Origin of the sequence: Bradyrhizobium cenepequi (genome assembly GCF_020329485.1) — a bacterium.
In the GTDB taxonomy this organism is placed as follows: domain Bacteria; phylum Pseudomonadota; class Alphaproteobacteria; order Rhizobiales; family Xanthobacteraceae; genus Bradyrhizobium; species Bradyrhizobium cenepequi.
This window is the reverse complement of the sequence record NZ_JAGKJI010000036.1, coordinates 57,672-110,016: the sequence shown is the minus strand read 5'-3', so window position 1 is coordinate 110,016 and position 52,345 is coordinate 57,672. Positions and strand designations below refer to the sequence as shown.

The 52,345-nt window shown below is 61.0% G+C and carries 50 protein-coding genes, 1 tRNA gene and 4 pseudogenes (1 of these 55 running past the window's edge); 35 read left to right on the top strand and 20 right to left on the bottom strand.

The window, feature by feature from the left end:
- Together J6497_RS29360 and J6497_RS29355 are read right to left on the bottom strand one after the other, a co-directional pair.
- Positions 1-221, bottom strand: a pseudogene (locus J6497_RS29360) (hypothetical protein); the annotation flags it as partial.
- Between the two features lie 121 nt (positions 222-342).
- Positions 343-1,458 (bottom strand): DUF2336 domain-containing protein, encoded by a 1,116-nt coding sequence (locus J6497_RS29355; RefSeq protein ID WP_225707738.1) that lies wholly within the window; start codon positions 1,456-1,458, stop codon positions 343-345.
- Between the two features lie 240 nt (positions 1,459-1,698).
- Between J6497_RS29355 and J6497_RS29350 the strand changes: the two genes are divergently transcribed.
- Entirely contained in the window at positions 1,699-1,944 is a 246-nt protein-coding gene (locus J6497_RS29350) for a hypothetical protein (protein ID WP_225707737.1), read from the top strand.
- 9 nt (positions 1,945-1,953) lie between these two features.
- On the opposite strand, the pseudogene J6497_RS29345 reads toward J6497_RS29350, so the two are convergent.
- From J6497_RS29345 to pdxR, 4 genes and pseudogenes are all read right to left on the bottom strand, one after another.
- A pseudogene (locus J6497_RS29345) lies at positions 1,954-2,043 on the bottom strand (IS5/IS1182 family transposase); the annotation flags it as partial.
- 220 nt (positions 2,044-2,263) lie between these two features.
- Positions 2,264-2,578: a DMT family transporter gene (locus tag J6497_RS29340; RefSeq protein WP_225707736.1), complete on the bottom strand. Its 315-nt coding sequence runs from the start codon at positions 2,576-2,578 to the stop codon at positions 2,264-2,266.
- A gap of 59 nt (positions 2,579-2,637) precedes the next feature.
- Positions 2,638-3,102 (bottom strand): carboxymuconolactone decarboxylase family protein, encoded by a 465-nt coding sequence (locus J6497_RS29335; protein WP_225707735.1) that lies wholly within the window; start codon positions 3,100-3,102, stop codon positions 2,638-2,640.
- Between the two features lie 112 nt (positions 3,103-3,214).
- Positions 3,215-4,672 (bottom strand): MocR-like pyridoxine biosynthesis transcription factor PdxR, encoded by a 1,458-nt coding sequence (gene pdxR / locus J6497_RS29330; protein WP_225707734.1) that lies wholly within the window; start codon positions 4,670-4,672, stop codon positions 3,215-3,217.
- 215 nt (positions 4,673-4,887) lie between these two features.
- On the opposite strand from pdxR, the gene J6497_RS29325 reads away from it, so the two are divergent.
- The 6 genes and pseudogenes from J6497_RS29325 (at position 4,888) to J6497_RS29300 (ending at position 8,794) form a co-directional block, all read left to right on the top strand.
- The gene (locus tag J6497_RS29325) at positions 4,888-5,421 is read left to right on the top strand and encodes an FMN-dependent NADH-azoreductase (protein WP_312010383.1); all 534 of its coding nucleotides are present in this window, start codon (positions 4,888-4,890) and stop codon (positions 5,419-5,421) included.
- Positions 5,422-5,564: 143 nt separating this feature from the next.
- The gene (locus J6497_RS29320; RefSeq protein ID WP_225707733.1) at positions 5,565-6,512 is read left to right on the top strand and encodes an alpha/beta fold hydrolase; all 948 of its coding nucleotides are present in this window, start codon (positions 5,565-5,567) and stop codon (positions 6,510-6,512) included.
- Positions 6,403-6,834, top strand: a pseudogene (locus J6497_RS42465) (DUF993 family protein); the annotation flags it as partial. The gene J6497_RS29320 and the pseudogene J6497_RS42465, both read left to right, overlap by 110 nt.
- Positions 6,835-6,913: 79 nt before the next feature.
- Positions 6,914-7,261 carry a transposase gene (locus tag J6497_RS29310; protein ID WP_225707743.1) on the top strand — a complete coding sequence of 116 codons (348 nt, stop codon included), beginning with the start codon at positions 6,914-6,916 and terminating at the stop codon, positions 7,259-7,261.
- Positions 7,262-7,811: 550 nt separating this feature from the next.
- Positions 7,812-8,222, top strand: coding sequence for a cupin domain-containing protein (locus tag J6497_RS29305; protein WP_225707732.1), 411 nt, complete (start codon positions 7,812-7,814; stop codon positions 8,220-8,222).
- Between the two features lie 251 nt (positions 8,223-8,473).
- Positions 8,474-8,794 (top strand): hypothetical protein, encoded by a 321-nt coding sequence (locus tag J6497_RS29300; protein WP_225707731.1) that lies wholly within the window; start codon positions 8,474-8,476, stop codon positions 8,792-8,794.
- 146 nt (positions 8,795-8,940) lie between these two features.
- On the opposite strand, the gene J6497_RS29295 is transcribed toward J6497_RS29300, so the two are convergent.
- The gene (locus J6497_RS29295) at positions 8,941-9,231 is read right to left on the bottom strand and encodes a DUF7684 family protein (RefSeq protein WP_225707730.1); all 291 of its coding nucleotides are present in this window, start codon (positions 9,229-9,231) and stop codon (positions 8,941-8,943) included.
- A gap of 203 nt (positions 9,232-9,434) precedes the next feature.
- Positions 9,435-10,055: a hypothetical protein gene (locus J6497_RS29290; protein ID WP_225707729.1), complete on the bottom strand. Its 621-nt coding sequence runs from the start codon at positions 10,053-10,055 to the stop codon at positions 9,435-9,437.
- A 114-nt stretch (positions 10,056-10,169) separates the two neighbouring features.
- Here J6497_RS29290 and J6497_RS29285 point away from each other — a divergent pair, with 114 nt between their 5' ends.
- Entirely contained in the window at positions 10,170-10,841 is a 672-nt protein-coding gene (locus J6497_RS29285) for a TetR/AcrR family transcriptional regulator (protein WP_225707728.1), read from the top strand.
- A gap of 175 nt (positions 10,842-11,016) precedes the next feature.
- Entirely contained in the window at positions 11,017-12,726 is a 1,710-nt protein-coding gene (locus tag J6497_RS29280) for a sulfatase-like hydrolase/transferase (RefSeq protein WP_225707727.1), read from the top strand.
- A 118-nt stretch (positions 12,727-12,844) separates the two neighbouring features.
- On the opposite strand, the gene J6497_RS29275 is transcribed toward J6497_RS29280, so the two are convergent.
- Both J6497_RS29275 and J6497_RS29270 read right to left on the bottom strand, forming a co-directional pair.
- Positions 12,845-14,404, bottom strand: coding sequence for an ABC transporter permease/substrate-binding protein (locus J6497_RS29275; protein WP_225707726.1), 1,560 nt, complete (start codon positions 14,402-14,404; stop codon positions 12,845-12,847).
- The gene (locus J6497_RS29270; protein ID WP_225707725.1) at positions 14,401-15,189 is read right to left on the bottom strand and encodes an ATP-binding cassette domain-containing protein; all 789 of its coding nucleotides are present in this window, start codon (positions 15,187-15,189) and stop codon (positions 14,401-14,403) included. Before J6497_RS29270 ends, J6497_RS29275 begins: the two co-directional genes overlap by 4 nt.
- Before the next feature lie 125 nt (positions 15,190-15,314).
- On the opposite strand from J6497_RS29270, the gene J6497_RS29265 reads away from it, so the two are divergent.
- The 13 genes from J6497_RS29265 to J6497_RS29205 all read left to right on the top strand — a co-directional run bounded on the left by J6497_RS29265 (position 15,315) and on the right by J6497_RS29205 (position 28,610).
- A complete protein-coding gene (locus tag J6497_RS29265) occupies positions 15,315-16,139 on the top strand; it encodes an ABC transporter ATP-binding protein (protein WP_225707724.1) in 825 nt (274 codons plus the stop codon).
- Positions 16,139-16,927 carry an ABC transporter permease gene (locus tag J6497_RS29260; protein WP_225707723.1) on the top strand — a complete coding sequence of 263 codons (789 nt, stop codon included), beginning with the start codon at positions 16,139-16,141 and terminating at the stop codon, positions 16,925-16,927. The genes J6497_RS29265 and J6497_RS29260 overlap by 1 nt, the downstream gene beginning before the upstream one ends.
- Before the next feature lie 150 nt (positions 16,928-17,077).
- Positions 17,078-18,103, top strand: coding sequence for an ABC transporter substrate-binding protein (locus tag J6497_RS29255; RefSeq protein WP_225707722.1), 1,026 nt, complete (start codon positions 17,078-17,080; stop codon positions 18,101-18,103).
- A 10-nt stretch (positions 18,104-18,113) separates the two neighbouring features.
- Positions 18,114-18,815, top strand: a complete 702-nt coding sequence (locus J6497_RS29250; protein ID WP_225707721.1) for an NUDIX hydrolase — start codon at positions 18,114-18,116, stop codon at positions 18,813-18,815.
- A 9-nt stretch (positions 18,816-18,824) separates the two neighbouring features.
- Positions 18,825-19,754 carry a polyphosphate kinase 2 family protein gene (locus J6497_RS29245; protein ID WP_225707720.1) on the top strand — a complete coding sequence of 310 codons (930 nt, stop codon included), beginning with the start codon at positions 18,825-18,827 and terminating at the stop codon, positions 19,752-19,754.
- Between the two features lie 550 nt (positions 19,755-20,304).
- Positions 20,305-21,864, top strand: a complete 1,560-nt coding sequence (locus J6497_RS29240) for a 2-isopropylmalate synthase (protein ID WP_225707719.1) — start codon at positions 20,305-20,307, stop codon at positions 21,862-21,864.
- A 340-nt stretch (positions 21,865-22,204) separates the two neighbouring features.
- Positions 22,205-22,666, top strand: a complete 462-nt coding sequence (locus tag J6497_RS29235; protein ID WP_225707718.1) for a hypothetical protein — start codon at positions 22,205-22,207, stop codon at positions 22,664-22,666.
- A gap of 125 nt (positions 22,667-22,791) precedes the next feature.
- A complete protein-coding gene (locus J6497_RS29230) occupies positions 22,792-23,430 on the top strand; it encodes a lysozyme family protein (protein ID WP_225707717.1) in 639 nt (212 codons plus the stop codon).
- A 1,161-nt stretch (positions 23,431-24,591) separates the two neighbouring features.
- Complete coding sequence (locus tag J6497_RS29225) at positions 24,592-25,593, top strand: TRAP transporter substrate-binding protein (RefSeq protein WP_225707716.1); 1,002 nt, start codon at positions 24,592-24,594, stop codon at positions 25,591-25,593.
- 218 nt (positions 25,594-25,811) lie between these two features.
- On the top strand, positions 25,812-26,387 hold the full coding sequence (locus J6497_RS29220) for a TRAP transporter small permease (protein ID WP_225707740.1): 576 nt from the start codon (positions 25,812-25,814) through the stop codon (positions 26,385-26,387).
- The gene (locus J6497_RS29215; RefSeq protein WP_225707715.1) at positions 26,384-27,709 is read left to right on the top strand and encodes a TRAP transporter large permease; all 1,326 of its coding nucleotides are present in this window, start codon (positions 26,384-26,386) and stop codon (positions 27,707-27,709) included. The genes J6497_RS29220 and J6497_RS29215 overlap by 4 nt, the downstream gene beginning before the upstream one ends.
- Before the next feature lie 113 nt (positions 27,710-27,822).
- Complete coding sequence (locus J6497_RS29210; protein WP_225707714.1) at positions 27,823-28,362, top strand: Spy/CpxP family protein refolding chaperone; 540 nt, start codon at positions 27,823-27,825, stop codon at positions 28,360-28,362.
- A gap of 172 nt (positions 28,363-28,534) precedes the next feature.
- Positions 28,535-28,610: transfer RNA gene (locus J6497_RS29205), tRNA-Lys, on the top strand.
- A 393-nt stretch (positions 28,611-29,003) separates the two neighbouring features.
- On the opposite strand, the gene J6497_RS29200 is transcribed toward J6497_RS29205, so the two are convergent.
- On the bottom strand, positions 29,004-29,315 hold the full coding sequence (locus J6497_RS29200; protein WP_225707713.1) for a hypothetical protein: 312 nt from the start codon (positions 29,313-29,315) through the stop codon (positions 29,004-29,006).
- Entirely contained in the window at positions 29,258-30,526 is a 1,269-nt protein-coding gene (locus tag J6497_RS29195) for a site-specific integrase (protein WP_225707712.1), read from the bottom strand. Before J6497_RS29195 ends, J6497_RS29200 begins: the two co-directional genes overlap by 58 nt.
- Before the next feature lie 918 nt (positions 30,527-31,444).
- On the opposite strand from J6497_RS29195, the gene tenA reads away from it, so the two are divergent.
- Positions 31,445-32,119 (top strand): thiaminase II, encoded by a 675-nt coding sequence (gene tenA / locus J6497_RS29190; protein WP_225707711.1) that lies wholly within the window; start codon positions 31,445-31,447, stop codon positions 32,117-32,119.
- A 500-nt stretch (positions 32,120-32,619) separates the two neighbouring features.
- Here tenA and J6497_RS29185 read toward each other — a convergent pair whose 3' ends face one another.
- Together J6497_RS29185 and J6497_RS29180 are read right to left on the bottom strand one after the other, a co-directional pair.
- On the bottom strand, positions 32,620-32,991 hold the full coding sequence (locus J6497_RS29185; RefSeq protein WP_225707710.1) for an outer membrane protein: 372 nt from the start codon (positions 32,989-32,991) through the stop codon (positions 32,620-32,622).
- 82 nt (positions 32,992-33,073) lie between these two features.
- A complete protein-coding gene (locus J6497_RS29180) occupies positions 33,074-33,640 on the bottom strand; it encodes a hypothetical protein (RefSeq protein ID WP_225707709.1) in 567 nt (188 codons plus the stop codon).
- Between the two features lie 395 nt (positions 33,641-34,035).
- Between J6497_RS29180 and J6497_RS29175 the strand changes: the two genes are divergently transcribed.
- The 5 genes and pseudogenes from J6497_RS29175 (at position 34,036) to J6497_RS29155 (ending at position 37,216) form a co-directional block, all read left to right on the top strand.
- Positions 34,036-34,275: a recombinase family protein gene (locus J6497_RS29175; RefSeq protein ID WP_312010381.1), complete on the top strand. Its 240-nt coding sequence runs from the start codon at positions 34,036-34,038 to the stop codon at positions 34,273-34,275.
- The gene (locus tag J6497_RS29170; RefSeq protein WP_225707708.1) at positions 34,272-34,592 is read left to right on the top strand and encodes a hypothetical protein; all 321 of its coding nucleotides are present in this window, start codon (positions 34,272-34,274) and stop codon (positions 34,590-34,592) included. Before J6497_RS29175 ends, J6497_RS29170 begins: the two co-directional genes overlap by 4 nt.
- A 231-nt stretch (positions 34,593-34,823) precedes the next feature.
- Positions 34,824-35,237: a plasmid partitioning protein RepB C-terminal domain-containing protein gene (locus tag J6497_RS29165; RefSeq protein ID WP_225707707.1), complete on the top strand. Its 414-nt coding sequence runs from the start codon at positions 34,824-34,826 to the stop codon at positions 35,235-35,237.
- A gap of 1 nt (position 35,238) precedes the next feature.
- Positions 35,239-35,464: pseudogene (locus J6497_RS29160) on the top strand (thiaminase II); the annotation flags it as partial.
- Between the two features lie 195 nt (positions 35,465-35,659).
- Positions 35,660-37,216: an IS630 family transposase gene (locus J6497_RS29155; RefSeq protein WP_225707706.1), complete on the top strand. Its 1,557-nt coding sequence runs from the start codon at positions 35,660-35,662 to the stop codon at positions 37,214-37,216.
- A 528-nt stretch (positions 37,217-37,744) separates the two neighbouring features.
- Here J6497_RS29155 and J6497_RS29150 read toward each other — a convergent pair.
- Positions 37,745-39,244, bottom strand: a complete 1,500-nt coding sequence (locus tag J6497_RS29150) for a CoA-acylating methylmalonate-semialdehyde dehydrogenase (protein ID WP_225707705.1) — start codon at positions 39,242-39,244, stop codon at positions 37,745-37,747.
- Between the two features lie 76 nt (positions 39,245-39,320).
- Between J6497_RS29150 and J6497_RS29145 the strand changes: the two genes are divergently transcribed.
- The 3 genes from J6497_RS29145 (at position 39,321) to J6497_RS29135 (ending at position 42,061) form a co-directional block, all read left to right on the top strand.
- Positions 39,321-40,157 carry a LysR family transcriptional regulator gene (locus J6497_RS29145; protein WP_376708288.1) on the top strand — a complete coding sequence of 279 codons (837 nt, stop codon included), beginning with the start codon at positions 39,321-39,323 and terminating at the stop codon, positions 40,155-40,157.
- Between the two features lie 981 nt (positions 40,158-41,138).
- Entirely contained in the window at positions 41,139-41,642 is a 504-nt protein-coding gene (locus J6497_RS29140) for an SDR family NAD(P)-dependent oxidoreductase (protein ID WP_225707704.1), read from the top strand.
- Positions 41,639-42,061 (top strand): GFA family protein, encoded by a 423-nt coding sequence (locus tag J6497_RS29135; RefSeq protein WP_225707703.1) that lies wholly within the window; start codon positions 41,639-41,641, stop codon positions 42,059-42,061. The genes J6497_RS29140 and J6497_RS29135 overlap by 4 nt, the downstream gene beginning before the upstream one ends.
- An 857-nt stretch (positions 42,062-42,918) precedes the next feature.
- On the opposite strand, the gene J6497_RS42115 is transcribed toward J6497_RS29135, so the two are convergent.
- From J6497_RS42115 to J6497_RS29115, 3 genes are all read right to left on the bottom strand, one after another.
- Complete coding sequence (locus tag J6497_RS42115; RefSeq protein WP_225707701.1) at positions 42,919-43,056, bottom strand: FAD-dependent monooxygenase; 138 nt, start codon at positions 43,054-43,056, stop codon at positions 42,919-42,921.
- Positions 43,028-44,425: an MFS transporter gene (locus J6497_RS29120; RefSeq protein ID WP_283845258.1), complete on the bottom strand. Its 1,398-nt coding sequence runs from the start codon at positions 44,423-44,425 to the stop codon at positions 43,028-43,030. The genes J6497_RS42115 and J6497_RS29120 overlap by 29 nt, the downstream gene beginning before the upstream one ends.
- A 138-nt stretch (positions 44,426-44,563) precedes the next feature.
- Positions 44,564-45,559, bottom strand: a complete 996-nt coding sequence (locus J6497_RS29115; protein ID WP_225707699.1) for an amidohydrolase family protein — start codon at positions 45,557-45,559, stop codon at positions 44,564-44,566.
- A gap of 1,534 nt (positions 45,560-47,093) precedes the next feature.
- Here J6497_RS29115 and J6497_RS29110 point away from each other — a divergent pair.
- From J6497_RS29110 to J6497_RS29100, 4 genes are all read left to right on the top strand, one after another.
- Entirely contained in the window at positions 47,094-47,876 is a 783-nt protein-coding gene (locus J6497_RS29110) for an alpha/beta fold hydrolase (protein WP_225707698.1), read from the top strand.
- A gap of 203 nt (positions 47,877-48,079) precedes the next feature.
- Positions 48,080-49,345: a cytochrome P450 gene (locus J6497_RS29105; protein WP_225707697.1), complete on the top strand. Its 1,266-nt coding sequence runs from the start codon at positions 48,080-48,082 to the stop codon at positions 49,343-49,345.
- An 843-nt stretch (positions 49,346-50,188) separates the two neighbouring features.
- Positions 50,189-50,497, top strand: a complete 309-nt coding sequence (locus J6497_RS42110) for a helix-turn-helix domain-containing protein (protein WP_376708287.1) — start codon at positions 50,189-50,191, stop codon at positions 50,495-50,497.
- Positions 50,498-50,557: 60 nt separating this feature from the next.
- The gene (locus J6497_RS29100; protein ID WP_225707696.1) at positions 50,558-50,746 is read left to right on the top strand and encodes a type 2 periplasmic-binding domain-containing protein; all 189 of its coding nucleotides are present in this window, start codon (positions 50,558-50,560) and stop codon (positions 50,744-50,746) included.
- Between the two features lie 259 nt (positions 50,747-51,005).
- Here the strand turns inward: J6497_RS29100 and J6497_RS29095 are convergent, their stop codons facing one another.
- On the bottom strand, positions 51,006-51,737 hold the full coding sequence (locus tag J6497_RS29095; RefSeq protein ID WP_225707695.1) for an SDR family NAD(P)-dependent oxidoreductase: 732 nt from the start codon (positions 51,735-51,737) through the stop codon (positions 51,006-51,008).
- Positions 51,734-52,345, bottom strand: partial view of an aldehyde dehydrogenase family protein gene (locus J6497_RS29090; RefSeq protein WP_225707694.1) — the 3' portion only. It continues 804 nt past the right edge of the window; the window shows 612 of its 1,416 coding nt (coding positions 805-1,416); the start codon falls outside the window, past its right edge; its stop codon occupies positions 51,734-51,736. The genes J6497_RS29095 and J6497_RS29090 overlap by 4 nt, the downstream gene beginning before the upstream one ends.

The following is a 52,345-nucleotide window of genomic DNA, read 5'->3' as shown; positions in this document are numbered from 1 at the left end:
ACACGCGGCACCGATCCGAGCTTCTCCCCCGCCCGGCTGCGGACCTTCTCAATTAACCCCAGCAGCCCCGCATGATCGCCGCCCTCCAGCTTGTGACGCGACATCCGATCCCGATCCGGGCTGTGCAGCGTCACCAGCCACGTCTTCTGACTGAGTTCGATCGCAACGAAAATTGTGCCATTATGGCCGGTGGTGGGCGTGTCTACGGTCGATGCTTGCATCTGACTCTCCGAGGGTTCGAGTGTGGAAACCCAAACCTATCGGAAAGGCCACGCTCACCGCCCCATGGAATCTACAGCCTGCGAGTGCGCCACGCCCTCTCGCAATGACGGATGACGCGAATCAGCTCGCGCCCAGACGCCCCTCCGCCGGCTTCTCGATCCGGTTGTGGAGCTGCCAGAAGCGCACAGTGCGCTGGGCGGTCTCGATCGACAGGCGGCGGAAATCCCGTTGTGCCTGCTCCATGGTTTGTGCGGAGATCGGCTGCGCCGCTGGCCGGTTGCGCAGGATCGTCTCCACCGTCGGCCAGTTCAGCCTGGCCGCGCGGCAGGGAATCAGGATCAGGTCGGAGCGGTGTCCTTCCATCAGCCGTGCGATCATTTCGGGCGCAACGTCATTGAGCAGGGCAATCGCGACGATCACCTCGTCGAACTTGTTGGCTTCGGCGAACTTGAACACCGCCGCATCATCCAGCTCGTTCAGCTCCTTCATCAGCTTGACGAGCTGTTCGGCAATGCCGAAGCTGCGTCGCATCGCAGGCTCCTCGCCGGCGATCTCGTCGAGCACCTGCTGGATCTCCTCTTGCAGCGGCGGCGGAGCGATCGCTAGCAGCCGGGCGCGCACGGTGTCCTTGGCGCGGTGCAGGAGCTCGCGGAGGAACTTGATCGGAAGATCGATGCGCAATCCAAGCATCTCGACCAGTTCGTCGTCGTCTTCGGCACGCGCGACGATGCCGGAATAGCCGGCTTCCGAGAAGCGTGCGCCCGCATTGTTGGCGAGCCGGCGGATCACGCGCACCTCGCCGCGATCGACGATCACGTCGGTGACCTCCTCGGGAAGGCTGGCGCGACCGGAGATCGCAAGCAGGTGATCCTGCCCCTTGGTGCTGGCAACCTCGACCAGCGTTTCCGTGGAGACGCGGCTCGAGTGCGCGAGCACTTGACCGGCGACCTCGATCTTGTCGTCCTTGGCCAGATGCTGGATCACCTCGAATGGCGCGTAGTCGAGTGGGGCGAGGCGCTTGCTGAGCTCGGCTTTGACCCGGCTCTCGACGCGCGTGATCAGGAGGCACAGGACGTCGTCGAACACCCTGACCTGTTCGTCGCTCAAGCGCTCGCCGTCGTTCAGGAAGAGGTCGGTCACCCGTCGAAGGGTCTTGATCCGCTTCGCCGACGAGCCGTCTCTCACGGCTTCCTCGAGTTCAGCGATGATCGAGTGAGCCGGCTGTTGCACCATCATTGGCATTGTTCTTGTTGCAGGTTTCTCGGATTGGTCCGGAAAATGGCAAGCGTGGTCTTACGCCTGCGTTAAGCTGGAACCCGATTCCGGACGGAGCCGTGGGGAAGGTTAGCGGGGCGTAACCCATTCAACTCAAGATCGGAGGATCATGGCCTGCCGCGCGGTATTGATGCACCTGAGCTGCCCCAAACACGCCGCAGGCCTGTTGCACACCGGACGTTCGGCCTGTCAGGAGTAGCAATGGCAACGATCGGAAAGAGCAATGCGGAACTCACTTATCTCGCGAACGAGGCGCTGCGCAGCCAGCCCGGATGCGAGACGGCGCAAGTTGTCGCCGTTTCCACCCGGCCGCACGCCGGCGCCGGCCGCAATTGGGAAATTCCGAACGTCGTCCTCGGCGACGGCCTGATCAGCGACGTCGACCGCGCCGTCATCACCGTGCATCACCAGCTCGGCCGCAGATTCCATCTCGTCAGGGACGAGTGAGTTTCGAGCACGGTCGTCCACCCCAGGAACACCATGCGGCTTGTTGGGCAGCATCGGCTTGATAGCGGCCCATTCATAATCGGCGAGTTCATAGCGCATGATTCGAAACCCCAGTTTGGGAGTTTGAATCACAAGCGTCCGGCCAAATGCAGCGCTCCTGGCTCGGCCCCAGCACCAGCGCTTTTGAGGAAGAGCGGACATCAGCCAGCAGGCTACCCCGCTGAATCGGTCGAAAATGACCCTTAGCCGACGTTGGTGTACCCTTATAAGTCAATGGGGCTCGACCGGACGGAAGTGCTGAGGCTCGACATCCACTAGCTCAGTTCCCCAGCTTGAGGCCAATCACGCCTGCCAAGATGAGAACAATGCAGAGCACTCTAGGCAGTGCGGCGGATTCGCCGAGGAATACCATTCCCAAAATGGCGGTGCCCGCCGCGCCGATACCGGTCCACACCGCGTAGCCGGCAGCCACCGGGAGAGTACGGAGTGAAATCGAAAGCAGAAAGATGCTGGAGAGACCGGTGACGGCAGTAAACAGTCCGGGTATCAGCCGCGTGAAACCTACCGACCACTTCATACCGAAGGCGAAGCCAATTTCTAGTAGTCCAGCCATAGTGAGAAGTATCCATGCCATGGTGACTGTCATGACCTGCGACAGACGTGTCTGCCCGCGAAGCGTCGTCGATGGGTTGGTTAAGCTGCGCGAGCCGCGAGGGTCGCTGCGGGGGGCGTGCGGAACGAAATGCCCAGCCGATTGAAGGCTCCCATCAGGCCGATCGCATAGGTGAGATCGACGAGTTCCTTGGCGTCGAACTCGGCAGACGCAGCCTCATAGTCGGCATCCGGTACGCCGGTCTCGGCGACGCGTGTGACGGTTTCTGCCCAAGCCAAGGCGACACGTTCGCGCGGACTGAATACGGCGCTCGCGTCGCGCCACACCGGCACGAGGACGAGCTTTTCGATCGCGATACCCGCCTTTAGCAGATCGCGAGAATGCATGTCGATGCAGTAGGCGCAGCCATTTATCTGCGACACCCGCAGATACACAAGATTGGTAAGGTCCGTTGAAAGGCCGGAGTTTTGAACATGGACGTAAATGCCTCGGAAGGCCTTGTAGCCGGCGGGCGACGTCTTGGCATAGTCGATACGGTTGCTCATGATGAATCCTCGTTATTGATTGATCGAGGTTTCGATCGTGCGGTATCTTGGTTCACTTCAGAAGGTCCAAGACCGGCATTCCTTACTAGGCCATAATCCCTGCTGCCGCCGATCACATCAGCCGCAAGAGTTGGTTTCCGAGATGCTCGGCCGCGCGTTGGGAGCCAATATTCGTGAAACTGAGCAGCAAGGCTGAGGCACCATCGCTGCCGACCATCCAATCGGTCAATGCTTCCGCGTACAAGCCCTCTTCGCGCATGCGCGCGACAAGCCGGCGATCCGATCGCCGGCCTTGTAGCCGTAAGATCAGATGCATTCCTCCGGGCTGCGGATCGATTCGCAGGTGTTTCCCAAGCACGCTTTCCAGGCCGGCGACCGCCGCTACCCGACGCTCCGCATAGAGCTTTCGCATCCGCTGGATATGGCGCGCGAAGTGCCCTTCCGTAATGAAGGCGGTGACGATGGCTTGCGTCAGCCGGGGGCTGCCTCCCGCCAGGGCTTCGGTGATCTGCTCGAACCGCTCGACCTCGCTTTCCGGTACAACCAGATAGGCCAGGCGAAGGCTCGGCAGCAGCACCTTGCTGAACGTGCCCGAATAGAGCACACGCCCGTCGCGATCCAGACTCTTCAGCGCCGGCAGCGGCCGGCTGACATAGCGGTACTCGCCGTCGTAATCGTCCTCGATGATCCATGCGTCACTTCGTTTAGCCCAGTCCAGCAGCGCCAGACGCCGGGGCAGCGACAGCGACACCGATAGCGGGCTCTGATGCGCCGGCGTGACGACAGCCGCGCGTGCGCGTGGCGCCAGCCGAAACCCATTGGAAACGGCCATGCCCTCGTGGTCGACCGGCACCGCGACGGCTTCGATCTTCATATGCCGCAATATTTCCCGCGTTGGCGGGTATCCCGGATTTTCAAGCCAGACACGGTCTCCCGCCTTTAACAACGAATGCGCGATCAGCTCGATGGTGTGTCGATATCCCGAGGTCACGAATATCTGGGACGGCGAGCAGTTGATCCCGCGCGAAACCCCGAGATAAGCGGCGATCTGGGAGCGCAGCGCCGGCAGGCCGAACACGGAGGGATGAACCATGTCTGATGGCTGTATGGCGCGGATGCACCGCGCGCCGAGCCGCGCCCATATTTTTCGCGGAAATTCATCCAGCGCCGGCAACCCCATCTGGAACGGCAAGATCGAATCCGGACGAAAGCTAGTCGCTGCGGCGCTGCGACTGGCCTGCCGGATCGGGATCGCAATGGCCGTTCGCGGCTTGAGGCCAGGCGCGACGATGGTACCGGCTTGGCCGCGGGCCTCGATGTACCCCTCCGCGGCCAGCAACGAATAGGCAGTGTCAATCGTGCCTCGCGCCAAACCCAGTTCTTTTGTTAGCGCACGTGCCGAGGGGATGCGGTCACCCGGTTTCAGTAAGCCGTTGGCAATGGCGCCACGAAACCGGTCATAGATCTGGCGATAAAACGGTTCCGCCGCCGGATCCAGCGGCGAGATCTTGCCGGCCTTTGAGATGGTCATGGGTCTGTCCAACTCCTCGGACGGGTTGTACGCGATCATGGCATGGCCTAGTCCCAATGTCTATTCATGGACCTTTGGTGCAGACCATCGGGCTCCTAAATGTTGCGCATGACGACCGGCCTTCCGGCGCAGCCATTACGAGGCGATCATGAAAATTCTGCATGTCACCTGTAGCCCACGCGGAGAGATGTCGGAGAGTTACAGGCTCTCTCGAACGATCATCGGCTATTTGCTGAAAACGCGAGCCGGCTGCCCTGCTGGTCAACCGGGAGATCGGAGGCGGCGCCATCCCGCATATCGATGAAAGCTACGCCAACGCTCTTGGCGCCACACAGCGGTCGCCCGCTGAAACATCTCCGGAAGGTTCGATGCCGTTATCCGAACAACTCATCCAAGAATTGGAGAATTCGGATGCCGTTGCCATTGCAACGCCGATGCACAACTTCACCGTACCTTCGACGCTGAAAGCGTGGATTGATCATATCGTTCGGGTTCGTCGTACCTTCACCATGACCGCCAGCGGCAAGGTCGCCGCCCTGCGCGATCGTCCGGTCTTTGTCGCCCTATCCGCTGGAGGGAGGTATTCCGGCGAGCACGCGCGTCAGCTAGATTTTCTGACGCTGCATCTAAAAGCCATTCTGGGCATCATCGGATTGCATGACCTGACGTTCTTCTCTGTTGAAGGCTCAGGCTTAGGATCAGACGCCGGAGCCGAAGTCAGGGCCAGACGGATCGCGCGCTACAGCAGCATTTCTCTTCCATACCTTTATCGCCGAGCGCTGACGTAATTCCGCGTGGGTACGAGCGCCGATCGGCACGATCGCCCTTTGATTCTCTTGTTGCTTGATGAAGTCACGCTTCGGCGCCGATTTACATCTGATCCCAGTCTCGAATCCGGACAACCCCGGTGGAAAATTGAAAGGAACGAACAATGTCGAAACTGCTTCCAACAGTCGCCGCAGTCGCCCTAGCGCTCGGCGCTTCGATCTCTCCTGCGGCAGCCCATGACGATGCGGATCAATCCAAAATGATCGGGTTTGTCAAACTCGACGAGGACATCACTCTTCGGAGAAAGGTCATACGCAGCCGGCGATCGAAGAACGTCGTGCTTCTCCTGCACGGCTTCCCCGAAACGCTCCAAACGTGGGAAGCCGTGACGACTACGCTTGCCGATGAATATGAGGTTCATGCCTTCGATTGGCCAGGCTATGGCCTGTCCTCACGGCCATCGACGGACAAATTCTCCTATGCTCCGAGCGATTACGCGCGCGTGGTGAAGGAATATGTCGACAAGGCTGGCATCGACCGTACGAAGCTCATTATTTATGCGACCGATATCGGTGCCTTGCCGGCGCTCCTCGCCGCGCTCGATGAGCCTGGCATTGCGCGCAAGATCGTCGTTGGAGATTTCGCTCCATTCGACCGCCCGCAATATATGCATGAACGCCTGCGGGACTTGAAGGCACCGGCAACATCGGACCAGATCCGTACTCAATACTACCAGAACAGCGACAAAGTTATCGAGAACGCCTTCAAGGGCGGATTGCCCAGGGAAGCGCAGTTTCCGATCTCAACGGCCTTTAAGCAAGATATGCTGAAGGGGTGGAACCAAGGCTCACTGACCTCGGGCGATGCCTTTTATCATTATTATTCGCACTTTACGCGCGACGAGAACTATCTTGAAGCCAATATCTCACGTCTCACAACCCCGGTGAAGATTGTCTGGGGTGAGAAGGACATCTACATCAACAAGGAGATGGGTATCGAGCTTGCCTCGAAAGCAAAGGCTGATTTCACGTTGCTCACCGGGATTGGTCACTACGCCCATCTGCAGGACCCAGCGCGGGTCGCCGCGGAAATTCGCGCCGCTGCTCAATAGATCTTCGGCTGCATCGTATGTAACGGGTCACGCTGTCGTTCGCTTATGCACCCTGGGTGGGGAGAGTCTCGGAATCTTCGATGCTATCGCAACTGCGGCGGCCGCGGCTCTGACGAGTCTGGCGAGCGGCGACCGCATGGCTTTTGACCGGATTCTCTCCCCAACGGTTCCTCTCTCCCGTCATATCTTCAGGCGCCGACGCGCTTTTACAAGACGGGCGTGGTCTTTCTTGCCTATCTCAACGGAATCAGGACCATTTCACGATGGTCGGCGGGCAAGAGAGCAGAGCACACGCTCGACCCTTGATTTGGCTGGGTTCTTTCGCCTCTCCGACAAAGCCGGAATCCATCGCGATCACGAACTTGCGGCTAGGCGAATGCCCTATCACTACACCAACGTCGATGACGCTGCGCCGTTACTGGTCGACAGCGGCTTGCCAAAGTTGCGCGATCAAGAGCCAATGTACGCCGTCCAAGGAGCGCCGCGTCACGCGCTGGGAGCATGAGCGTGTGGTCGAGGAGGTCCAGAGACGGCTCGATTCCAATCCCGACGCCATGCGGACGCGGCGCGAAATCGTCGAGCATCCCTTCGGCACGATCAAGGCCCGTATGGGTGCGACCCATTTCCTGATGAAGCGTCTACGGAAAGTCGCCGCCGAGATGGCGTTGCACGTCCTCGCCTATAAGCTCACACGGGTGATGAACATCTTCGGCAAAACGAGCCTGATCGCAGCCATCCGCGCCACCTGAAGCCGGAAAGTACCTCCAAATGCACGACAGCGGCTCGCTGTAACCACCTGGGCCGATCCGACGCGGAAACATCCGTGACCTACAACGATGGCCGACCACGGCCGCTTCCAGCTATCCGTTTCCACACAGCCAACCATAGCCGACCACCGAGAAGCTGTCCTCGAGGTCTGCTTCAGACATAGCGTCGCATTGCAAATGGTCTTCGGCACCATTCGATCGCGCTTCGATACTGACTTGGTTTTGCCTCATAATTCGCAGGCCGCCGCCTACTGGACGCGACAATCGCCGTTACGTTGGACGAGGCCGGCGACGTCCTAAAGCGTGGCGTGGTCTTGTTGGCTGAGGCCAGCACGGTTCCACGTGCTCGTGACGCTGAAGCGCACTTCCGCGATGGGCGTCCCGGCCGAAATGGGCATGCTGCAGATGCTGGCCCTGACATGGCATAGTGCGTGAGGCCATTCATGGATCTAGGTTTTATTCCAAGACGCCTGATATTGGGGGCGCCCCTCGGAGTTTGGGATCGGCACGCTTCAAAGTTAGGGATCACAAGATGAAAAAAGTAGCGTTCGTTTTGTCTCTGGCGCTCAGTGCCACCGTAGCAGTTGCCGGCGCCAATGCTGGGACTGGAAAGGCGACGACTTTGATGGTCAAGGAGCTCCCCGATTTTCCTGGTAAGGATGGCATGGTGGAGATTGTTGACTTCGCGCCTGGGGAAGTCTCGCAACCTCATCGCCACAATGCCGACCTGTTTGTCTATGTCTTGGAAGGGATCATTGTCACCCAAGTGGATGGGGAGGAGCCGAAAAGCCTGAAGGCTGGTGACGTCTTCTACGAATCTCCGACGGACGTTCACGTTGTCAGCCGCAACGCGAGCGCGACCGAGCCCGCGAAACTGCTCGTCTTCTATGTCAAAGATCAGGGCTCGCCGCCGACCGTGCTGGTACAGCACGATCACAAATAATGCCATCGTACCGGCCCTGGAGAAGCTAATCATTGTCGGTCGACAGGCTGGAGGACAGAAGGCTGTGGCGGCTCCGCATCCGGCATCGTCCGCCCGGACCGACCCTTTGTGACCGGTTTGACGCCGCGGTTCTTGCTGGGCGTCGCAAGGCGCGTCTGATCCACCAAAGGTAGTTAATGATGTCGATATCGTCATTGTTCTTCAGGGGAGCTGTCCTTTGGTTTGTCGCCGGCACGTCTGTGGGGATGCAGATGGGACTTTCGGGTAACCATGAATTTATTGATGCCCATGCCCATCTCAACCTTCTGGGCTGGGTCTCGTCGGCGCTCTCCGGCTGTTTCTACGCGTTGCATCCAACGGTCGCCGCCAAACGCCGGGCATGGGTTCACTTCACCATTTACAATGCCGGTCTCGTCCTGATGCTGCCAAGTCTATATCTTGTCCAAGCAGGGCATGCATGGGCGGAGCCGTTGCTGCAGATCGGTTCTTCGCTCACTTGGGCAGGCGTTATTTTGTTCGCGATCCTCGTCGTCACGGCGCCCAGTTTGGGCAAAGTCGGTGTCGGCAAATAAATAGCGGCCGACAACATCGGCGGCTTTAAAGTGCGGGGTCTGCCGCGCCCACTCCCGTTATCGAATGACCGCTTATGGCCCATATCCGAAATTGCGGCGGTTCTGGTAGATGACGGCTTATGACCCATAGCGGATGTTCTTGCGGACTATAATTTTACTATTTGGACGGACGGATCTCGCTCGTCGTTCCACCAATTAGCGAACTCCAAAACCTCCTCCACCGACTCATTCGAGTGCGAGGTGGTGGTAACAAAGCGCGTGTCATCCGATGCGTCGCCCACCACGAGTTCATCGATGATGTCCTCTATCCGCGCCGCGCCTTCTCCGACGACTGCAATAAGAGCAACTTTATCGCGAAGGCACTTTTCGACGAAGGCGTCCAATAGGTCTTCGTTCGATAGTGGCAGGTGAAGAATGACCCTTGACGCATAGCTCATGATTGCTGCCCATCCAACTCCCTGCTTAGGCCGAGCAGATTAATGGCCGGCCGAACGAATTAGTAAAGTGCGATCCACGGCCTGAGGTCAGTTCCTGGCCCATCCCGTCATTCGCTGCCGCGCAGCAACTCCGTCGCTTTTGATGGCAAAGCGGATATTAGCTTCGTTGCATCACGCTACCTGATTTATGAGTATTGTCTAGGCTATCCGGCTTCGACGGCGCGCGGTGTCCGCCTTGATGCCATCGCGATCATCCGCAGCGCGAACACCGCCGCGAGCGGGATCAGGAACAGTGCGTAAAGTGGCATCTCCGGAATCCGCTTGCCGAATGAGACCGTGAACTGCACCAGCAGATAATAGCCACCGATCAGGTGCAGCATTCGCCAGGCCCGCGCGCCCAGCGCAGCCGCGGTGCGGTCGAACGAGGTTGCCGTCATCGCGATGATGAAGGCGTAGCCGATGCCGCCGAAGACGTAGGATGCGGCCGAGGTCGCAGCCGCATAGCCGGCCGGATCCATCAGCGCGAAGCAGCCGATTGCCACGGCATGGATGGCGTGTGACGCCGCGAAGCTGACGCCGAGCGCGCGGCGGTTGCGGCGCTGCCACCGCGTCCAGGCGTTCGGCCAGAGCTGCGCCAGCGCGGATGCCGAGAAGGCGAGGCAGAATAACAAGAGCGAGGTCCGTGCCGTGAAGCGGATCACCATCCTGACGCCGTCGACCTCGAACTGCCGCATGCCGGCGATCCAGAGGCTGAGCGCGATCAGGATCAATGTCAGCACGGCAAACAGTCGCCAACCCTCGAACCAGCGTGGACCCATCGGCATGTTTCGCCTCCCTCCTGGCATGTAATGTAATCACTGGTTACATTTCCTGCGACGAAGCGGTCAATCCGTGTAATCAGTGCTTACATTCACGAGCCGGTGATGCTAGGGAGGGGTATGCGCCGCGCCACAAGATCCTCCGCCGCAAAGCCGCGTCGCCGCAATTCGCCGGCGGCCATCACCAAGCCCTATCATCACGGCGATCTCCGGCACGCCCTGGTCGACGCCGCGCTGCAATTGGTGGACGAGAGCGGACCGAACGCCGTCAGCGTCCGCGAGGCAGCGCGCCGCGCCGGCGTCTCGCCCGGCGCCCCGTTCCGGCATTTCCCGAGCCGCGATGCGCTGATGACTGCGTTGGCGGAAGAGGCGCAGCGGCGTTTTCGGGCCGAGATCCAGGCGGCGCTCGATGCCGCGAAGGCTGACGACCCGTTGGCGCGGTTTCGCGCGTTTGGGCTCGCCTATGTGCGCTGGGCGATGAAGAACCCGGCCCATTTCGAGATCATTTCCAGTCGCCGCTTTTTTGACCATGATCGGTCGGCCGGCGTCTCCCGCGACAATGCGGAATTGATTGCGCTGACCGAACGGACGCTGGCGGAGGCCTTTGCCCAAGGCCAGCTTCGTGTCTCCGACCTGAAGCAAGTCCAGATCGCCGGCCGCGCGCTGGTCTATGGCTTTGCCCGCATGAACATCGACGGTCATTTCCCGCGCTGGGGTGTCGCGGGTGACGATGCCGAACGTACCGCGGAAGCGACCATGGACCTCTTCATCGACGGGGTCGCCAAGCGCTGAACGGCTTAGCCCGTGGATTTACCATGCGTCGCGTCCGCGGCCGCAAATTCATTGCGCATTCATGGGGCTTACAATACGGTTTTGTGACACGGCGCGGGTCCGGCTGCGTCGTCCGCCTCCTGGTCACCTCCAGCCAAGGCGAACTACCGCGCCGGGGAATGTTGCCTCGTTACCCATGGCGCCCGCGCCAAATCAAGGTTCCTCTATCGCCGCCATCGCCGGCGGCTTGGCCGCGATCGGCATCTGGCGCCTGCTCGCCGTCGCCGCGCCACAGATGGCGGCGCTCGCGATCATGGTGCAGACCGAGACCGATTTCGGCTCGCGCCTTTGCTTCATCTTGTCCTGGGGAACCCTGAACTTCTTCTTCATCGCGCTGGTGCGACGGCCGGCGCTATCGGGCGCGCTGTCGCTGACGCTGGTGGTGGCATTGGTGCTGCTGTCGCGGTTCAAGCACGAAGTCGTGCAGATGACCGCGAACTTCGTCGACCTGATGGTGATCGACCATGACAGCGCCTCCTTCCTGCTGACGATCTTTCCGAACCTGCGCTGGCCGCTGATCGGCGTGGGTCTCGTCACGCTGCCCTTGATGTATGCGCTGTGGTGGCTCGATCCGTTCCGCGTCCGACGCCTGCCGGCGCTGGCCTGCAAGCTGGCGTGCCTGGCCGCGCTGACTGGATACGCCTTCACCTGGCCGGATGAGGATTGGCGCATCTATTACGACGACGGCTATCTGTCGAAATTTGCCCGCTCGGGTGTCACGGCGGTTTCTGATTTCATCAACTACGGCTTCATGGAGTCGGATGCGGTTGCGGGCGAGCACCTCAAGATCCCGCTGATGGATTCCTGCCACCCGGCCGGCCGTCGGCCGAACATCATCCTGATCCATGATGAATCGAGCTTCGATATCCGCGCCGCCGCAGGCGTCAAGGTGCCGCCGGGCTACGGCGCGCAGTTCAAGTCCTATGACGGGGTCGAGCGAAAGTTCCTGGCGGAGAGCAATGGCGGGCCGAGCTGGTTCACCGAATACAACGTGCTTGCCGGGCTCTCCTCGCGCTCCTTCGGCCGCTTCGCCTATTTCGTCACCCGCATCGCCTCCGGCCGCGTCGAGCGCGGGTTGCCGCTTGCGCTCCGCCGCTGCGGCTACAACACGCTTTCGCTCTATCCGGCGTTCGGCGCCTTCATGAGCGCGCGCAGCTTCCAGGCCACGACCGGCATCCAGCGCTTCTATGATGCCCGCGATCTCGGCGCCAAGGATGTCGAGCCCGACCGCTTCTTCTACGACAAGGCGCTGCGGTTGATGGCGGAGCAGCCGCCCGGTGCGCCGCTGTTCACCTTCGTCTATCTCGCCGCCAACCATTTCCCGTGGAAGACGCCCTTGCGTCCGGACCTGACGCCGTCCTGGCGCCCGCTCGGCAATGCGCCCGTGATCGACGAATATCTGCGCCGGCAGGTGATGAGCGCCAGCGACTACGCCGCCTTCGTCGCGGGGCTGAAGAAGAAGTTTCCGGCGCAGCCGTTCCTGATCGTGCGCTATGGCGATCATCAGCCGGAATTCGCGCCGCATCTCCTGGACCCCGGCCTGGATGTCGCTGGTGTCGGCAAGAAGCTGGAGACGTACGATCCTCGCTATTTCGCCACCTATTACGCGATCGACGCCATCAATTTCGAACCGGTGAAATCGCCGGCCGTGATGGATACGATCGACGCGGCCTATCTGCCGCTGATGATCCAGGAAGCCGCCGGCATTCCGCTCGATCCGTCATTCGAGGAGCAGAAGAAGATCATGCTCCGCTGCAACGGCCTGTTCTATTCCTGCAAGGACGGCGCCGAAGCGCGCCGCTTCAACCGCCTCCTGATCGACGCCGGCGTGATCAAGGGGCTGTAGGAGCGCGCCGTCCCGCGTGAAGCCACGTAGGATGGGTAGAGCGCAGCGAAACCCATCATTCGGGCGGCTTGTCGGGAAGCTGATGGGTTTCGCTTCGCTCTACCCATCCTACAGATCCTTACTTCTTCTCGATCCTCTCCCACAGCCAGCGCGCGACGGCATCCGGCGATGACGAACCGTTATTGCCGGCGGCGCGCAGGTTCGCCTCGCGCATCGCGGCGATGTCGATGCGCCCGAGCAGCGGCTGCAGTGCCGCGCGCAGCTTTGCATCATCCTTGCGCTTGGGCGCCAGCAGCATCACCGCGTCGTACGGCGGAATCGCGTGTTTGGGATCGCCGAGCACCACGAGATCATATTTCGCGATCAGCCCGTCGCTGGTATAGCCGGCGATCACGTCGACCTCGCGGGAGGCAATCGCGGCATACATGAAATCCGGCTGCATCTGCCGCTGCGTCCGGAACGACAGCCCGTAGGCCCCTTTGATGCCGGCCCATTCCGGCCGCGAGAAGAATTCGTAGTCGCCGGCGATCGACATCGAGGGCGCGAGCGCGGCCAGATCGGCGATGGTGTGGATGCCGAGTTGTTCGGCGCGCTGCCGCGGCATGATGAGCGCATAGGCATTCTCGAAGCCGAGGTCGCCGAGCAGTGTGACGCCTTGTTTGGCCAGGGTCGCCTTCAAGTCGGCCAGCAGCTCCTCGCGGGGCCTGATGTCAGTGTGGTGGAACTGGTTGGCCCATAGTGTGCCGGAATAATCGACATAGACGTCGATATCGCCGGCCTTGAGCGCATCGAAGATCACGCTGGAGCCAAGGCCGGCGCGCGTGGTTGCGGACAGGCCGTCCGCGTTCAGCCGCTGCGCGATCAGGGCCGCCAGCACATATTGCTCGGTGAAGGTTTTGGCGCCAACGACATAGCTCGAGGCCGAGCGCGCCATCGCCGGCACCAGCGTCGCGGCGACCAGCGCCGCGATGCCGACGCCGCCGAGCGCGGCGCGCAGCCGGCTGCGGTAGCGCAGGCCGTTCTCGATCAGCGCCAGCAGCTGGTCGACCGCGAGCGCCAGCGCGGCGGCGGCGAGGCAGCCGAACACGACGAACACCCAGTTCTGGGTCTGCAGCCCCGCAAAAATGTAATTGCCGAGGCTGGTCTGCCCGATCGGCGTCGACAGCGTCGCGGTGCCGATCACCCACACCGCCGCGGTGCGGATGCCCGCCATCATCACCGGCAGTGCCAGCGGCAGCTCCACCATGAACAGCGATTGCCGCTCCGTCATGCCGACGCCCTGCGCCGCCTCCGTCAGCGCCGGATCGACGCCTGATAATCCGGTGATGGTGTTGCGGAGCACCGGCAGCATCGAATAGAGCGCGAGCGCCAGCACCGCCGGCAGGAATCCGAAGGCAGAGAAATCGAATCCGAACCAGGACAGCGTCAGCGCCGCGAGCACGAGCAGCAGCGGATAGAACAGCGCCAGCAGCGCCAGTCCCGGCACGGTCTGCACGATAGAGGCAAAGCCGAGCAGCGCGCCGCGAAGCAGCGGCCGGTTGCGCGCGACGATCGCAAGCGGCAGGCTGACGATGAGCCCGAGCGTGAGCGCTGCGAGGCTCACGCGCACATGGTTGCCGAGATAATCGGGCAGATGCGAAAGCGCTTCGGTCCAGCGCGGATCGGAGAACAGGCTCATGCCGCGCCGTCCCGCGGCAGCAATCTGCCGAGCCGTTCCGCCTGCCGCCGCGGCGTATGCAGGAGTTTTTCGACGTAAGGATCAGTGCTGTCAGAGAGCTCCACTGGGGTGCCCTGCGCTAGCAGCCTGCCGCCATGCATCACCGCGACGCGGTCGGCGAGCAACAGCGCCTCGGTCATGTCGTGGGTGATCATGACTGTGGTCAGTTTGAGGCGCCCGTGCAGCTCGCGGAAATCGTCGCCGAGCGCATCGCGGGTGAGGGGATCGAGCGCGCCGAACGGCTCGTCCATCAGCACGATGCGCGGCCGTGCGGCGAGCGCCCGCGCGACGCCGACGCGCTGGCGCTGTCCGCCCGAAAGCTCCTGCGGCAGCCGTTCCCGATATTGCCCGCCGTCGAGTTGCACCAGATCGAGCAACTCGTCGACCCGGCCTGCGATCTCCGCTGCCGGCCAGCCGAGCAGCCTTGGCGTGATGCCGATATTGCCGGCGACCGACAGATGCGGAAACAAGCCGCCGCTCTGGAAGACATAGCCGATGCGCCGCCGCAGCAAAATCGGATCGACGTTGCGTACGTCCTCGCCCTCGACCATCACGCTGCCGCTGTCGGCGTCGATCAGCCGGTTGGCTAGCCGCAGCAAGGTGGTCTTGCCCGAGCCGGAGCCGCCGACGATCGCGAGGAACTCGCCCTCGGCGACCTCCAGCGAGACATCGTCGACCGCGACCACGTCACCGTTGGCGAAGGTCTTGCCGACATTGGTGTAGGCAATGAGTGGTCCGTTGGACAATGCTGTTCAACCCTCGCGCTGCGCTCCCGTCCGGGAGATCACAGATCAACTAGCACGTTGCGATGCTGCGTTGAACTTGTCCGCACGAGAGGCTAAGGCATCCTCCCGAACAGGGAGGGAACGTGGTGGACAAAGCCAAGCCAACAGCGGTGGCGCTCGAGGATGCGACAGTGGCGTTTCGCCTCGCCGATGCCCGCGTCTATACCGCCGTCGAGAAGGCGCATTTTGCGGTCGCAGATGGTGAATTCGTCGCGATCGTAGGTCCCACCGGCTGTGGCAAGTCGACCCTGCTGAATGTGGCCGCCGGCCTGCTCAAGCCGGCCGCCGGCGCAGTCAGGATCTTCGACCTGCCCCTCACAAGCTTGAACCGCGATGCGGGCTACCTGTTCCAGGCCGATGCGCTGTTCCCCTGGAAGACCGCGATCGACAATGTCGCGATCGGGCTGGAGATCAAGGGTACGCCGCGCGAGGAGGCCCTGAAACGCGCGCAGGCCTGGCTGACCTCGGTCGGGCTCGGGGCGTTCGCAAACCGCTATCCGCACATGCTCTCGGGCGGCCAGCGCAAGCGCGTTGGCCTGGCGCAGGTCCTGATCCGCGATCCAAAGATCCTTTTGATGGACGAGCCGTTCGGCCCGCTCGATGCCCAGACCCGGCAGGTGATGGGCAATCTGTTGCTCGAACTGTGGACGGCCGACCGCAAGGCGGTGCTGTTCGTCACCCATGACCTGGAGGAGGCGATCGCGCTCGCCGACCGCGTCGTCATCATGTCGGCCGGTCCCGGCTCGCGCATCATCGGCGACTGGCGTGTGGGGCTGCCGCGCCCGCGCGACATCTTCGAGGTGCGGCTGGACAAGCAGTTTCACGCATTGCATCGCGAGATCTGGGGCGTGCTGAAGGAAGAAGTGATGAAGGGTTACGCGCAATCTTCGCAAGCCCGGGGAGCCGATTGATGTCCCGCGTCACGCTTCTCTTCTGCCAGGTTCTGGTCGCGGTCGTCGTGCTGGCGCTGTGGCAGGCCTTCACCACCGTGCCGGTATTCGGTCACATCCTGCTGCCGCCGTTCTTCTTCTCCAATCCCATCGACGTCTTCAGCCAAATCGTCAATTGGTTCTCGACCGGCGTGATCTGGAAGCATCTTGCGATAACGCTGTGGGAATCGATTCTCGCTTTCGTGATCGGCTCGGCGGCCGGCATCCTGGTCGGCTTCTGGTTCGCGCGCCAGCCGCGCGTCGCCGCCGTGTTCGACCCCTACGTGAAGATGACAAACGCCCTGCCGCGCGTCGTGCTGGCGCCGATCTTCGCGCTGTGGTTCGGCCTCGGCATCTGGTCCAAGGTCGCGCTCGGCGTGACCCTCGTTTTCTTCATCGTGTTCTTCAACGTCTATCAGGGCGTGAAGGAAGTCAGCACGACGGTGCTCGACAACGGCCGCATGCTCGGCATGAGCGAGCGGCAATTGATGCGCCATGTCTATTGGCCGTCGGCGCTGTCGTGGATGTTCTCTTCGCTGCATACATCCGTGGGTTTTGCGGTGGTCGGCGCAGTCGTCGGCGAATATCTCGGCGCCGCCGCCGGCCTCGGCTATCTGATCCAGCAGGCAGAGGGCGTGTTCGACGTTGCCGGCGTGTTCGCGGGCATGTTCGTGCTGTCGGCCTTCGTCATCCTGATCGACATGGCCGTGACCCTGGTCGAGCGACGCCTGCTGGTCTGGCGGCCGACAGCAGCGGAAAGCAGAGGGTAGCCGTCATTGCGGGCGAAGCGAAGCAATCCATTTTTCCGCTTGCGGAGGCATGAATTGCTTCGTCTCTGTCGCTCCTCGCAATGACGTGAGAGCCGCCTTCTCAAGGCCCGCGCACTGCTCTATCTTGCCGCCAATGGAACGGAGAAGATCATGAAGAAACTGTTTGGCCGCCTGACCGGCGCGCTGCTGGCGCTGTTGCTGACGTCGGGGCTCGCCGCGGCGCAAAGCAAGGTCACGATCGCGGTCGGCGGCGGCGCCTGCCTGTGCTATCTGCCGACGGTGCTCGCCAAGCAGCTCGGCGAATATGAGAAGGCGGGGCTTGCGGTCGAGCTGGTCGATCTCAAGGGCGGCTCGGACGCGCTGAAAGCGGTGCTCGGCGGCAGCGCCGACGTCGTCTCCGGCTATTTCGATCATTGCGTCAACCTCGCCGCCAAGCGGCAGGAGCTGCAGGCTTTCGTGGTCTATGACCGCTATCCTGGTTTGGTGCTGGTGGTGTCGCCCAAGCACACCTCAGAGATCAATTCGATCAAGGATCTCGCCGGCAAGAAGGTCGGCGTCAGCGCGCCCGGCTCGTCGACCGATTTCTTTCTGAAATATCTTCTGAAGAAGAACGGGCTTGATCCCGCCGGCGCCTCCGTGATCGGCGTCGGCCTGGGGGCGACCGCGGTCGCAGCGATGGAGCAGGGCCAGATCGATGCCGCCGTGATGCTCGATCCCGCCGTCACCGTGCTGCAAGGCGGCCATCCGGACTTGAAGATACTGAGCGACACCCGCACCCAGCACGACACGCTTGCGGTGTTCGGCGGCGAATACCCGGGCGGCGCCCTCTATTCGACCGCGGCCTGGGTCAAGTCACATGAGAAGGAAGCGCAGGCGCTCACCAACGCGATCCTCGCCACGCTCGCCTGGATCCATTCGCATTCGCCGGAAGACATCATGGCGAAGATGCCCGAGCAGATGGTCGGCAAGAACAAGGAGCTCTATCTCGCCGCGCTGAAGAACACGATCCCGATGTATTCGCAGACCGGCAAGATGGACCCGAAGGGCGCTGACGCGGTGTTGGCGGTGTTCAGCGAAGGCTCGCCGGAGGTCGCCAAGGCCAATATAGACGTCAGCAAGACCTACACCAACAGGTTCGTCGAGCAGGCGAAGACCGCAGGGCAGGGTGCGAAGTAGCTCAGCGTCGATGACGCCACTCTCCATTCACCGCGTCACCGCGCTCGATCTCAAGGTGCAGCCATGGGCATGGCCGTTCGCGGAGGCGCGCCGCGCCGAGATCGATGCTCATTTCACTGAGGCGCAGCGCGAGCGGCCGAACCTCTGGAACGGCTGCGTGCTCCTCGGGCGCAGCGCCACGTTCGAAGGCGAGCGCCTGAGCGCGAGCTACTTCGAGACCGATTTCGCGAGCTTCCTCGCCTGGCGCGACTGGGGCTTTCCCGACAGGAACGTCTTCAACGGCTTTGGCATGGGCGCGCTACTCTCGAGCGACGGCGCGTTCGTGCTCGGCGAAATGGGCCATCACACCTCGAACCCCGGACGGGTCTACTTCCCGTCGGGCACGCCTGATCTCGACGACATCAGGGGCGATATGCTCGATATCGCCGGCAGCGTCGCGCGCGAGGTGGAGGAGGAGACCGGGCTTTCGCCCGGCGACTATCGTCCTGATGTGCATTGGGATTGCGTCTTCACCGGCGTCGCCATCGCCATGATGCGGATATTGTATGTCGATATGCCCGGCGATGCCTTGCGCGAGCGGATCGAAAGCAATCTCGCCTTGCAGGAAGACCCTGAACTGGCGGCAATCCTTCTGGTGCGGGACTCCTCTGACTTCACTGCCACGATGCCGCGCTTCGTCACCGCGTTCATCGAGATGCACCTGAGCAGGTAAGAAAGGTTCATGAGCAAGAAACCGCAGTCGCTGGCCGATGAGTTGAAATCCTTCGTGGCGCCGTTCCGCGTCGACGGGTCGGAGCACTTTCACCTGAGATCGCTCAAGACCAATGAGAGGGGCAGCCTCGACAAGGCCGCGGGCGAAGAGATCATCGTGGCCAATCGCAGGCGGCTGGTCGATTTCCAGGAGAAGCTCTACGCTCAGGACCGCTGGTCGCTGCTCCTGATCTTTCAGGGCATGGATGCCGCCGGTAAGGATTCCGCGATCAAGAGCGTTTTCGAAGGGATCAACCCGCAGGGCTGCGAGGTGACCGCTTTCAAGCAGCCGTCGACCAAGGAACTCGACCACGACTTCATGTGGCGTTCGATGATCGCGCTGCCCGAGCGCGGCCGCATCGGCATCTTCAACCGCTCCTATTACGAGGAATGCCTGGTGGTGCGCGTGCATCCCGAAGTCCTCGCCAAGGAAAAGCTCCCGCCGCGGCTCGTCACCAAGAACATCTGGCGCGAACGCTTCGAGGATATTTCCGCGATCGAGCGCTACCTGTCGCGCAACGGCATCGTGGTCCTGAAATTCTTCCTCAATGTCTCCAGGCAGGAGCAGCGCGCGCGCTTCCTGGAGCGGCTGGAGGAGCCGGCGAAGAACTGGAAGTTCTCGATGGCGGATGTCGATGAGCGCGCGCTGTGGCCCCGCTACATGGCCGCCTACCAGGACATGATCCGCCATACCGCAAGTCGCGCCGCGCCTTGGCACGTCGTGCCGGCCGACCACAAATGGTTCGCCCGCGTGGTGATCGGCTCCACCATCGTCAGTGCGCTCGAGAAGCTCGATCTGCATTTCCCAAAGGTCGACAAGACCGAGCGCAGCGAATTCAAGCGCGTCCGCGAGGCCTTGCTGGCGGAGGGGAAGCGCGAGGTCGGGAAGAAGGCGGAGTAGCTTTCGGCTGTCATTCCGGGGCGATGCGAAGCATCGAGCCCGGAATCCATTTTACCGCCTGCGCCTGCGGCCCGATGGATTCTCTGATGTGCAATTGCACATCATAGCTCGCGCCAAGAGGCGCGCCCCCGGAATGACGGCGGGTGATTTGAGGCCGAGCATTCTACGCCTCGCGGCAATTAGGTCAGCCCCGCTGACCATCTTTTTACCGTTGCGGCTGGCCGCTCTCTTCGTCTAGAAACCAACCGTGAAGGTCGCCTCGGCAACCAACCGTCAACGGTTTTGACCGAGAATTTTGGCCTCCAAAGGGTACCGGAAATGCTGATTCGCAGCGAGAACGATGGAATCCCGACGGGAACGGCCAAGGCCGCCCCCGCGATTCCGGCTGCGTCGCTTCCGACCCTCCTTCTTGGCGGGATTCTGCTTCTTATCGGCCCCTGAGGGCCGTCTGGGCGATTGCGCCTGGGCACTCAGGGGTTGTGTGAGAACATCAGAAACCCTTCAGCGCTCAGTGATAAGATAGCGCGATCGACCCAAAGGAACTTTGCAGATGACCACCGCCAACAAGTCCGAGAAGGACCGCGTAATCATTTTCGACACCACGCTGCGTGACGGCGAGCAGTGTCCCGGCGCCACCATGACCTTCGAAGAGAAGCTCGAGGTTGCCGAACTGCTCGACGACATGGGCGTCGACGTCATCGAGGCCGGCTTCCCCATCACCTCAGAGGGCGACTTCCAGGCAGTCAGCGAGATTGCCCGCCGGTCCAAGAACGCTGTCATCGCCGGCCTGTCCCGGGCGCATCCGAAGGATATCGACCGCTGCGCCGAAGCGGTGAAATTTGCAAAACGCGGCCGCGTCCACACGGTGATCGCGACCTCGCCGCTGCACATGCGGGTGAAACTGAACATGACGCCGGAGCAGGTGATCGAGACCTCGATCGCCAACGTCGCCCGCGCCCGCAACCAGATCGACGACGTCGAATGGTCGGCCGAGGACGGCACCCGCAGCGAGATGGATTTCCTCTGCCGCATCGTGGAAGCCGTGATCAAGGCCGGCGCCACCACGGTGAACATCCCCGACACCGTCGGCTACACCACCCCTGACGAGTACACGCACTTCATGCGCACGCTGATCGAGCGCGTGCCCAACTCCGACAAGGCCGTGTTCTCGGTCCATTGCCATAACGACCTTGGCATGGCCGTTGCCAACTCGCTGGCCGGCATCGTCGGCGGCGCGCGCCAGGTCGAATGCACCATCAACGGCATCGGCGAGCGCGCCGGCAACGCCGCGCTCGAAGAGATCGTGATGGCGATCAACGTACGCAACGACAAGTTTCCGTACTGGAACAAGATCGACACCACGCAACTGACGCGCGCCTCCAAGCTGGTCTCGGCGGCGACCTCGTTCCCGGTGCAGTACAACAAGGCGATCGTCGGCCGAAACGCGTTCGCGCACGAGAGCGGCATCCACCAGGACGGCGTGCTGAAGGATGCCTCCACCTACGAGATCATGCGACCCGAGATGGTCGGGTTGAAGCAGTCCTCGCTGGTGCTCGGCAAGCACTCCGGCCGCCACGCCTTCGTCCATAAGCTGGAAGAGATGGGCTACAAGCTGGGGCCGAACCAGTTAGAGGATGCGTTTGCGCGGATGAAGGCGCTGGCCGACCGCAAGAAGGACATCTACGACGAGGACATCGAGGCCCTTCTGGATGAAGAGATCGCCGGCGCCCACGATCGCATCAAGCTGACCTCGCTGACCGTGATCGCCGGCACTCACGGTCCGCAGCGCGCGACCATGAAGCTCGACGTCGACGGCCAGACCCGGATCGAGGAAGCCGAGGGCAATGGCCCGGTCGATGCCGTCTTCAACTGCATCAAGCGCCTGGTGCCGCACGACGCCAAGCTCGAGCTCTACCAAGTGCACGCGGTGACCGAAGGCACCGATGCGCAAGCCGAAGTGTCGGTGCGCCTCGCCCATGACGGCCGCTCGATGACCGCCCGCGCCGCCGACCCGGACACCCTGGTTGCTTCGGCAAAGGCCTATCTCGGCGCCCTCAACAAGATCGTCATGAAGCGCCAGCGCGACATCCCGGCCGCCGTCGCGGGCTGAGGCGCCACAGCCACCACCGTCATTCCGGGGCGCGCGTCAGCTGATCGCGACTGCCTCCGTCATCGCGAAATCGTAGGGTGGGCAAAGCGAAGCGTGCCCACCATCGCGAGCGAAATCTGTGATGGTGGGCACGTCGCTGCGCTCCTTTGCCCACCCTGCGCTTCGGCGTGAACGCGACGCCCAGCATTAACCTTAATCCCTGATCTTTTCCGCTTCCGTCCTGAGGCGTTCGCTTCCGCCGCCAAGCCGCCGCATTGAGACCTAGCCTTGGGTCTCCGATGAAACGCGAGATCAGATGAGGGCGGCTCTCATCCTTGTTGGCCTCGGTACGCTTGCGGTGATGGAGATCCAGACTCCACCGCGCGCGACAAAGCCTGTCGAGACACAGCTTGCTCAGACAACTCTGGGCTTCGCCTCCAGCGATACGCTGACGGCAGCAGACCGAAACGAAATCCCGCACGCGCACCAGCGGGCATCGGCTCAGCAGATTTTTTCGCCCGAGCCGATCGCGCCGCCGGTTCAATCCGCGGCCGCCGCGCCGGAACCCGCGCCGACCGCTGAACAGGTAAAGCGCGCAGTCCCCGCCGAAAAAACCGCTGTCGTGCTGCCCAGACCTCGGCCCAAGGATCTGGCCAAGAATCCGCCCAAGAATCTGCCCAAGGATCTGGCCAAGCACCGGATTGCCAAGGCAACGGCAAAGACCACGCGTTCCAAGCCGACCGTCGAGACCAAGTCCTGTCAGCCTGGCGCCTTCGACGGCCTGTTCAAAGCATTGAACCTGCCACTGGGATGTCAAACCTAGCGCAACAGTCCTTTGCCTTCGAGGAGGTGGCTGACACTAAGCCGCGGCACCCGATGCATGGGTCGAAGCGGGCAAGCCGTGCTGATGAAATCAGGCCGCCAGATCCGGATGAGCGTCGGACCATTGTGACGGCGCGGTCGTGGTGGTCGGTGGAAGGCATTGCCATCATGCTGGCGGTAGCGGTCGCCTTGGCCGTCACGGCAAGCCTGTTCTGGCTTTGCGACGTTCAGTTGAAGGAGACACCGATCGACCGGGCCGCGATCAGGGCGCTGGTCGAGCGCATTGTTGCAGCCGAATCGAACGGCGATCCGAATGCCAGGAACAAGCGCTCGAGTGCGACCGGAGCCGCTCAATTCCTCGACGACACATGGCTCGAAGCCGTTCGAAGGCATCGACGCGATCTGGTCCAGGGACGCAGCGACAAGGAAGTGCTGGAGCTGCGTCGGGATGCCGGGCTTGCTCGGGAAATCACCGCGCGCACGATCGAGCAAAATGCCGCGATGCTGAGCAAGCGCGGCCTGCCGATCACGCCGGGTTCTCTCTACCTTGTGCATTTTGCCGGACCGGCAGGTGCCGTGGCCTTGCTGACCGCGGCGGAAAATGCCGACGCCGCTTCCCTGATGGCGGCCGCCGACGTGACAGGCCGCACCACCCGCGAGAAGCTGGTCAATGCCAATCCGTTCCTGAAGGTGTTGACCGTGCGCGATCTCAAGCTCTGGGCGGACCGCAAGATGGCGGTGGCCAATGCACCAGGGCGCTCGTGAGACTTGAATGAGAGCGCGCTTCCCAGCACCGCTCCCGTCATTCCGGGGCGATGCGAAGCATCGAGCCCGGAATCCACCAGGCCACCAACCTCTCTCTGTCATTCCGGGATGCGCCGCGAGGCGCAGGCCCGGAATCCATGGGGCCGCACGCACAAGCGGCGAAATGGATTCCAGGCTCGATGCGGAGCCTGTCATCGGGCCGCGCTTCGTGCGGACCCGGTGGCATCGCCCCGGAATGACACGGTTGATTGTCGCGACTTAAGTGCGACAAAACGACCCGACGGGCAAATCACCAAAAGTCTGTCCATCCCTCGCGCGAAAAATAAATCGCTTAACCCGTCGGGCAAATCAGCATTATGACTCCGCGCGTCTCACGGCGGATGAGGGGCGGGTCGCGATCGTCACGAACGTTGCGGTGAGATGCGGTGGACGCGGGTGTTGCGACTGACGAGCGTGACTATCCGTGGACGGCGAAGTCGTGTGGTTCTGGCGCCCCGACGCTGGCGCTAAGTACGCGAGCAGCAAGAGCTGCCGCGGATGACGGTGGCAAGAAAGCCCGGTCACCGGGAAGAGCACGAAGTAAGCCGTAAACCACTGCGCAGGGAAAGCCGGTGTTGCTCCGGTTGACCTGTGGTCCTACCCCCGTGCTTTTTGTTGCACGGGGCCCACGGGTGCAACCGGCACCCGGCTTTCCCTGCGCCCTCTGTCTTTCGAGGAGGGTGGAAAGAACACACAGCTCGGGCGAACAACGTCGCGAGAATGCGGACTCACATCCTCCGTGCTGTTTGAATCAGACGTAGGATGGGTAGAGCGCAGCGAAACCCATCATACGCGAGGCTTGCTCCGAGGCCGATGGGTTTCGCTGCGCTCTACCCATCCTACGGACTACGGACCTACGGACCGCGCCACAACAACTACCCGCGGTTATGGGACCCGTCTTTCGACGGGACGACAGCAGAGCAGGATGCGACAGCACGATGGTCAATCGTGAGCTGTCCGGACAGAACGTCGCACTTTTTGCGGCGCAGCATGCGCCCTCATTGTCGGCCCCTGCTAACGGGCAATGGCAATTTGGTTGGCTTCTCTGTATTGGTTCGGCTGGCATACAAAAACTCGGGCGCGCGGGTCGTTCGCGCGCCCTGCAATCACGCGGGAGGAAACATGCGTAAGTTGATGTTGGTTGCGGCATCGGTCGCGGCAATTGCTTTTGCCGGGCCGGCGGCCGCGGACGATCCGATCGTCATCAAGTTCAGCCACGTCGTGGCGACCAACACGCCGAAGGGGCAGGCGGCCGAGAAGTTCAAGGAACTGGCCGAAAAGTACACCAACGGCAAGGTGAAGGTTGAGGTCTACCCGAACTCGCAGCTCTACAAGGACAAGGAAGAGCTGGAGGCGCTGCAGCTCGGCGCGGTGCAGATGCTGGCGCCCTCGAACTCGAAATTTGGACCGATCGGGGTCAAGGAATTCGAGGTGTTCGATCTGCCCTACATTCTTCCCGACATCGCCACGCTGCGCAAGGTCACCGACGGTCCGCTCGGCACCAAGCTTCTGAAATTGCTCGAGCCAAAGGGCATGATCGGCCTCGCTTACTGGGACAACGGCTTCAAGCAGATGAGCGCCAACAAGAAGCTCATCGCGCCGGAGGATTACAAGGGTCTGAAGTTCCGCATCCAGTCGTCGAAGGTGCTGGAGGCGCAATTCCGAAACCTCGGCGCGATCCCGCAGGTGATGGCGTTCTCCGAAGTCTACCAGGCGCTGCAGACCGGCGTGGTCGACGGCCAGGAGAACACTTGGTCGAACATCTACACCCAGAAGATGCACGAGGTGCAGAAATACATCACCAACACCAATCACGGCTATATCGGCTACATCGTGGTCGTGAACAAGAAGTTCTGGGAAGGTCTGCCGGCCGACATCCGGGCCAATTGCGAAAAGGCGATGAAGGAAGCCACCGCCTATGGCAACGGGCAGTCGCAGAAGGAAAACGACGACGCGCTCGCCGAGATCAAGAAGACCGGCAAGAGCGAGATCATCACGCTGACGCCGGAGCAGGACGCCGCGATGCGCAAGGCGATGGATCCGGTTTACAAGGACGTCGCCAAGCGCGTCGGCCAGGGCTTGATCGACGAGTTCCTGAAAGAAACCAAGGGCGCGACGAACTGATCACGTGATGATTTTGCGTCGATCGTGAAGCGAACTCGGATCGCCTCTCCCCGCGTGCGGGGAGAGGCCGGAATTCAAGCTGCGCTTGAATTCAGGGTGAGGGGCTGCTTCCGCGAACTCATTCCTAGCCGAGTTCGCGGAGACAGCCCCTCACCCCGCCCTCTCCCCGTAAGAACGGTGAGAAGGAGCCGCGAGCGAAACTCCTTGGGGGAACATTGATACTGCTCCGCATCCTCGACCGGTTGGAGGAGACATTGATCGCGACGCTGATGGCGGCCGCGACTCTCATCATCTTCGTGGCCGTCTGCCACCGCTATCTGATCGGCGTTCCCTTTCTTTATCCGATCCTGTTTCCGATCAACCTGTCCTGGGCGCAGGAACTGTGCATCTACATGTTCGTGTGGGTGGCGAAGTTCGGCGCGGCCTATGGCGTGCGCACCGGCATCCATGTCGGCGTCGATGTCGTGGTCAACCAGTTGAGATCGCCGTGGCGCAACGTCGTGGTGCTGTTCGGCCTCTTCTGCGGCGCCTTCTTCACCGCCGTGATCGGCACCATGGGCGCGAAATTCGTCTATGGCCTGATGCAGACCGATCAAGTCTCGCCTGACCTCGAGATACCGAGCTGGTTCGTCTATCTCTGCATCCCGCTCGGCTCCTATTTGATGTGCTTCCGCTTCCTGCAGGTCGCCTGGGCCTATTTCCGTACCGGTGAACTACCGCATCATGACCATGCCCGCGTCGAGGGTGTCGAGGTCGATGCGCCCGCGATCGGCGCCGGCGAGGTGACGCGATGACGAGCCTCATCATCTTCGGGCTGCTGATCGCCCTGATGCTGACGGGCATGCCGATCTCGATCGCGCTCGGTTTGACCGTGCTCACCTTCATCTTCACGATGACGCAGGTGCCGACGGAATCGGTGGCGCTGAAATTGTTCACCGGCATCGACAATTTCGAGATCATGGCGATCCCGTTCTTCATCCTCGCCGGCAATTTCCTGACCCATGGCGGCGTCGCTCGCCGCATGATCAACTTTGCCACTTCGATGATCGGCCATTGGCATGGCGGACTGGGGCTCGCCGGCGTGATGGCCTGTGCGCTGTTTGCCGCGGTGTCGGGGTCATCGCCCGCAACAGTGATCGCGATCGGATCGATCATGTTGCCGGCAATGGTGAACCAGGGCTTTCCAAAGCGCTTCGGGGCCGGTGTCATCACCACATCCGGCGGGCTCGGCATCCTGATCCCGCCGTCGATCGTCATGGTGATCTATTGCGTGGCAACCGGCGGCAGTATCGCGCTGGATCCTGCCGGCCACCGGGTATCATCGGCGTCCGTCGGCCAAATGTTCATCGCCGGCGTGATCCCCGGGCTGATGCTGGCGGCGCTGCTCGGCGCGACCACGTTTTACCGCGCCTGGCGCAACGACTATCCGCGCCTGCCGCGCGCGAGCTGGGCCGAGCGTTTTGATGCGTTCCGCAAATGCGTCTGGGGCTTGCTGCTGATCCTGATCGTGCTCGGCGGCATTTATGCCGGATGGTTCACGCCGACGGAGGCGGCCGCCGTCAGTGCAGTCTATGCCTTCGTCATTGCGGTGTTCGTCTATCGCGACATGTCGCTGAAGGACGTGCCGAAGGTGCTGCTCGGCTCGGCCAATATGAGCGCGATGATCCTCTACATCATCACCAATGCGGTGCTGTTCTCGTTCCTCATGGCGAACGAAAACATCCCGCAGCAGATCGCGGCCTGGATTACCTCCGTCGGCGTCGACTGGATCATCTTCCTGATCATCGTCAATGTGCTGCTGTTGCTCGCCGGCAACTTCATGGAGCCTTCCTCGATCGTGCTGATCATGGCGCCGATCCTGTTTCCGGTGGCGGTCAAGCTCGGGATCCATCCGGTGCATTTGGGCATCCTGATGGTGGTCAACATGGAGGTCGGCATGTGCCATCCGCCTGTCGGCCTCAACCTCTACGTCGCTTCCGGCATCGCCAAGATGGGTATCACGGAACTGACGATCGCGGTGTGGCCTTGGCTTTTGACCATGCTGATCTTCCTTGGGATCGTCACCTACATTCCCGAGGTCTCGCTGTGGCTGCCGCGCGCCCTCGGTATGTTGTGAGGCCTTAACCAGGGGACATTACAACTTGGTGAGGGAATGTTCCCTGTCCAAACTGTAAGTTGCGGCGCGGGCAGGGCGGTCTCATCTTCAGGCAGGCTCCAAAGGAGGTTCGTATGAAGAAAGTTCTACTCGCCAGCGTCGCGGCGCTCACCATCGCCGGCTCGACCGTCGCCTATGCCCAGCATCGCCATTGGATGCATGGCCCGATGCGGATGAACCCGGAGGATCGCGCGGCCTTCCTCGATGCACGGATTGCCGCCGTTCATGCCGGGCTGAAGCTGAACGCCGACCAGGAGAAACTGTGGCCGCCGGTCGAGGCCGCGGTGCGCGATTTCGCCAAGCTCCGGATCGACCGAGCCAACGCCCGGATGGAGGCGACGAAGAGCTCCGACGCGCAGCAAAAGCCGGAGGACTTGGTCGCCCGGCTCCGCGAGCGCGCCGATAACATGGCGGCCAGCTCCGCCGCGCTGAAGAAGATCGCCGATGCCGCCGATCCGCTCTACAAGACGCTCGACGACAACCAGAAGCGCCGGCTCACCGTCCTGACCCGCATGGACCGCCACTTCGGCGGCGGGGGCTGGCGCCACCACCGCTTCGAGCGTGGCCATGACCGCGACGATAGCGGTGACCGTGACGGCTCTGGCCAGCTCTGAGCCCGGCAACCGGCAATCGGCCTAACCATCGGAAAAGCCGCCGGAATCCGGCGGCTTTTCGCCTTCCCGGGTACCCGGCCAAAGCACGGGAAAACCTCATCCATCTTGCTGGACATCGCAGGGTCGCTTTGCTAAACGACGGCCCTCGCGACGAGGTTTTCGGACCTGTTCCGGGCGCATAGCTCAGTTGGTAGAGCAGCTGACTCTTAATCAGCGGGTCCCAGGTTCGAGCCCTGGTGCGCCCACCACGCTTAAGCCACTGCTAGGCAGTGGTTTTTTTAATTCCGGCCGATAGAACAAAGCGCGATTGTGCGACCGCTTTTTGTGGTCCTGGTCGCACGGCGTGCGACCGTTGACAATGGTTCTCTATGTGTTCTCATTGGGCATGAGCAAAAGATGCGCCCAGGACTATCGCCTTCGAAGCACCAGGAGGCGGGGCCGCACGGATCTCGATGATTGACCAGGAGATGCTCGAGCTTGCGCGCCGGCTTCGCCAGTACACACACGCCAGTTTCCTTGGTGCCGGGCCGCGTACGGAAGCGCTGCAGGCGCCGCAGAAGGCGATCGACGAAGTCGGCTTCGCGGTCACCGGCGCCGCGAGGATTTCTACGCGGGATCGTCTAGCATCGGCTGCCGCCGCCTCACGCCATTCCTTCTTTCCGGACCTGCAGCACCAGGCGGTCAATGCCGGCATCGGCGCGGGCCGCATTGCGGGCGCGGTAGTGCTTCACGATGGTCTGCGCGCTCTTGTAGCTGTGGCCGGTGATGTCGCAGATCGTGAGCAGATCGCAGCCGCCGCGATCGAGCAGCATGACGCAGGTGTCGCGCAAATCCTGGTCGTGCTTGCGGTCGAGCTCGCCGGATCCATTGATGAAGAACAGCGACGGACATGGTTTCAGCCGCCAGGCTGATTCATCGCCATTGCCGTCGCGACTCGCCTGGGGGCCATCCATTCGGCAAGCGCGCGGTTGCGCCCGTCGACCATCCGCGCGCGCATCGCCTTGTCCTGGGCTTCCTCGATCGGATACGGCTTGAACACCACTGGCAGAGCGGCTGTGAGTGCGTCGGCAAGCCGCTCGGCGCGAGCGATGGCGGCTTGCGGGGTGTCTCGATCGAGGAAGCCGAACGCAGCGAGCGTGCGCGTTGTCATCACCCAATGCCGATACGCATTCTCGTCATAGGGCTGGCCGTTGTCCTCGTTGATGACGAATTCGGGCGGCACCACATCGAGCTGTAGGCGCAGCTTGATCTCTTTCGCGCGAGCGCGGGCGGCATTGAGTCGGGCCGTGAGCTGCGGCGCTTCCTTGATGTCGACGAGCTCGCCGGTCTTGCTCTGGCGAAACGCATGACGCCCTTCGACTTTGCTCTCATCCCGCATCGCGATCCGGTCGGTCTGCCGCTGACCGGTGAACAGCGCGAGATAGAAACTGTCGCCGATTGAATGCCGCGTGATCTCGTCGGAAGCCGCGACCCAGGCAGAAAATTCCGGCATCGTCACCAGCACCACACGTCCGTCGGGATGATCGAACTCCATGCCGATGCGAGGATTGGGCCCAAGCCGCCAATGTATGCTCTCCTGGCCCCATGTTAGGGCTGCCGACAGTGCGGCGATCACACTGATCGCCATGTGGTGGCCGCGTTCGGCTTTCACGTAGTTGAAGAAGGCACGCAGCTCAGGCCGCCCCAGCGACGACGGCGTGACGTCGGCGATGGTCTCGCGCTCGCGCACAGGCGGTAGCACGCCAAGCACTTTTGCCGCGCGCTCTTTCTTGCGGAATTCGGCGGCCTGCTCCCGCCTCATCGGCTTATAGAGGATTGCCTGCACGGCCTTGTGATAGGAACGCTGCGTTGCCAGCGCATTGGTCTTGAATTCGTCGGAGCTGGTCCAGTCGTCGAGCAGATGGTCGACCGTCTCTCGTTTCCGCTCCGGCTTTGGCTTGGTCTGTCCCGCGGCGCGCGCGGCCGCGACTTCCGCAACCCGCTTGTCGGAGAACGCCGCGGCTTCCTCGATCGTGAACCATCGGCCGACCGGCCGGCCTTTGTCGTCCAACGGCGGATGGCGCAGATCGGCGTCGACGAAGCCGAGCGCGCGCTGGCGCGGTCCATGCACGGCGCGCGGCCGGCCGCCGCGCCATTTCACATAGGGGAATCGGGGATCGGCCATAGAGAGCCTCGGTGCCGAAGTAGAGGAAGGCACCCATTGGAATCTAGCACCGTCCGGGATGTCAAGCGCCATGATGCCCATAAGCCGTCCGCAGGCGCTCGCGATGTTCTTTGTCGCTTGCTGCTGGCGGTGACGCAAATGCGTCATTAGCGATTGTCTTCGGGCGTATGGGATGATGCCGAGTCAGCCAAGCGTCGAAGCCAGTACGTTCCCATTTAAGCGGGCCGCGTTCGCTGATGGGCGCTGGCAAGCCATCGCGCTCGTGCCGGATCTGGCGCGTGCGATAGAAAGTGTCCAGTGAGACGCCTATCGCCATCGCAACCTCGGTCGAGGAATAGGGCGGCGCCATCCTCTGTGAACTATCTGGTAGGCGCAAATGCATAAGCCCGCAACGCCGCGTCACCTCTCCCTCCTTTGATCGAAGTCGATGGAACATGGGAGCAGACAAGAACGATGGTGAAAAGCGCACGCACCAGACGTAGGGAATTCGGCTAATTTGGAGTACAAATGGGATGCAAGAGGCGCTGTCACGTCGCACATTCGCGCGCCACCGCTATGCGAACCCGCAACCAGACCGTTACGAGCGGCAGAATAGCGTGTCGGCTTTGTTGATTTTCCTGCGATTTTGCAGAAAACTGGCTGCGTTCATTTCACGTCGCGCGGGTTGTTTCTGGTGCGAAACTGGCGCGGTTCGTCCGCAATCGAATCTTGGACTTAGGGGGTGTGCCTGCTGTTAGTGATAACGTGAGAACGCAAGTCAATCCCAACGGTGCCGACGAGCGACGGCAAGCGAATTCCGTGCGTCATCGTGCCGGCTGATCGCGGCGGCCTGTCAAGGTCAACGTCCAGCCGGCTTGCAACGCGCTATCGGAAGCAAGCCAAAAACGTACAAGAGAAAGCAAGCCAGGCGAAAAAATCGTGAGTTTCTTCGAGCGTTTAAAGACAGAAGCATCCGCCGAGTGGCGAGCCTACACCGAGCATCCCTTCACAAATGGGTTGGCAGACGGCTCGCTCCCCGAAGCGGCGTTTCGTCACTACCTCGCCCAGGATTACCTGTTCCTCACCGAATTTGCCCGCGCCTACGCGCTCTCGGTCTACAAGTCGCCCAAGCTTGCCGACATGCGTGAAGGGGCGGCCGGCCTAGCGGCCATCCTTGACGTCGAAATGAACCTACATGTGAAGCTCTGCGCCGGTTGGGGTCTGTCCCCGAGCGACCTCGAGCAAACCCCTCCGGCGGTGGAGATGCTGGCCTATACACGCTACGTGCTCGACGCAGGAATGCGCGGCGATCTGCTGGCACTCAAGGCGGCGCTTGCCCCCTGCGTGATCGGCTACGCGGAGATCGCAACGCGGCTCACCGCGCGACCCGGTGCGGTCGCTGCGACGAACCCCTATCGCGTTTGGATCGCCGAGTACGCTGGCGCGCCATACCAGGAGGTCGCGGCGAAAGCGCGGGCGCACCTGGAGCATCTTGCCGATCTCTACGCCACGCCGGCCCGCGAGGTAGAGCTGATTGCGATCTTCAAGGAAGCCACCCGACTGGAGGCCGACTTCTGGGAGATGGGCTGGCGCGCCGGCCAGCGTGTCGTGTAACCATTTCGGCAATCGTCAGCCTCATAACCTGAAGGTCATAGGTTCAAATGCTATCCGCGATTTGCAGATCTGAACCGAACGGAATCTGACGAGGGCGTCATGCAAATCACACGGTCGCGAAACCGAGTGGAGTTGCGCCGCTAGCGTATCCGCGCCCGCAGTACGAAAGCGGTGCCGAAAACGAGCGCCCGTTCGATTTTTCGCGACATAGGTCGCTTTCACCCGACCTGCGGTTTATCACCTTCGTGCTCGCTAACTCGTGATGCTAACTGACGATAACGTCCAATTATCGAAACCGAGCGGGTGGCCGCTACGGGTCGAGAACGATTAGAGCGACAAGGCCGAGCCCGAGCTCGCGAAGCAGGCGAGGGACGTTTCGCCTAATGGCCTGCCGGAGCGGATTCGGATGTAGCGAAACGACGAATATTGCTGCCGCAATGGGCCCAGCTCAAACGGGTAAGAGCTGGTGCCCGTCGCGGTGTTCGTTTGCGCCGGCACCGCTATTGCAGTGGATTGAAGGCGTAAGCGAACCCGATACGACCCGATTGCATTGACTGGCTATATTGGGTCTGGCGGTCGCTTGTTTGCGTGACCTGAGGTGGCGCGCCTGTAAAGGAGAAATGGTCGCTTGTTCTAGACGTTCCGAAATCGGTGTAGCGATATTCCGCCCTGACGCTCCAGTTGGAATCTAATTTGCGTTCGATGCCGCCACCGGCAGTCCAACCATTCACCCAGAAGCTCTCAACCGGCTGATAGAACGGATTGTCAGTGACGTTCCGAGCCTCGAACTCAGCGCCGGTCCAACCGCCAATGCCATAAATCAGTGTCCGGTCATCTAACAGAGCACCCGCGCGCAAGAGCGCGGACGTCATCCACTGAGCCGCAACCTGTGGCCTAAAATCGCCCAATGCCGTCTGTCCGGTCGTACCTGCGGCGTTGAAGTATGTGTAGGCCTTAGGCCCGGAAATTGAGCTGGGAAGCCGTTGCCTCAAGCTGCGCGCCTAGAACGACCCTGGAGACCTGAACGTTCCAGCCAGCAAATAAGTCGATCAGTCCCCCGCCGTTGTTGGCTGAGGAGTTGCCCACAGTGTCAAGGCCACTAATCGTAAATGGGAATGGATTTCCAGAGATAGCCTGCGTGTCCCGTTGGGCTGATACGACGCTCGACCTAGTTGCCGCGCGGCCCGCGGAAGCTCCCCAATAGGCTCCGGTCCAACCGGCAACTGGACGAACGGTCTCGGTTACCTTGTATGCCAAGGCCGAGGCGACGTTGGCTGGCACGGGATTGTAGTTTCTAGGCTTCTCCACCACGACCTTGGCTTGCGACCGTGCCTTCTCCGCTTCACGTTTGTACGCGCGGTTCTCGACCTCTATGGCGGCTACGCGAGCCTCCAGGGCCGCTATCTTTTGCAGGACTAGGTCCGCTGATGATGGTTCGGCATTTGCCGTGCCGTAGAACAGAGCGGCGAACCCAAGGCACACTACAAAAAGGCGCGCCTTTCGCGTCGTGTAAGAGAACATCTACACAGCCCCCAGTTGCTTTCGCCATGGTATGTTCCTTCTTCGTCTACTCGCAAGACCGAGCCGTGCCATGAGCAGCATTTGGGAACGATCATCCCCAGGTCATTGGTTGGGGTCAGGCCGAGAATACGTGCCGATATATGAACGCCCGCAACAAACCTGCCTGAATCTGCGGCGTTCCCGTGGCGCTAGGCCGCTGGGTCAATCTGTCCTCCATTCGTTGCGTCTACCCTTCTCTGTCACGGCGCGCAAAAGACCAGTTGGGCCGATGTTGGTCCAACATCGAACCGCATTGTGCAGATTTGAAACAGGTTAGCTTCGATTCGATTCGTTTCCGTAAATAATCACACTGAGGATCATCATCATATTGGTCCAGTCGCTCTTCGGGCTTGATCGTGCAGCAGGAAGTACCAACGAATCCTGATGCCGTAGGTCGCGGCTCGCGCGCCGCGCAATACCTACGTATGTCCACCGATAACCAGAAGTATTCCACTCTGAATCAGGCAGAGGTCATCGCGGCCTATGCGATCATCAGGGGCTTTAGGATCGTTCGGACGTACGAAGATGAGGGATGGAGCGGCCTAAGTATCGATAGAGCCCGAAGGCGCAGGGCGCCCTGCTGGAGGCGTACGTGAATGAGCGGCACACGAGCAAGCAGATAGCAAAAATGCGAAAACTCGTCGAGCAGCGACACCGCAGTCTAGTAGCCGCCCGGCGCGAAGGCGAGATCAATCCAAAGACCCTGGTTCGCGCCTACCAGCAGGAAACGGAGCGTCAGCAAGTAATAGCGAGCCAGGCCGAACTTACTCATGCTCGGCTCGTGTTTATCGTGAATGCGTTGAGAACACTGTTAGAGGAGCGAATGTTCGCCACGCTGCTGCGCAAGGAAAAGCTAGACAAAATACCTCTGTCGATCCTGCGCCGGTTGTCGTTTTCTCGGTTGGACGCATAGATGTCTCAAGGTCCTGTCAGCTGTGCGTTCGAACCTAATCTCGTGCTCCTTCCGCTGTCATCTTTGCTACCCCTCGGGCAGGTGACGGACATCGTGAAGCAGTCGCCAAGATATCGGTGTATCGCAGAGTCGCTCGAAGAGATTGGGCTCGTAGAGCCCTTGGTTGTGTATCGGAAGCCCGATCGGCGTGGCCGATATCTGCTGCTTGACGGGCTTCTGCGGTGGACGATCATGCGTGAAAGAGGCCAAACCGAAGCCGAGTGCCTGCTGGCCAAAGAGGACGAGGCCTTCACGTACAACAAGCGCGTCAATCGTCTTGCACTCGTTCAGGAGCATTTCATGATTGTGCGAGCAATCGAGCGCGGCGTCTCCGAAGAAAAATTGGCAAAAGCACTGGGCGTCAACATTGAGCATATCCGGCGACGGCGTAAGCTGCTTCATGGTATCTGCGAGGAGGCGGTCGGACTTTTGCGGGACAAAGTTGTCAATCCCGTTACATTCAATGTTCTTCGCAAGATGAAAGCTGTCCGTCAGGTCGAGGCATGCCAATTGATGGTGTCCGCCTCTAACTATTCGTCTTCGTATGCGAAGGCGCTGCTTTCCGCGACAAAGGATGCCGATCGGGCGAGGTCCGCTCATCCTTGATGTCGCGGACGCTGCGACGAACTCCTATCGCGTTTGGATCGCCGAGTACGCCGGCACGCCGTACCGGGAGGTCGCGGCGAAAGCGCGGGCGCACCTGGAGCATCTCGCCGATCTCTACGCCACGCCGCCCCGCGAGGCAGAGCTGATTGCGATCTTCAAGCCACCCGACTCGAGGTAGACTTCACTTCTGGGAGATGGGCTGGCGCGCCGGCCAGCGTGTTGAATAACCCTTTCGGCAATCGTCAGGCTCACAAATGGAAGTCATAGGTTCAAACCCTGTTCCCGCAACCAAGTATGGTTGCGCCGGAGGAGGCGGACGCACCCGAGGGGGCGGGAACGAAGTGGACGAGCGCTTTGCGCTTCCGCTTTGAAGCCGATGACGGTGCGAGAAGGACGGTGCGGTCAAACGGTGGAGAAGAACGATGCCCTGGTCGTTCCGAACGGTCGTCGAGGCAAGGCAAGAGTTTGTCGCGTTGGCCAGCTCACCGCGTGCAAATATCCGTGCTCTTTGCCGCCAGTTCGATGTAAGTCCCAAAACAGCATACAAGCTGCTGGCCCGTGTTCGTACGATGGGCGCAAGCGCCTATCTGGATCTATCACGCCGGCCGCGGCGCAGCCCGTCGAAAACGTCACCAGCGATCGAGGAGGAAATACTGTCGGTCCGCTTGAGCCACCCGCTCTGGGGTGGCCGTCGGATTGCAGGCGAGCTTCGCAGACACGGGACAGAAAAAATCCCGGCACCCTCGACCATCACGAGTATCCTTTCACGATGCTGCGTGGCCAATCCAATGGATAGCATGGGTGAGTTTGCCGCGCTCCCGGCCGAACCAGTAGGAGAGCTGCCCGCGCGCTGGAAAGGGAAGCTGTCCCCTGCTATCGACGAAGCCGATCTTCGGATCGTCACTGAACATTTGCTGAGCGTGCGGGTCCTCGACCGCAGGCGAGCGATGGTGCTCCTGACGCATTGGCTCGGCCTCCAACAGAGTTGGCTATGCCGGTTGATTGGGCTGAGCCCCGCGACTTGGCGCCGATGTCTTCGCGTCTATGCGGAAGGTGGTGTCGATGCCCTGTTCGCGCGACGGCGAAGTCCGACGCGAAAAGTGGACAATGAGGAACTTAGGAAGCTCCTATTCGACACCCTGCACAGGCCGCCGGGCGAATTCGGCATCAACCGCACCACATGGAAGGTCGCTGATCTCAGCCGCGTCCTTGCGCAAAGGGGACAGCCCGCCAGCGAGGACATTGTCCGTGAGATCATAAAATCGTCGGGATACCGGTGGCGAAAGGCCCGCATCGTATTGACTTCAAACGACCCGGAGTTCGCGCAGAAGCTTGACCGGATAAAGTCGATATTGAGCAACCTCGCTGCCGACGAAGCGTTTTTCTCCATCGACGAGTTCGGGCCGTTTGCCGTCAAGCATCAGCCGGGAAAATCACTTACGGCGCCCGGCGAATGGCCGCTCGTGCAGCAATGGCAGAAGTCGCGCGGCACGGTCACCCTGACGGCGGCTATCGAGCTCTCCTCTAATCAAATCACTCACTTCTATAGCGAGAAGAAGAACACAGCGGAAATGATCCGCATGATGAAGCTGCTTCTCGAGAAATATCAGGACCGAAAATGCATTTATCTCTCCTGGGATGCGGCCTCCTGGCACATCTCGAAGGAGCTCAACAGAATCGTGGAGGATCACAACAGCCGAATAGTCGGGCCCACGGTCGTGATCGCGTCGTTGCCCGCGCGGGCGCAGTTCCTGAATGTCATCGAATCCGTGTTCAGTGGCATGGCCCGTGCCATCATTCACAACAGCAACTACCAGTCACCGGATGAAGTGAAGGCGGCAATCGACCGATACTTTGAAGAGAGGAACGAGCATTTCAGAATTAGTCCACGCAGAGCCGGCAACAAGATCTGGCGGAAGGAGCGGGTGGCTGCGGAATTCTCCCCGGCGAACAACTGCAAAGACCCGCGTCTAGGTTGATGCTCATGTTGCGCCTCGCACCCTTGCCGCGTGAACCGGTTTTGATGCGGTAGCGCCGTGCGCCATGCATTGTTGGCGGATGAGAGCGGACCGTAGGATTGTGCTCCTGGCCGGAATCGGACCGATGAAAGAAAAGTCCATGTTCCCGGCTTAAGTAGGGCCTCGCGCTCGCATCTACACGCCAATCGATTCTTGGGAAAAGATCGTTTGCCATAGAAAGTGATGCGGCGTCCGACGCGATTCGAACGTGTGATCTTGCCTTCGGAGGGCCGCGTCTGGGCTGTCAAACGAGGAACGCTTCCACTAACCGCAGGAATGGCGTACGGGATTCGTACAAGTGGCGGTTTTAGTCATGCTATGAAGGTGCAGCCGGACGGGTTAAACTGCGCGCCAATAAGAGAACAGGGCCTCTAAAATAGTGGGTTTCGCGATGTAGCGCACCACTGACTCGAACCCACCGTCCATCGACGGCGGAGTGCGCGTTCCGTTTGACGGATATCGCCAGGGTCCGCGATTAGTCTTTAGCATTTAGTCCATCGTTGGCATCACAAACTCCGCGCCGGCGCGTATGCCGGTGGGCCACCGCGTGGTGATCGTTTTCAACTTCGTGTAGAATCGAACACCTTCCGGTCCGTGCATTTGGTGGTCGCCGAAGAGAGAGGCCTTCCAGCCGCCGAACGAATGAAATGCCATCGGTACTGGGATCGGAACGTTGATGCCGACCATACCGACTTGAATCTTGTGAGCGAATTCTCGCGCGGCATCTCCGTCCCGCGTGAATATGGCGGTACCGTTGCCGAACTCGTGCGAGTTGACCATCTCGGCCGCCTCGTCGTAGGAATTCGCGCGGGCCACCGCGAGTACGGGACCGAAGATCTCTTCTCGGTAGATCTTCATGCCGGTAGTCACGCGGTCGAACAAAGTGCCGCCAATGAAGTATCCTCGTTCGTAGCCTTGTCGTCGGAAGTCGCGGCCGTCGACCACCAGTTGCGCTCCCTCGTCGGCTCCGGTGTCGATGTAGTTGCGGACCTTTTCGAGGTGCTGTTTTGTGACCAGGGGACCCATCTCGGCGTCGGGGTCGGTGCCCGGTCCGATGTTTAGCGCTCGCACCTTGGGAGCCAGCTTTTCGATGAGCCGATCGGCCGTCGTGTTGCCGATCGGCACGGCGACGGAGATGGCCATGCACCGCTCGCCGGCGGAGCCGTAGGCGGCGCCCATCAGAGCGTCGACGGCCTGATCCATGTCGGCGTCCGGCATGACGATCATGTGGTTCTTCGCGCCGCCGAGCGCCTGGCAACGCTTACCGTTGCTTGTGGCGGTTTGATAGATGTAGCGGGCAATCGGCGTCGAGCCAACGAAGCTTATCGCGACTACGTCCGGATCGTGCAGGATGGCGTCGACCGCTTCCTTGTCGCCGTGAACGACGTTGAAGACGCCGTCCGGCAGACCTGCTTCCTTGAGCCACTGCGCGAGGACCAGCGCCGCCGATGGATCGCGTTCCGACGGCTTGAGCACGAAGGTGTTGCCGCAGGCGAGCGCGACCGGAAACATCCACATTGGGACCATCGCGGGGAAATTGAATGGAGTAATGCCGGCGATGACGCCGAGCGGTTGCCGCAGCGAGTGGCTGTCGACTCGCGTGCCGACGTTCTCCGTGACCTCTCCCTTAAGGAGTTGTGGAGCGCCCGTCGCGAATTCCACGACCTCCATGCCGCGCTGGATTTCGCCTTTCGCGTCCGACAAGACCTTGCCGTGTTCGGCCGTGATTACCTCGGCGAGCTCGTCGATGCGATCCTCGATGATCCGGAGGAAGCGGTTGAGGATGCGGGCGCGGCGCAGCGGCGGAGTGTTCGCCCAGGCCGGAAACGCCTTTTGGGCAGCGGCAACCGCGGAGCGTACCTCTTCCGCCGAAGAGAACCCGAGCGTTCCCGATTGCTCGCCGGTCGCGGGATTGTAAATCGGTGACGAGCGCGAGCTCTTGCTAGACGCGACTTCCCCGTCGATGAAGTTGGAGATCGTCTTGGGCATGGCTTCCCCTCAATGAATGGCTTGATCGCCTTCGATATGAAGCGCATAAAAATGCGCATCAACGGCATAATTTGCGATTCTGAAGGCATCGAAGAGCTTGCGGTTAAACCACGCGACCGTCGCCCGCCAACTCACAGCTCTGGAGCGCAGCGTGAACGCCCGACTCGTCGAGCGCCACACGTCGGGCTGCACGTTAACGCCGGCGGGCGAGGCGTTGCTTGTCGCGGCGGAGCGCGCCGAGAGCGAATTCCTGAAAGTCGGCTCCGACATCGCCGGAGCGACTGAGACGATAGCTGGAACGGTGCGGGTGGGGGCACCGGATGGGCTCGGCAGTTACTTTTTGGCGGACCGCTTGGGTGCATTGGCGGCCGGGCACCCTGCGCTCGTCATTCAACTCGTTCCCCTTCCGAGAACGTTCTCCCTGTCCAGGCGCGAAGCCGATGTCGCAATCACGCTCGACCGGCCCAAGCAGGGACGGCTGATCCTATCGAAGCTGACCGATTACACGCTAAGCGTCTACGCGGCAGAAAATTATCTGGCGCGCGAAGGCAAGATAAGGACCCAGGAGGATCTCGCCGGCCGACTGTTCGTCACCCACGTCGAAGACTTCGTTTACAGCCGGGCGCTGGGCTACGCGTCCGCCTTGGGACGGCTGATGTCGCGCCGATATGAATGCGGAAGTGTCGTCGCGCAGATGGAGGCCGTCCGGAACGGGCACGGGGTCGGGATACTTCACGACTACGTCGCCCGACGCTATCCCGAACTGAAGCGCCAGCTTCCCGACGTGCGTTTTATTCGCAGCTACTGGCTCACGTCGCATCCCGACACTCACGGGACACGGCGGGTCGTCGAGGTTCATCGGTTCATCGCGGAATCCGTCAAGTCGGCGAAACCTACCTTTGTGGCGAAGTGACCTGACCGCTCCGGTCGTGAGGCTCTGGCCCAATCGGGACGTCCAGTCAGCATGGCGCGCTGCGCTGCGGCTTCCCAATCGTACTCCTGCGCGATCAGTTCGACCTGCCAATTCCTGTCGCGTTTCGTGAGCACGGCGTACCCGGCGTGAGGAGAGCGGTGTTCGAGTGCCGGGGCCGAAGCGATGTCGGCGAAGACCGGGCATCCGACGCTGCCAGGATTCAAGATAAGATGACGGGCGGGACCGGCTAACGAAGCTCTGTCGGTGGCTGTGACCGCAGAGGACAACGCGGGAGTCCGCGCCGCCCTCCAGGTGCGATTCAAGGACGTGGCGACGGGCAGGCACCGGCTTTCCGTCATCCAGAAACTCTTCCAAAAGGCGGGTGCAATCGTCGTCTGGAGTGCCGTGGCAAGCCAGAATGCCGTCGTCGAATATCAGACGCGAAGGTAATTCGTGGAGAGTCCGTCGCTGCTTCAGCTTTAGAGCGTCGTGGGCGTACCGTCCGGCGGGAGACAATTGATCGCGGGAGAGCTCGACGATCCACTGATCGTGATTGCCGCCGACCGTCGGCAAGGAGAACGACTGAAGCGCCTCGAAAGTCTCCTCGGCCACAGCACGCTCGTTGCGCAGTCGCCTAGATCGATCGTGCGATGAACCCCACGCACATTGATGTCCGTCATCAAGGTCTCGGGAGTGTTAATCGGCGCACAATATTGACCCCGTCTATACGAAGTTGATCAAGCACTTAGGGTGCCGATCGGCGCTTGGACCCCACACCGATTCATAATCTTCTCGCCGGCCGAGGTGTGCGGCTCCGCCGTGGCTCGGAAGGTGCGGCGCCTCGTCACCGCGATCGCGGCTTCCAATTCGATCAGTCCCGTCTGGTGCATTGTCCCAGCCTTCGGCACGGCTTATGCCGGTTTGTCAATCTTATCGGATCGATCTATCCGGCATATCTCCTCTCGCAAAGGAGAGCCGCTCGTGGATCTGAATCGTGTTGGGAGGCGCGCGCTGATGACTGGTTCGTCTTCCGGACTCGGCGAGGCGATCGTAAAATTTCTGGCACAAGAAGGCGCGGCGGCGGTCGTCCACAGCCAGAATGAAGCCCTTGTTTCGCCAGTGGCTGACGCAATCGCCGCAACGGGCGCCAAAGTCGACCGGGCGTTCGGCGACCTGTCTACGGACGAAGGCGCGGATGCCGTCTGCGCGCGGGCGTTGGCGGATGGCGCGATCGACATTTTGCTCAACAACGCAGAGGGTGTGAAGGCGGCGCTCGACGGTGTCGACATCCTCGTCGACAATGTCGGCAATCCCACGCATGAGGTGCATTCCCCGTGGTTCGACGCGCCGCTCCATGAATGGGTTGCGGACTATCATCAGAACACGCTGGCCTCTGTTCGCCTGATTCACGCCTTCGTCCCTGCGATGAAGGAGTGCGGCTGCCCATCCGATCAACACCAGACATCTGACGAGGTCATTAAATGAATCATGTAGGGCACTGCCTTTGCGGAGCGGTTGAACTGCGGGTCACGGGGGCGCCAGAGGCCATGGGGTATTGTCATTGCGCAACCTGCCGGTCATGGTCCACCGGCCCCGTCGTCGCCTTTACCGTCTGGAAGGCGGAAGTCGTGACGATCGCCTCTGGCGCGGAGCACATCCGGAAGTTCGAGAAAACCGAGCGAAGCCAGCGCATGTTCTGCGGGCGCTGCGGCGGGCAACTGATGATCGCCGTTCCGACGCTAGGTCTAGTGAACGTATTCGCCACGACACTTCCGACACTCGCGTTCAAGCCAGCCCTTCATATCAACTACGCCGAAACGATGCTGCCGATCCGGGACGGCCTGCCGAAATTGAAGGATTTTCCGGCCGAGTTCGGTGGGTCGGGAGAGTTGTTGCCGGAGTAGGGTGGATCGTTCGCCCACCGCGATGCATAAGTCGCACGCGCTGGTGACTTCGGTAAAGCGGTGATGACCCGTCCCGATACTTGGCACGACGGTTCAAAATTACAACGCGTTGGGTAATCCGATGCGGAGTACTGATGCGGGCTGGGCTATCACCAATTTAACTTACGATCGCGCTGGATCGCTGAACGGCAGACCAAGCAGTGTCCTGCAAAACGCACGCGTACATTAACTTCGTAAATCGTGAGATGGATCACGATGCTCAGCTGGCCAAGCGCCCGTAAAGGGTAGCCACGGAGCAATACGCCGGAATTAACGCTCCTATGGAGCAATCGAGCATGTACATTGTTGGTGCGCAGGGAAGTCATGAGCGAGGTGAAGTTGTGGGGGAGGTAGAGGGTCTATTTGAGCCGCAAGATCAGGAGAAATTAGGGAAATGACAGGACTCGATGGGCTTCAACAGGTCCGACACGACGGTGGCTCGCCGACGATCGTTGGCGGAAAACTGCAGGGTGAGAGCGGCCTTGCTGCTTCCAGGGTACGGTGATTGCTAAAGCCCAAGCTTCGTGCCGAGTTTGCTCTGGGTGAGCCGCCCGTCAGCCCCAAGCCCGAGAGTATCCCTATCGGCGAGGTCCGACGCAGGCAGGGCACTGGCAGATCGCCGATGGTATTCTGCGCATCAGCCATTCCTTCGAATTTCAGTTCGGCCGCTTTTGCGGCTCCAACAAACTCCAGCAAAAATCCAGATACCGACCACATAAGTCTTCTTATCGATGTAAAATATTCAGTGCGCACGTGATCGACGATTCCAATGCGGCGATAGAATTCCAGCATCCGTGAATTGGAGCGGTCCATGTTGGCTAGGGCGGCCTCATCGGATTGCGCTCCACGATCAGGCACCGAACGCCCCGGCCGTCCAAATCAATCGCAAGGGTGAGTCCAGCGGGCGCTGCGCCGACGACAACAAAATCATAGTGCCCAGTATCTCTGCTCTTCATGTGTCCCCGTTTCAGTTGCCGCGCTCCGGGCTTGAGCCGCACCGGACCGCACAGATGCTGTGTGACCGGCTGCAGGTACGTCGCGATCGTGTGAGAGGGCTGTGCGGAGCGCGCTCCATCGCATCAGGCCGGCCGCGCCTGCCGCGCATAGCGCCGGGACGACGCAGCAGAGAAAAATGCGATCGACAGCAAGCCCGCTCGCAAGCAATGCGCCAATCAGGAGCGGCCCGGTCACTTGGCCCAATCGGCCGAGGGCCATCGTCCATCCGAGGCCCGTTGCTCGTATCATGCTGGGATAGATCAGCACCGCGACGCTCAGCAGTCCGGCGCTGGCGGCGCCCACGAAAAAACCCGATAATGCTGCGAACAGCCCAAGAAGTGTCACCGCTCCAGTGACCTGACCAAGCGGCCATACCGCAAGACTGCCTGCTACGAATAGGATCGGCAGCGCGACGTAAGCAGTGAAGCGATCGATAAGACGCCCGCCGACCGCGGTCCCGGCGACGCTACCCAGATTGACCATTCCGACGATCATTGCTGCCGCCGTTGCATCCACGCCGGCCTTCCGCAGCAGTGCGGGTGTCCAGAGCACAAGCACAATGAGGAGCGCGAAGCACATGAACGACGCTGTCCACAGCAACAGGGTCGCTGTCGCGCGCCCGCCGGAGAGCAAGTGCCGGAACGAGACTCCGCTATGACGTTCCTCGGTGTCCACGTAGACGACCTCGCCCGGTGCCGATTCGAGGCCGATCCGGTCGAGGGCCTCTTTGACTCTTTGTTGGCCGTCCGGTCGCCGCAACAGGAACTGCAGTGATTCCGGCAGCGCCCCGGCGACGGCGACCGACAATATCAGAGGAGTGATTCCGCCGATGTAGAAGAGAACTGGCCAACCGAACAGCGGAAGCAAATGTGCACTGGCCACCGCACCCGTAACGCCACCGAGCGGGAACGCAGCCCAGAGCACGCCAGTCAACAGGCCTTGGGTGCGTGGAGGAACATACTCCGAGGAGAGGGCCAGCAAGTTGGGGATGGCGCCGCCGAGGCCTAGTCCCGCGCAGAAGCGAATAACCAGCAACGAAGGAAAGCTCGACGCGCTTGGCGTCAGCAGCGAGAATATCGAGAACATGACGACTGCAGCGACGAGCATCCAACGTCGCCCAAAGCAATCGGCCGCCGGTCCGAGCACGAGCGCTCCCAGCATCGCTCCCAACAAACCCGCGGAGAAGACCTGCCCAAAGGCCGTAATCGGAATGGCAAGCGAAGAGGAAATCGCTACCGCGGCAAAGCCGATCGCCTGAGTGTCGAAGCCGTCCATCAGGACGATCAGAAAGCACACGCCAACGATGCGGATCAGGTAGGCAGGTGGCATTCGATCGATAGCCGATGCCAGCGTGATACGGCGTTGTTCCATGATAGATCTCCGCCCCAGTGTCCTTCAGAGGTGAAGTCGCAGCGGCCAGGAGGCGGGGCTTCGGGCGACCCACGAGTGAGCCGTGAACGTGCTTTCCTAGCGCGCGCTAACTTGCCCCAGACGAAACAACTTCGCCGCATTGGTGCGCCCGATTTTGAGGCGATCCGCTTCACTGATGTCCGCGGCATCAAACCAATTGGCCGCGTCGCTGACATTTTCGAATGGCCAGTCGGTCGAGAACATGATGCGATCGGCGCCGATCTCCAGGATTGCGTTGAGCAAGGCCTGGGTGCGGAAATTGCCAGATGTGGTGAGATGAAAGTTGGTGCGAAAATATTCGGAGATAGGCTTCTTTGCCGCATGACCTGGGCGGCCCTTTCCGATCCAGCTGCAGCGGTTGTCAACGCGCCACATGCTGAAGGGCAGTCCCTCGCCTAAATGCCCCAGAATGATCGCGAGGCGCGGATAGCTGTCGAAGAGGCCGCTGCCCATCAGTCGTAGCGCATGGACTGCAGTCTCCTGTCCGAACGCCCAGGTCGGCCCGAGCAGCCAGTCGTGTCCTTCATAGATCTTGGCCTGGCTGGGTAGCGGATTGCGCGGGTGCAAGTAAAACGGCGCGTCGAGTCTCTCTACCACCGCCCAGAACGGCCAATAGTGCGGCAGGTCATAGTAGACCATGGTCTCTGCGTCTCCAACCTGCGAGAAGCCGTTCACTAGGCCGCCTTTGAACCCAAGCTCATTGATGCAGCGCGTGAGCTCGGTGGCGGCCAGCTCTGGATCCTGCATTGGCAACGCGGCGAGCGCCTGAAAGCGAGTGGGACGCCGGCCGACTTGCTCCGCCAGAAAATCATTTGCCCGACGCGCTATGTCGTAGGCGAGCGCACTATCTGGGATGGCCTGGATCGCTGGGGCATTGAGCGACAGAATCATCATCTCGACGCCGTGGCGATCCATCTGGCACAGGCGGTTGTCGTGGATGTCGATCAGCCGGCCACGCAACTCCGGCCAGACGCTCTCAGCAAAGAACCCCCGAGAGTCGGCGACCGTATCTTCCGTTGCGAAGTGTTCCTCAAGCGCGATCTTACCCTTCATGACTGCCTCTCTTTCCTCTTTCGCTGCGCTCACCGGAGCAACTCAGTGGCGGCTTGTCGCATGTGACTAGGATTTGTCCGTTCAACGGCGTGCCCACAGATCGAACAAGCGGGGAGTGTGGCCAATATCGGCGCAGAAAACGGTCTCGAGCGGCGGTTCCCAACCGAGCGCGCTGAGCAGTGCGAGCGTCGGCGCGCCACGACTGGGCGCGTCGACCACGAGATCTGCTTCGACAGCGGCAGCTCGCCTTGCACTGCTCTCGTTCCTGACCGACGGCCGGCGGTCGGCACGATTTCTATCCTGTGGTGTTGCGATGGCAGCGTGACGTTAGCGATTTTGGCGACATGATGCCGCCGCGCGTGCTCGATCAGCGGCCGTGAGGCACAGAGGATCGCCTCGCCACAATTGCGTTGCTGTAGAGCACCGCTCGCCCTTCGTTCGTAGCGAATACCTCGGAAACCGTTGACGGAAATGGCGCCGCCATTCGCGAGATTCCTGTGGAATCTAGGAAATATCTCCCCGCACGCCTGCAGTCCGCCGGCGAACAGAAGATGCGGATACCAACCCTGAGGAGCGCCTGCGCGCGAAATAGCTAAGGGCGAAAGCGAGTCGCGCTCAAGAACGAGGATTTCCTTAAGATAGGAAGAAACCGCTCCAGCGGCAGACAATCCGCCAATGCCCGCTTCGATCATGACGGCCCCCGGCCCGAAATGGCGATACATGTTGGCTCCTCACGATTCCCTTCACCACCATCTGCTCGCGGCAGCACTACGAGAGTGTTTCGGATCGAAGGATCTTGGTTTCAAGTGCAATGGAGCGGCTTAGATGCGCGAGCTTATGCTCACCGCAGATGAAATCTCCTCAAGCCGATAGAGCGCGGTTTTCCCAGGAGGTCGACGACAGCATGGTTGAGCCCCACTAGTGGAGGCGTTTCTGTCGGATCTGGAGTCCGAACTCGAAGCCGGCTGATGTTGCCGCCTCTTGCCGGCCATGCTTTTGTTGTCCGCTGGCCACTTGGCTGGGAATCAAAGGTCGATGAGCCTCATTCCTTGTTCTAGAAAACAACATGAGTTCTGATATCGCCGAAATTGCAAGCTTTGGCACACAGAATTCCCAGATGTACTCGAGCGGTCACCAAATTGAGCGCATACGAGCGCGCGCATCGATCGGGAAGCGGTCACCCGAGGCATATGTTACCGATTAGCATTCCGGCGTCGAAAGCCGGCTGCGCTCGGCACCGAGGCCTCTTGCCCGGGCTCAATCGAGACGCGGTAGCTGACTCGGTCAACGTCAGGCGCAGTACTCGATTTGCGAGACGATTCAGCTCGGCTACATCGAGCAAGGCATCCACGACCATCTGTTCTTTGCGTGACATTTGATGAGCACCTTGCCGGAGCAAGAACGTTCTATCATTCGCGCTGTTAACAGCTCAATCTATCAGGCGACCGCAACTTCACCGCGTTCAATTGCGAGCCGCTAGTCTGCCGAATTTGTTGTCGATCGGCCGCAATCAGCACGTACACGAGAATCTCTCATGCCGAACTTTACTCGAGGCAACGTTTCACTCTACTACGAAGATCAAGGCCGCGGTGCGCCCGCTCCCATGCTATTTGTCCACGGCTGGTGCTGTGATCATACGAGTTTCCAACAGGCATACTTTTCCCGCGTCAGACGGACAATAGCCGTAGATCTCCGGGGGCACGGCGGTAGCGATGCGCCGATTCAAAACTATGATACCGAAGAGTTCGTTGACGACTTGATTCACCTGTGCCGAGAGTTGGCTCCTACTAAGCATATTGTTGTGGGTCATAGCATGGGCGGGACGGTTGCCTTGCAGTTTGCGGCTCGATGTCCTGAATATGTGGCGGCAGCAGTATTGATCGACAGCGTCGTGTTTCCGACCGTCAACTTCGTCAAGAGTCTGCGGCCAATCGCACATGCTCTATTTGGGCCAGATTATTTAGCTGCACTCGAAACGTTGCAGCAACTTATGTTCCTCCCAAGTGATGACACAAATGTGAGATCACGGATCTGCGGATTGATGAGCCGTACTCCGCAGCATGTCCTAGCACCGGCCTTCGATAATCACATCTTTCGCTATGATGCGACTGCTGCGGCCGCTTCACTTAGAATACCCGTTGCGTATATCGCTTCGGACAACATCGTCGTAGACCTACATCGCTTCCGAGAGCTCTGTCCGCAACTCAAAACCGGCCAAACGGTAGGAGTCGGACACTTCGCAACTGCACTAGCGCCCACTCAAATCAATTCCATGTTGGAGGAGTTTTGCCGCGCGCAAGTCTCCTCAGTTCCGTAGCTGTTGATGATGTCACAAGGAAAAAGCCGCGCGCGTTTCACATCGTGAGAGGATGTTATGCGACTGGGAGCTCGCCTGCATTGAAGTCTTTTCATAGCTTAATGCGCTCACCGTCGTATCGCAGCCGTAGGTTGACGCAGGCAGCTCACCCTCATTGGACCCGCTCTTACCGGCGCCCGCGTTAAGATTAAGGAGAGGCAGAGATGTACGACCTGATCGAGATCGCCCGAGAACGGCTTCAGGCCGCGCGCGAAGAGGCCTACGCGATGCCTCTGAAGGACTTTCATCCAGGTGCACCCAAGCTGTTCAGCACCGATACGCTGTGGCCGTATTTCGAGCGCATGCGGAAAGAGGAGCCTGTACACTACTGCACCAATGCACCCATCGAACCGTACTGGTCGGTCACCAAGTACAACGACATCGTGCACGTCGAGACCAACCACAGCATCTTTTCGTCGGACCTGAGCCTTGGCGGCGTCATGATTCGCGACAACCCACTCGAACTGCCCAGTTTCATCACCATGGATGAGCCGCGACATTCGGCGCAGCGCAAGGCAGTGGCGCCAATGTTCACGCCGGCTCATCTCAGCGAACTGGCAGGTCTTATCCGGGAGCGCGCCGGTAACGTACTCGATGCCCTGCCCAAGAACGAGACGTTCGACTTTGTCGATCGGGTATCGATCGAGCTGACAACGCAGATGCTGGCGACGCTGTTCGACTTCCCGTGGGAAGAGAGACGGAAACTCACACGCTGGTCCAATCTCCTGACAGCCTTGCCGAAAAGCATGATCTTCGAATCCGAAGAGCAGCGCCAGGCGGAGTTAAAGGAATGCGGTACTTATTTCACCCGACTTTGGAACGAGCGCGTCAACGCTGAGATTCGTAACGATTTGTTGTCGATGATGGCGCACCACGATGCAACGCGACACATGGACCATGCCAATCTACTCGGCAACATCTTTCTATTGATCCTCGGCGGTAATGATACCACCCGCAACACGATGACCGGGTCCGTCGTCGCCTTCCACCAATACCCGGATCAGTATCGCAAGCTGCAGACCCAGCCCGAATTGATCGACAGTATGGTTCCCGAAGTGATCCGGTGGCAATCGCCTGCCGCCCACATGCGGCGAACCGCGCTCCAGGACACCGAAATCGGAGGTAAGCGGATCAAGAAGGGCGATCGCGTGGTGATGTGGTATGTCTCAGGCAACCGGGACGAGGAAGTCATCGACAATCCCGACAGTTTTATCATCGATCGCACGCAGCCTAGAAAACACCTGTCGTTCGGGTTCGGCATTCACCGCTGCGTCGGCTTGCGGCTTGCGGAACTTCAGCTCCAGATTGTCTGGGAGGAAATTCTGAAACGCTTCGACCGCATCGAAGTCGTTGGTGAACCAAAGCGTGCTTATTCGAGCTTCATTAGGGGCTATGAGGCGCTTCCGGTGCGGCTCAGAGTGCGTCCGTGAGAACAAACGTCTTCTAGATTTGTTCCCCGCATAGATCAGACGGAAAATCATCGCTTGTTCGGAGGTTCGAAGCCAGCTCTGCTGGAAACATGGCATACGAAGAGGGCGTCGTTCCGCTCCCCATTCCGACGCCCACGCGAAAAAGCAGTATTGTGAAGCTGGTCGACTTGCGGTGGGAAGACTGGTTTGCTGGTCTCCGGATTCTTAATCGACCTCATCGGCAGTCTCGAAGCCCTTTCGGAGGACAAGTATCCAGGGTGCGAGCGAGCACGGTGCGCGGTCATCACAAACTCGATCCTCGAACTTGCTCTCCAAGAGCGGATTGCATGCTGAATGCATGATCGTCTCGCCACGCCGCGGCCGATCACCTGCGATCTTCATCGCCTCAGAACGAAGCGGTCCCTCGCCCTCCGATCTGGAGACAATAGTGCCGGGGCTGGAATCGCTGGCACCGCCGGGACAAGTTTATGGTGGTCGAAAACGAGTTCGATCCGCGCAGAAGCTACAACGCAGACCCTCTCGGCGCCAATGCGCGAGCGTGCCGGCTCTGCCTTACCAAACGTCGCGATCTGCTCCAGCGTCCGATCGACTTCCGCGGGGTCGCGGCGACTGCTTCAACCTGCGAACTGCGGCTTCAGCCAGACCATGGACCGGACGACCACGGCCGCGCCTTCCTGTGCCTACGAATTTCACGGTCGCCTCGTCAGGCTCGAGAACGAACTCGTCACCAGAGTGCGTTTCCGAACAAGGCTAACATCCATGAGCCATTGTGCCTTTCTCATTTTTGGGTCGGAAGTAGGCCGGGTAGATTGATCCAGTTAGATCGACAAATCAGCATGAGCCATGCTGAAAGCCGGGACAACGTGCCAGACGGGACCGATCGAACTGGAAGCCGCGATGTCGGTGGCGACGCACCGCAACTTTCGCGCCACGGCCGAGGAGCTGGCCATGTCGCGAACCGCAGTCAACAGCCCACGTCGCGGGCTTGAGGCGCGGATCGTCGCGCTGCTCTTTCAAAGAACGACCCGCAGCGCGACGCTTAGCTTGCAGGCGAGATGCTCATCAATCGCGGGTAGCATTTGTGGCCGACATCGCAGAAGCCGCCCCGCAGGGGCACGCCTGCCAGCCGAGCGGCGCGCTGCGCATCAATAGGTCGGACGGCCGGCCACGAAATCCTCTCGCCGCTTATTCTATCTCCGCCTCAATTCGACGATGAAGATCGACCTAGTCACCGATAGCCGCCTCGGTGATATCGTGCTGGAAGAATTCGATTCCGGGACACGGCTGGTGGACTCCGTTCCTGGCGACATTGTCGCCGTGCCGTTCGGTTTTTCGTTTGATTTCTCTGTGGTTGGTTCACCGGACTATCTTGCGCGACATCCTGAACCGGCGCCCCCATGATCGTATGCACCACCCCTGTACCCGAGCAAAATGACCCGCCCGCGGTATCTGTCGTTGGGAGTTCGAACGGGAGGGAAAAACTGAATGTGCCGGCGCGCAGATTCTGGACGAGTAGCTCGCACCAAAAGCGGCCGTGTCTCGTCTCGGCTTGGCATTCTTGTCCGACGCCATGAACGCATGAAGCGGCGGCCGCCGGACAGTTGCGCTATGTACTCAGCGACTAGCGAACAAAGATCACGCCTTTGACTCTACTGCGCAGTCACCAGGGCAGCGGACCATCCTCGTTGAAGAATCCGCCGCTTGGGCCATCATCGGCGATGGTCGCGAACTCGACCACGACACGCGCGCCTTGCTCTACAGTCCGGGTCCCAGCGTGGCCGTTGAGGTCGGTGGCTATATGACCGGGCGTGACGCTGTTGATTCTGAAATGTTGATGCGCTTCGCTGCGCTGGAATGCGTTGGCGTAATGTTGGGTCATCATCAGTAGCGCAGTCTTCGACGAAGCATAAGCGACGATGGTGTCCGACTGACCGAACAGCGTCGAGGGGTCGTCGGTGAGAGTCAACGACGCGCTGGTGCTGGCGATATTGACGATCCGCGGCGCCGCCGAGCGCGCCAGCAGCGGCATCATGTGCTCGATCATGCGGACAACGCCGAAGACGTTCGTCTCGTATGTCTCGCGCATGTTGTCTACGGTGGTCTCGAGGGTGGGTATCCTGCGCAGGATGCCGGCGTTGTTGATCAGGACATCGAGATGTCCGCGCGTTCGTCCTATATGCGCCGCGGCGGCGGCCACACTCTCGTCGCTCGTCACGTCGACGGCGACCCGCTCGACGTCGATTCCCTCCGCGCGCAGTTCCGCCGCAGCGGCCTCGCCGCGATCCGCGTCGCGGCTGCCGAGCAGGGTCACCAGGCCGCGCTGGCCCAACTGTCGCACGACTTCCTTGCCGAGGCCCTTGTTGGCTCCGGTCACGAGCACGACGGCGCTCACGTCAGCACCACCTGCGGCTCAAGAAAGGTTTCGAGGCCGAAGACGCCGAACTCCCGCCCGATGCCCGACTGCTTGCAGCCGCCAAATGGGGCGAGCGGTTCGTGTGCTGCGCCATTGATCGTCACGCGGCCTGACTCGAGTCGGGCGGCCACGCGCCAGGTGCGTTCCGGATCGCCGCCCAGGACAAAATTCTGTAGCCCATAGTCGGCGTCGTTGGCGATCCTGACTGCATCCTCGTCGTTATCATAGGAAATGACGCAAAGGACCGGCCCGAAGATCTCCTCGCGCGCGATCCGCGTTGCATTGTCCACGTCCGCGAAGAGCGTCGGGCGGACGAACCAGCCGCGGTCGAGGCCGGCCGGACGGACTTCGCCGCCCGCGATAATGGTGGCGCCCTCCTGCGTGCCCAGCCGGATATAGGACTGCACGCGTTCCCACTGCTTGCGGCTGACCATCGGTCCGATCCGCGACGCCGGGTCGCTCGCGGGACCCACCGGCCAATCCGCCAGGCCGGCGACGAGCCGGTCCCGCACCTCGGGCATCAGGCGGGCCGGCACTAGGACGCGGGTGCCGGCGATGCACGCCTGCCCGCTGTTGATGAACCCGCT

Coding starts and splice junctions, on each gene's coding strand:
- J6497_RS29355 (WP_225707738.1), bottom strand. CDS start 1,458: ATGATGGTGCAACAGCCGGCTCACTCGATCATCGCTGAACTCGAGGAA.
- J6497_RS29350 (WP_225707737.1), top strand. CDS start 1,699: ATGGCAACGATCGGAAAGAGCAATGCGGAACTCACTTATCTCGCGAAC.
- J6497_RS29340 (WP_225707736.1), bottom strand. CDS start 2,578: ATGGCATGGATACTTCTCACTATGGCTGGACTACTAGAAATTGGCTTC.
- J6497_RS29335 (WP_225707735.1), bottom strand. CDS start 3,102: ATGAGCAACCGTATCGACTATGCCAAGACGTCGCCCGCCGGCTACAAG.
- pdxR (WP_225707734.1), bottom strand. CDS start 4,672: ATGATCGCGTACAACCCGTCCGAGGAGTTGGACAGACCCATGACCATC.
- J6497_RS29320 (WP_225707733.1), top strand. CDS start 5,565: ATGTCGAAACTGCTTCCAACAGTCGCCGCAGTCGCCCTAGCGCTCGGC.
- J6497_RS29310 (WP_225707743.1), top strand. CDS start 6,914: ATGACGCTGCGCCGTTACTGGTCGACAGCGGCTTGCCAAAGTTGCGCG.
- J6497_RS29305 (WP_225707732.1), top strand. CDS start 7,812: ATGAAAAAAGTAGCGTTCGTTTTGTCTCTGGCGCTCAGTGCCACCGTA.
- J6497_RS29300 (WP_225707731.1), top strand. CDS start 8,474: ATGGGACTTTCGGGTAACCATGAATTTATTGATGCCCATGCCCATCTC.
- J6497_RS29295 (WP_225707730.1), bottom strand. CDS start 9,231: ATGAGCTATGCGTCAAGGGTCATTCTTCACCTGCCACTATCGAACGAA.
- J6497_RS29290 (WP_225707729.1), bottom strand. CDS start 10,055: ATGCCGATGGGTCCACGCTGGTTCGAGGGTTGGCGACTGTTTGCCGTG.
- J6497_RS29285 (WP_225707728.1), top strand. CDS start 10,170: ATGCGCCGCGCCACAAGATCCTCCGCCGCAAAGCCGCGTCGCCGCAAT.
- J6497_RS29280 (WP_225707727.1), top strand. CDS start 11,017: ATGGCGCCCGCGCCAAATCAAGGTTCCTCTATCGCCGCCATCGCCGGC.
- J6497_RS29275 (WP_225707726.1), bottom strand. CDS start 14,404: ATGAGCCTGTTCTCCGATCCGCGCTGGACCGAAGCGCTTTCGCATCTG.
- J6497_RS29260 (WP_225707723.1), top strand. CDS start 16,139: ATGTCCCGCGTCACGCTTCTCTTCTGCCAGGTTCTGGTCGCGGTCGTC.
- J6497_RS29255 (WP_225707722.1), top strand. CDS start 17,078: ATGAAGAAACTGTTTGGCCGCCTGACCGGCGCGCTGCTGGCGCTGTTG.
- J6497_RS29250 (WP_225707721.1), top strand. CDS start 18,114: ATGACGCCACTCTCCATTCACCGCGTCACCGCGCTCGATCTCAAGGTG.
- J6497_RS29245 (WP_225707720.1), top strand. CDS start 18,825: ATGAGCAAGAAACCGCAGTCGCTGGCCGATGAGTTGAAATCCTTCGTG.
- J6497_RS29240 (WP_225707719.1), top strand. CDS start 20,305: ATGACCACCGCCAACAAGTCCGAGAAGGACCGCGTAATCATTTTCGAC.
- J6497_RS29235 (WP_225707718.1), top strand. CDS start 22,205: ATGGAGATCCAGACTCCACCGCGCGCGACAAAGCCTGTCGAGACACAG.
- J6497_RS29225 (WP_225707716.1), top strand. CDS start 24,592: ATGCGTAAGTTGATGTTGGTTGCGGCATCGGTCGCGGCAATTGCTTTT.
- J6497_RS29215 (WP_225707715.1), top strand. CDS start 26,384: ATGACGAGCCTCATCATCTTCGGGCTGCTGATCGCCCTGATGCTGACG.
- J6497_RS29210 (WP_225707714.1), top strand. CDS start 27,823: ATGAAGAAAGTTCTACTCGCCAGCGTCGCGGCGCTCACCATCGCCGGC.
- J6497_RS29200 (WP_225707713.1), bottom strand. CDS start 29,315: ATGGATGGCCCCCAGGCGAGTCGCGACGGCAATGGCGATGAATCAGCC.
- J6497_RS29195 (WP_225707712.1), bottom strand. CDS start 30,526: ATGGCCGATCCCCGATTCCCCTATGTGAAATGGCGCGGCGGCCGGCCG.
- J6497_RS29185 (WP_225707710.1), bottom strand. CDS start 32,991: ATGACGTCCGCGCTCTTGCGCGCGGGTGCTCTGTTAGATGACCGGACA.
- J6497_RS29180 (WP_225707709.1), bottom strand. CDS start 33,640: ATGTTCTCTTACACGACGCGAAAGGCGCGCCTTTTTGTAGTGTGCCTT.
- J6497_RS29165 (WP_225707707.1), top strand. CDS start 34,824: ATGCGTGAAAGAGGCCAAACCGAAGCCGAGTGCCTGCTGGCCAAAGAG.
- J6497_RS29155 (WP_225707706.1), top strand. CDS start 35,660: ATGCCCTGGTCGTTCCGAACGGTCGTCGAGGCAAGGCAAGAGTTTGTC.
- J6497_RS29150 (WP_225707705.1), bottom strand. CDS start 39,244: ATGCCCAAGACGATCTCCAACTTCATCGACGGGGAAGTCGCGTCTAGC.
- J6497_RS29135 (WP_225707703.1), top strand. CDS start 41,639: ATGAATCATGTAGGGCACTGCCTTTGCGGAGCGGTTGAACTGCGGGTC.
- J6497_RS42115 (WP_225707701.1), bottom strand. CDS start 43,056: ATGAAGAGCAGAGATACTGGGCACTATGATTTTGTTGTCGTCGGCGCA.
- J6497_RS29120 (WP_283845258.1), bottom strand. CDS start 44,425: ATGCCACCTGCCTACCTGATCCGCATCGTTGGCGTGTGCTTTCTGATC.
- J6497_RS29115 (WP_225707699.1), bottom strand. CDS start 45,559: ATGAAGGGTAAGATCGCGCTTGAGGAACACTTCGCAACGGAAGATACG.
- J6497_RS29110 (WP_225707698.1), top strand. CDS start 47,094: ATGCCGAACTTTACTCGAGGCAACGTTTCACTCTACTACGAAGATCAA.
- J6497_RS29105 (WP_225707697.1), top strand. CDS start 48,080: ATGTACGACCTGATCGAGATCGCCCGAGAACGGCTTCAGGCCGCGCGC.
- J6497_RS42110 (WP_376708287.1), top strand. CDS start 50,189: ATGCTGAAAGCCGGGACAACGTGCCAGACGGGACCGATCGAACTGGAA.
- J6497_RS29100 (WP_225707696.1), top strand. CDS start 50,558: ATGAAGATCGACCTAGTCACCGATAGCCGCCTCGGTGATATCGTGCTG.